At 72.1% G+C, this 56,206-nt stretch carries 52 protein-coding genes and 1 tRNA gene (2 of these 53 cut by a window edge); 30 read left to right on the forward strand and 23 right to left on the reverse strand.

Translation table 11 applies throughout. The features are described from left to right. From ACTG9Q_RS01940 to ACTG9Q_RS01950, 3 genes are all read left to right on the forward strand, one after another. Positions 1-858, forward strand: partial view of an acetyl-CoA C-acetyltransferase gene (locus ACTG9Q_RS01940; protein ID WP_455570803.1) — the 3' portion only. Its footprint begins 423 nt before the window's first position; only the last 858 of its 1,281 coding nucleotides appear in the window; its start codon lies beyond the left edge, outside the window; its stop codon occupies positions 856-858. Positions 859-1,138: 280 nt separating this feature from the next. Continuing rightward, the gene (locus ACTG9Q_RS01945) at positions 1,139-1,285 is read left to right on the forward strand and encodes a hypothetical protein (protein WP_455570804.1); all 147 of its coding nucleotides are present in this window, start codon (positions 1,139-1,141) and stop codon (positions 1,283-1,285) included. A 446-nt stretch (positions 1,286-1,731) separates the two neighbouring features. Further along, positions 1,732-2,040: a hypothetical protein gene (locus tag ACTG9Q_RS01950; protein WP_455570805.1), complete on the forward strand. Its 309-nt coding sequence runs from the start codon at positions 1,732-1,734 to the stop codon at positions 2,038-2,040. Between the two features lie 42 nt (positions 2,041-2,082). Here the strand turns inward: ACTG9Q_RS01950 and mctP are convergent, their stop codons facing one another. After that, positions 2,083-3,726, reverse strand: a complete 1,644-nt coding sequence (gene mctP / locus ACTG9Q_RS01955; protein WP_455570806.1) for a monocarboxylate uptake permease MctP — start codon at positions 3,724-3,726, stop codon at positions 2,083-2,085. Continuing rightward, the gene (locus ACTG9Q_RS01960; protein ID WP_455570807.1) at positions 3,723-3,992 is read right to left on the reverse strand and encodes a DUF3311 domain-containing protein; all 270 of its coding nucleotides are present in this window, start codon (positions 3,990-3,992) and stop codon (positions 3,723-3,725) included. The genes mctP and ACTG9Q_RS01960 overlap by 4 nt, the downstream gene beginning before the upstream one ends. Before the next feature lie 118 nt (positions 3,993-4,110). On the opposite strand from ACTG9Q_RS01960, the gene ACTG9Q_RS01965 reads away from it, so the two are divergent. Then, the gene (locus ACTG9Q_RS01965) at positions 4,111-4,944 is read left to right on the forward strand and encodes an aminoglycoside phosphotransferase family protein (protein WP_455570808.1); all 834 of its coding nucleotides are present in this window, start codon (positions 4,111-4,113) and stop codon (positions 4,942-4,944) included. 124 nt (positions 4,945-5,068) lie between these two features. Here the strand turns inward: ACTG9Q_RS01965 and ACTG9Q_RS01970 are convergent, their stop codons facing one another. Further along, positions 5,069-5,728, reverse strand: a complete 660-nt coding sequence (locus ACTG9Q_RS01970) for a TetR/AcrR family transcriptional regulator (protein WP_455570809.1) — start codon at positions 5,726-5,728, stop codon at positions 5,069-5,071. Between the two features lie 366 nt (positions 5,729-6,094). Here ACTG9Q_RS01970 and ACTG9Q_RS01975 point away from each other — a divergent pair, with 366 nt between their 5' ends. Next, the gene (locus ACTG9Q_RS01975; protein ID WP_455570810.1) at positions 6,095-6,691 is read left to right on the forward strand and encodes an SCP2 sterol-binding domain-containing protein; all 597 of its coding nucleotides are present in this window, start codon (positions 6,095-6,097) and stop codon (positions 6,689-6,691) included. Between the two features lie 49 nt (positions 6,692-6,740). On the opposite strand, the gene ACTG9Q_RS01980 is transcribed toward ACTG9Q_RS01975, so the two are convergent. From ACTG9Q_RS01980 to pdhA, 3 genes are read right to left on the reverse strand one after another with little or no spacing between them, the layout of a single operon-like run. Further along, the gene (locus ACTG9Q_RS01980) at positions 6,741-8,138 is read right to left on the reverse strand and encodes a dihydrolipoamide acetyltransferase family protein (protein ID WP_455570811.1); all 1,398 of its coding nucleotides are present in this window, start codon (positions 8,136-8,138) and stop codon (positions 6,741-6,743) included. A gap of 7 nt (positions 8,139-8,145) precedes the next feature. Next, positions 8,146-9,171, reverse strand: a complete 1,026-nt coding sequence (locus ACTG9Q_RS01985; protein WP_455570812.1) for an alpha-ketoacid dehydrogenase subunit beta — start codon at positions 9,169-9,171, stop codon at positions 8,146-8,148. Continuing rightward, positions 9,171-10,373, reverse strand: a complete 1,203-nt coding sequence (gene pdhA, locus ACTG9Q_RS01990; RefSeq protein ID WP_455570813.1) for a pyruvate dehydrogenase (acetyl-transferring) E1 component subunit alpha — start codon at positions 10,371-10,373, stop codon at positions 9,171-9,173. The genes ACTG9Q_RS01985 and pdhA overlap by 1 nt, the downstream gene beginning before the upstream one ends. Positions 10,374-10,783: 410 nt before the next feature. On the opposite strand from pdhA, the gene ACTG9Q_RS01995 reads away from it, so the two are divergent. Continuing rightward, a complete protein-coding gene (locus ACTG9Q_RS01995; protein ID WP_455570814.1) occupies positions 10,784-12,199 on the forward strand; it encodes a M20/M25/M40 family metallo-hydrolase in 1,416 nt (471 codons plus the stop codon). Here the strand turns inward: ACTG9Q_RS01995 and ACTG9Q_RS02000 are convergent. Genes ACTG9Q_RS02000 through ACTG9Q_RS02020 form a run of 5 tightly spaced genes read right to left on the reverse strand, consistent with a single transcriptional unit; the run spans position 12,184 to position 16,430 of the window. Continuing rightward, the gene (locus tag ACTG9Q_RS02000) at positions 12,184-13,254 is read right to left on the reverse strand and encodes an ADP-ribosylglycohydrolase family protein (RefSeq protein WP_455570815.1); all 1,071 of its coding nucleotides are present in this window, start codon (positions 13,252-13,254) and stop codon (positions 12,184-12,186) included. The two genes, ACTG9Q_RS01995 and ACTG9Q_RS02000, sit on opposite strands and share 16 nt — an antisense overlap. Positions 13,255-13,263: 9 nt before the next feature. Continuing rightward, positions 13,264-14,010, reverse strand: a complete 747-nt coding sequence (locus tag ACTG9Q_RS02005; protein ID WP_455571302.1) for an ESX secretion-associated protein EspG — start codon at positions 14,008-14,010, stop codon at positions 13,264-13,266. A gap of 12 nt (positions 14,011-14,022) precedes the next feature. Beyond that, the gene (locus ACTG9Q_RS02010) at positions 14,023-15,354 is read right to left on the reverse strand and encodes a hypothetical protein (RefSeq protein WP_455570816.1); all 1,332 of its coding nucleotides are present in this window, start codon (positions 15,352-15,354) and stop codon (positions 14,023-14,025) included. 1 nt (position 15,355) lies between these two features. Beyond that, entirely contained in the window at positions 15,356-15,988 is a 633-nt protein-coding gene (locus tag ACTG9Q_RS02015) for a DUF3558 domain-containing protein (RefSeq protein WP_455570817.1), read from the reverse strand. Between the two features lies 1 nt (position 15,989). After that, complete coding sequence (locus tag ACTG9Q_RS02020) at positions 15,990-16,430, reverse strand: hypothetical protein (protein WP_455570818.1); 441 nt, start codon at positions 16,428-16,430, stop codon at positions 15,990-15,992. Positions 16,431-16,540: 110 nt separating this feature from the next. On the opposite strand from ACTG9Q_RS02020, the gene ACTG9Q_RS02025 reads away from it, so the two are divergent. The 7 genes from ACTG9Q_RS02025 to ACTG9Q_RS02055 all read left to right on the forward strand — a co-directional run bounded on the left by ACTG9Q_RS02025 (position 16,541) and on the right by ACTG9Q_RS02055 (position 25,917). Next, on the forward strand, positions 16,541-19,219 hold the full coding sequence (locus tag ACTG9Q_RS02025; RefSeq protein ID WP_455570819.1) for an MGH1-like glycoside hydrolase domain-containing protein: 2,679 nt from the start codon (positions 16,541-16,543) through the stop codon (positions 19,217-19,219). A 106-nt stretch (positions 19,220-19,325) separates the two neighbouring features. Next, on the forward strand, positions 19,326-20,261 hold the full coding sequence (locus ACTG9Q_RS02030; protein WP_455570820.1) for an ABC transporter substrate-binding protein: 936 nt from the start codon (positions 19,326-19,328) through the stop codon (positions 20,259-20,261). Then, positions 20,261-21,160, forward strand: a complete 900-nt coding sequence (locus tag ACTG9Q_RS02035) for an amino acid ABC transporter permease (RefSeq protein ID WP_455570821.1) — start codon at positions 20,261-20,263, stop codon at positions 21,158-21,160. Before ACTG9Q_RS02030 ends, ACTG9Q_RS02035 begins: the two co-directional genes overlap by 1 nt. Next, on the forward strand, positions 21,157-21,921 hold the full coding sequence (locus tag ACTG9Q_RS02040; protein WP_455570822.1) for an amino acid ABC transporter ATP-binding protein: 765 nt from the start codon (positions 21,157-21,159) through the stop codon (positions 21,919-21,921). The genes ACTG9Q_RS02035 and ACTG9Q_RS02040 overlap by 4 nt, the downstream gene beginning before the upstream one ends. Before the next feature lie 83 nt (positions 21,922-22,004). Continuing rightward, a complete protein-coding gene (locus ACTG9Q_RS02045; RefSeq protein WP_455570823.1) occupies positions 22,005-24,212 on the forward strand; it encodes a hypothetical protein in 2,208 nt (735 codons plus the stop codon). Between the two features lie 22 nt (positions 24,213-24,234). Beyond that, on the forward strand, positions 24,235-25,116 hold the full coding sequence (locus ACTG9Q_RS02050) for a phosphoribosylaminoimidazolesuccinocarboxamide synthase (RefSeq protein ID WP_455570824.1): 882 nt from the start codon (positions 24,235-24,237) through the stop codon (positions 25,114-25,116). A 51-nt stretch (positions 25,117-25,167) separates the two neighbouring features. Continuing rightward, entirely contained in the window at positions 25,168-25,917 is a 750-nt protein-coding gene (locus tag ACTG9Q_RS02055) for a DUF2334 domain-containing protein (protein ID WP_455570825.1), read from the forward strand. Here the strand turns inward: ACTG9Q_RS02055 and ACTG9Q_RS02060 are convergent. Both ACTG9Q_RS02060 and ACTG9Q_RS02065 read right to left on the reverse strand, forming a co-directional pair. Further along, a complete protein-coding gene (locus ACTG9Q_RS02060) occupies positions 25,887-27,602 on the reverse strand; it encodes a S8 family peptidase (RefSeq protein WP_455570826.1) in 1,716 nt (571 codons plus the stop codon). The genes ACTG9Q_RS02055 and ACTG9Q_RS02060 overlap by 31 nt on opposite strands. Before the next feature lie 130 nt (positions 27,603-27,732). Next, on the reverse strand, positions 27,733-28,374 hold the full coding sequence (locus ACTG9Q_RS02065) for an MBL fold metallo-hydrolase (RefSeq protein WP_455570827.1): 642 nt from the start codon (positions 28,372-28,374) through the stop codon (positions 27,733-27,735). A 50-nt stretch (positions 28,375-28,424) separates the two neighbouring features. Between ACTG9Q_RS02065 and ACTG9Q_RS02070 the strand changes: the two genes are divergently transcribed. Further along, positions 28,425-29,906 (forward strand): aldehyde dehydrogenase family protein, encoded by a 1,482-nt coding sequence (locus tag ACTG9Q_RS02070; RefSeq protein ID WP_455570828.1) that lies wholly within the window; start codon positions 28,425-28,427, stop codon positions 29,904-29,906. Positions 29,907-29,953: 47 nt separating this feature from the next. On the opposite strand, the gene ACTG9Q_RS02075 is transcribed toward ACTG9Q_RS02070, so the two are convergent. The 3 genes from ACTG9Q_RS02075 to ACTG9Q_RS02085 all read right to left on the reverse strand — a co-directional run bounded on the left by ACTG9Q_RS02075 (position 29,954) and on the right by ACTG9Q_RS02085 (position 31,652). Then, positions 29,954-30,202, reverse strand: a complete 249-nt coding sequence (locus ACTG9Q_RS02075) for a hypothetical protein (protein ID WP_455570829.1) — start codon at positions 30,200-30,202, stop codon at positions 29,954-29,956. A 17-nt stretch (positions 30,203-30,219) separates the two neighbouring features. After that, on the reverse strand, positions 30,220-30,849 hold the full coding sequence (locus tag ACTG9Q_RS02080; RefSeq protein ID WP_455570830.1) for a GmrSD restriction endonuclease domain-containing protein: 630 nt from the start codon (positions 30,847-30,849) through the stop codon (positions 30,220-30,222). A 125-nt stretch (positions 30,850-30,974) separates the two neighbouring features. Then, positions 30,975-31,652, reverse strand: coding sequence for a hypothetical protein (locus ACTG9Q_RS02085; RefSeq protein WP_455570831.1), 678 nt, complete (start codon positions 31,650-31,652; stop codon positions 30,975-30,977). A 101-nt stretch (positions 31,653-31,753) separates the two neighbouring features. On the opposite strand from ACTG9Q_RS02085, the gene ACTG9Q_RS02090 reads away from it, so the two are divergent. After that, positions 31,754-33,040, forward strand: a complete 1,287-nt coding sequence (locus ACTG9Q_RS02090) for an adenylosuccinate synthase (protein ID WP_455570832.1) — start codon at positions 31,754-31,756, stop codon at positions 33,038-33,040. A 49-nt stretch (positions 33,041-33,089) separates the two neighbouring features. Here ACTG9Q_RS02090 and ACTG9Q_RS02095 read toward each other — a convergent pair whose 3' ends face one another. After that, positions 33,090-34,202, reverse strand: a complete 1,113-nt coding sequence (locus ACTG9Q_RS02095) for a glycerophosphodiester phosphodiesterase (protein ID WP_455570833.1) — start codon at positions 34,200-34,202, stop codon at positions 33,090-33,092. 161 nt (positions 34,203-34,363) lie between these two features. Between ACTG9Q_RS02095 and ACTG9Q_RS02100 the strand changes: the two genes are divergently transcribed. The 7 genes from ACTG9Q_RS02100 to ACTG9Q_RS02130 all read left to right on the forward strand — a co-directional run bounded on the left by ACTG9Q_RS02100 (position 34,364) and on the right by ACTG9Q_RS02130 (position 41,825). After that, entirely contained in the window at positions 34,364-36,340 is a 1,977-nt protein-coding gene (locus ACTG9Q_RS02100) for a TRAP transporter permease (protein WP_455570834.1), read from the forward strand. Then, positions 36,333-37,304 carry a TAXI family TRAP transporter solute-binding subunit gene (locus ACTG9Q_RS02105; protein WP_455570835.1) on the forward strand — a complete coding sequence of 324 codons (972 nt, stop codon included), beginning with the start codon at positions 36,333-36,335 and terminating at the stop codon, positions 37,302-37,304. The genes ACTG9Q_RS02100 and ACTG9Q_RS02105 overlap by 8 nt, the downstream gene beginning before the upstream one ends. Positions 37,305-37,348: 44 nt before the next feature. Continuing rightward, a complete protein-coding gene (gene purD, locus ACTG9Q_RS02110) occupies positions 37,349-38,617 on the forward strand; it encodes a phosphoribosylamine--glycine ligase (protein ID WP_455570836.1) in 1,269 nt (422 codons plus the stop codon). 110 nt (positions 38,618-38,727) lie between these two features. Beyond that, positions 38,728-39,120: a hypothetical protein gene (locus ACTG9Q_RS02115; protein WP_455570837.1), complete on the forward strand. Its 393-nt coding sequence runs from the start codon at positions 38,728-38,730 to the stop codon at positions 39,118-39,120. Next, positions 39,113-39,736: a DUF3558 domain-containing protein gene (locus ACTG9Q_RS02120; RefSeq protein WP_455570838.1), complete on the forward strand. Its 624-nt coding sequence runs from the start codon at positions 39,113-39,115 to the stop codon at positions 39,734-39,736. Before ACTG9Q_RS02115 ends, ACTG9Q_RS02120 begins: the two co-directional genes overlap by 8 nt. Before the next feature lie 11 nt (positions 39,737-39,747). Beyond that, the gene (locus ACTG9Q_RS02125; RefSeq protein ID WP_455570839.1) at positions 39,748-41,064 is read left to right on the forward strand and encodes a hypothetical protein; all 1,317 of its coding nucleotides are present in this window, start codon (positions 39,748-39,750) and stop codon (positions 41,062-41,064) included. Next, on the forward strand, positions 41,061-41,825 hold the full coding sequence (locus tag ACTG9Q_RS02130) for an ESX secretion-associated protein EspG (protein WP_455570840.1): 765 nt from the start codon (positions 41,061-41,063) through the stop codon (positions 41,823-41,825). Before ACTG9Q_RS02125 ends, ACTG9Q_RS02130 begins: the two co-directional genes overlap by 4 nt. A 158-nt stretch (positions 41,826-41,983) precedes the next feature. On the opposite strand, the gene ACTG9Q_RS02135 is transcribed toward ACTG9Q_RS02130, so the two are convergent. After that, the gene (locus tag ACTG9Q_RS02135; protein ID WP_455570841.1) at positions 41,984-42,790 is read right to left on the reverse strand and encodes an SAM hydrolase/SAM-dependent halogenase family protein; all 807 of its coding nucleotides are present in this window, start codon (positions 42,788-42,790) and stop codon (positions 41,984-41,986) included. A gap of 46 nt (positions 42,791-42,836) precedes the next feature. Here ACTG9Q_RS02135 and ACTG9Q_RS02140 point away from each other — a divergent pair, with 46 nt between their 5' ends. The 3 genes from ACTG9Q_RS02140 to ACTG9Q_RS02150 are packed head-to-tail and all read left to right on the forward strand — an operon-like array spanning position 42,837 to position 46,885. Then, the gene (locus tag ACTG9Q_RS02140) at positions 42,837-44,672 is read left to right on the forward strand and encodes an NHL domain-containing thioredoxin family protein (RefSeq protein ID WP_455571303.1); all 1,836 of its coding nucleotides are present in this window, start codon (positions 42,837-42,839) and stop codon (positions 44,670-44,672) included. A 43-nt stretch (positions 44,673-44,715) separates the two neighbouring features. Then, positions 44,716-45,036: a GroES family chaperonin gene (locus ACTG9Q_RS02145; protein ID WP_455570842.1), complete on the forward strand. Its 321-nt coding sequence runs from the start codon at positions 44,716-44,718 to the stop codon at positions 45,034-45,036. A 16-nt stretch (positions 45,037-45,052) separates the two neighbouring features. Then, the gene (locus ACTG9Q_RS02150; protein WP_455570843.1) at positions 45,053-46,885 is read left to right on the forward strand and encodes a VanW family protein; all 1,833 of its coding nucleotides are present in this window, start codon (positions 45,053-45,055) and stop codon (positions 46,883-46,885) included. A gap of 72 nt (positions 46,886-46,957) precedes the next feature. On the opposite strand, the gene ACTG9Q_RS02155 is transcribed toward ACTG9Q_RS02150, so the two are convergent. Next, entirely contained in the window at positions 46,958-47,236 is a 279-nt protein-coding gene (locus ACTG9Q_RS02155) for a GlsB/YeaQ/YmgE family stress response membrane protein (RefSeq protein ID WP_455570844.1), read from the reverse strand. A 133-nt stretch (positions 47,237-47,369) separates the two neighbouring features. On the opposite strand from ACTG9Q_RS02155, the gene ACTG9Q_RS02160 reads away from it, so the two are divergent. Further along, positions 47,370-48,170, forward strand: a complete 801-nt coding sequence (locus tag ACTG9Q_RS02160) for a DUF1206 domain-containing protein (protein WP_455570845.1) — start codon at positions 47,370-47,372, stop codon at positions 48,168-48,170. A 49-nt stretch (positions 48,171-48,219) separates the two neighbouring features. Here ACTG9Q_RS02160 and ACTG9Q_RS02165 read toward each other — a convergent pair whose 3' ends face one another. Then, positions 48,220-50,043, reverse strand: coding sequence for an acyl-CoA dehydrogenase (locus ACTG9Q_RS02165; RefSeq protein ID WP_455570846.1), 1,824 nt, complete (start codon positions 50,041-50,043; stop codon positions 48,220-48,222). Between the two features lie 107 nt (positions 50,044-50,150). Then, positions 50,151-50,858 (reverse strand): LuxR C-terminal-related transcriptional regulator, encoded by a 708-nt coding sequence (locus ACTG9Q_RS02170; protein ID WP_455570847.1) that lies wholly within the window; start codon positions 50,856-50,858, stop codon positions 50,151-50,153. Positions 50,859-51,161: 303 nt separating this feature from the next. Between ACTG9Q_RS02170 and ACTG9Q_RS02175 the strand changes: the two genes are divergently transcribed. Beyond that, a complete protein-coding gene (locus ACTG9Q_RS02175) occupies positions 51,162-51,626 on the forward strand; it encodes a hypothetical protein (RefSeq protein WP_455570848.1) in 465 nt (154 codons plus the stop codon). 37 nt (positions 51,627-51,663) lie between these two features. Here the strand turns inward: ACTG9Q_RS02175 and ACTG9Q_RS02180 are convergent. Next, positions 51,664-51,734, reverse strand: a tRNA-Gly gene (locus tag ACTG9Q_RS02180). A gap of 68 nt (positions 51,735-51,802) precedes the next feature. On the opposite strand from ACTG9Q_RS02180, the gene dcd reads away from it, so the two are divergent. Continuing rightward, positions 51,803-52,384, forward strand: a complete 582-nt coding sequence (gene dcd, locus ACTG9Q_RS02185) for a dCTP deaminase (RefSeq protein WP_455570849.1) — start codon at positions 51,803-51,805, stop codon at positions 52,382-52,384. Between the two features lie 6 nt (positions 52,385-52,390). On the opposite strand, the gene ACTG9Q_RS02190 is transcribed toward dcd, so the two are convergent. Next, complete coding sequence (locus ACTG9Q_RS02190) at positions 52,391-54,463, reverse strand: putative bifunctional diguanylate cyclase/phosphodiesterase (RefSeq protein WP_455570850.1); 2,073 nt, start codon at positions 54,461-54,463, stop codon at positions 52,391-52,393. Positions 54,464-54,791: 328 nt separating this feature from the next. Between ACTG9Q_RS02190 and ACTG9Q_RS02195 the strand changes: the two genes are divergently transcribed. Both ACTG9Q_RS02195 and ACTG9Q_RS02200 read left to right on the forward strand, forming a co-directional pair. Then, positions 54,792-55,574 carry a lysozyme gene (locus ACTG9Q_RS02195; RefSeq protein ID WP_455570851.1) on the forward strand — a complete coding sequence of 261 codons (783 nt, stop codon included), beginning with the start codon at positions 54,792-54,794 and terminating at the stop codon, positions 55,572-55,574. A 21-nt stretch (positions 55,575-55,595) separates the two neighbouring features. Further along, on the forward strand, positions 55,596-56,206 hold the 5' portion of the coding sequence (locus ACTG9Q_RS02200) for a pentapeptide repeat-containing protein (RefSeq protein WP_455570852.1). It continues 325 nt past the right edge of the window; the window shows 611 of its 936 coding nt (coding positions 1-611); its start codon is at positions 55,596-55,598; its stop codon lies beyond the right edge, outside the window.

Below are 56,206 nucleotides of genomic sequence, written 5' to 3' on the forward strand. Positions count from 1 at the left end.
AACAACGCCAAGACCGTCGGGCAGCGCCTGGCGCTGCTCGCGCGCATCCGCCCGGGCCACCTGGTGCCGGACATCCCGCGCAACGCCGAGCCCCGCACCGGGCTGTCCATGGGCGAGCACGCCGCCCTGACCGCCACGGAGTGGGGCGTCAGCCGCGAGGCCCAGGACGAGCTGGCCGCCGCCAGCCACCAGCGCCTCGCCGCCGCCTACGACCGCGGCTTCTTCGACGACCTGGTGACCCCCTTCCAGGGCCTGCGTCGCGACCAGAACCTGCGCCCGGAGTCCTCCGCGGAGAAGCTGGCCACGCTCAAGCCCACCTTCGGCGGTCCGTCGGGCACCATGACCGCGGGCAACTCCACGCCGCTCAGCGACGGCGCCTCCGCGGTGCTGCTGGCCACCGAGGAGTGGGCCACGGAGCGCAGCCTACCGGTGCTGGCGTACCTGACCTTCACCGAGACCGCCGCCGTCGACTACGTCCAGGGCGGCGAGGGCCTGCTCATGGCCCCGGCCTACGCCGTGCCCCGGATGCTGGCCAGGGCCGGGCTGACCCTGCGGGACTTCGACTTCTACGAGATCCACGAGGCGTTCGCCTCCCAGGTCCTGGCCACCCTGGCCGCCTGGGAGGACGACACCTTCGCCACGGAGAGGCTCGGTCTCGCCGAGCCCCTCGGCTCGATCGACCGCGCCAAGCTCAACGTCAACGGGTCCTCGCTGGCCGCGGGCCACCCCTTCGCCGCCACCGGCGGGCGCATCGTGGCCACCCTGGCCAAGCTGCTGGCCGAGAAGGGCTCCGGCCGCGGCCTGATCTCCATCTGCGCCGCGGGCGGCCAGGGCGTCACCGCCATCCTCGAACGCTGATCCCGGTCCTCCCACGGCTCTCCGGCCTCGCGGCCGGAGAGCCGTGGTCATCTGCGCGCCCTTCTCGTCCTCGGTGTGACGGACCAGGCCGCTCACGGTCTTCACCAGATGCCCGGATACTTCGGCAGTTCCGGACGATCGTCAGCAACTTCTATCGTTAACCGACGATTCGCCGGCCTGTGCGCCACTTCACCGATGAATCGCGTGCATTTCTCCGGTGGGTCGGACATACTAGAGGCACAGCGAACAACGAGCAGCACCGAGGGGAAGCGAAACACCCATGAACGTCACCGCGAAGATCCGTGCCCGCCGCGCCGAGGCCCGTACTCGCAGGGCGGTCACCCGGGCCATCGAGCAGGCCGCCACGCCGTCGATGCGCCACGAGCTCATCACGCTCGCCCAGAACCAGCAGGTGAACTGGCGCTGAGCCCCTAGTCGCGGCGTGGGACTGTGATGCAGGGCACATTCCCACGTCCGTGTAACACCGCCGGAGCGCCTCACGATGTTCCGGTTGACCCCGTAGTGCTGGCGGACCCCCGACCTGGCAGCACTACGGGGTTTCTATTGTTTCCAGGCCGTCACGGGCAGTCACGCCGTGCCCCGGCCATTCGGTTCGATGAGTGGCGCGATTGGCTCATCCACCGCAGTGGTGGTCAAATCCCACTGCGCCCCGGCCGCCGGACGGCCCTTCGCTCTCGGCCAATCGTGGTAACCGTTTGTACGCCTCTCACTCGATCGAGTGATACACACCACAGTTGGCCGCTCGGCGACGAACACACTCCGTTCATCGTCTACTGGCGGGTAGCCGCAAGTCATGATCGACGGCTGGAGCACACTGGGCACTGTCAGCGCCAGCCAAAGGAGTCAGACCCCGTGGCCGTGACCGGATCGGAGACCGAGGCAGGTCTCCGGCGCACCGTGCACCTCACCGTCTCCCCCGACCAGCCGCCGATCGCCATGTCGTGGCGGCCACCCAGCCTCCCGCGCCGCTCCTGGCGCGAGCGCGTGCTCCTGTTCGCCGAGCGAGCCGTCGGCGGACTGGCGACCAGGCTGTGGGTGGCGCTGCTCATCCTGTTCGGCGCGCTCGTGATCGTCGGCGTGATCGCCGTGTTCGCCGGGGTGTTCCCGGCCCTGCACGGCGCGCTCGTCATCGCCGTCTTCTACGTCCTCGGACGAAAATAGGGCCGGGGCGGCAGCCGCCCCGGCCCTGTCCTCACCGCTTGACTAGTGCGCCCCGACCGCGCGCAGCTTCGGGTCGCCCTCGTCGGCGTGGTAGTCGTCCGGGCTGGTCTTGTCCAGCCCGTTGGGCCACTTCATCCGCCGCGCGAGCAGCGTGACCAGCACCGCGGCCACCAGGTTGGCCAGCAGCGCGATGAAGCCGACGTAGATCGTCATCGTCGAGCCGCTGAACGGGTGCCAGCCGAAGACGCTGAGCTTGTCCAGCACCAGGGCCGACCCGCCGAAGTGCGCGCGGGACTTGTCGGCGCTGGGGATGTTGTAGAGCAGCCACATGCCCCACGCCATGCCGACCGCCCAGCCCGCGATGAGCCCGCGCAGGTGGAACCAGCGCGTGTAGAGCGCGATGGCCACCGCTGGCAGCGTCTGCAGGATCATCACCCCGCCGATGAGCTGCAGGTCGATGGAGAACTGCGGGTCGATGAACAGGATGAACGCGACCGCGCCGAACTTCACCACCAGCGAGGCGAGCTTGGCCTGCTTGGCCTCTTGGCCCGGCGTGGCCCCCTTGTTGACGTACTCCTTGTAGATGTTGCGGGTCCACAGGTTCGCCGCCGCGATCGACATGATCGCCGCGGGCACCAAGGCGCCGATGCCGATGGCGGCGAAGGCGACGCCCGCGAACCACGACGGGAACATCTGGTCGAACAGGTTCGGCACGATGGTGTTGGTGTCCGGGCGGCCGGTGGCCTGGTTGACCAGTGGCTTGGTCCCCGCGGCGATCGCCATGTAGCCCAGCAGCGCCAGCAGGCCCAGGATCAGCGAGTAGGCGGGCAGCGCCGACATGTTCCGCTTGATCACCTTGCGCCCGCGCGAGGCGAGCACACCGGTCAGCGAGTGCGGGTACAGGAACAGCGCCAGCGCCGAGCCCAGCGCGAGCGTGGCGTACTGGAGCTGGTTGTTGGCGTTGAGCAGCAGGCCGTCACCCGGGGCCGGGGACGCCTCGAACTTCGCCTCGGCCGCGCCGAAGATCGCCGACCAGCCGCCGAGCTTCAGCGGCAGGTAGATGATCGCGACGATGATCACCACGTAGATCAGGATGTCCTTGACGAACGCGATCAGGGCGGGCGCGCGCAGGCCCGACTGGTAGGTGTAGACCGCCAGGATGATGAACGCGATCAGCAGCGGAAGGTGCCCGACGATCCCGGAGCCGTTGAAGCCCAGGGTGCGCAGCACCGCCTCAAGGCCCACCAGCTGCAGCGCGATGTAGGGCATGGTGGCGACGATGCCGGTGATCGCGATGAGCAGCGCCAGCGTCGGCGAGCCGTAGCGGCCCCGCACGAAGTCCGCCGGGGTGACGTAGCCGTGCATGCGCGAGACCGACCACATGCGCAGCAGCGGCATGAACACCAGCGGGTACACGACCACGGTGTAGGGCAGGGCGAAGAAGCCCATCGCGCCCGCGGAGAACATCAGCGCGGGCACGGCGACGAAGGTGTAGGCGGTGTAGAGGTCGCCGCCGATGAGGAACCAGGTGATCCACGAGCCGAACTTGCGGCCGCCGAGGCCCCACTCGTCGAGGTGTTCGAGGGTGCCGCCGGAGCGCCACTTCGCCGCCACGAACCCCATGACGGTGACCACCCCGAACAGCAGGGCGAAGATGATCAGTTCCGGCCACTGCAGCTGGTTCATCGGGCCGTCCCCTCGTCCAGGTCGTCAACATCGGGGCCCGCGCCACGGACCTTCGTGGTGGGCTTGTCCTTGGTCTTGAAGTAGACGATCGAGGTGCACAGGACGCCCACGGCGATGCCGAGGAACTGGAACCAGTAGTAGAACGGCATCCCGATCAGCTCGGGCCCGGTGCGGTTGAAAATCGGTGTGACCAGCCACAGCAGCGGTACCAGCAGCAGCAGGTTCCACGGGCTCCAACGCAGGCCGGACTTCCCCGGTGGTGCCATCGACGCTCCCCTCACAACGACGTGTTGCGGCGAAACAGTAGAGGTCAGCGGCGCGTTAGTCACTGGTCAGTTCGGACGGTGGACGAAATATGTCGGCCCGGCTTGTTAGCGTTCGGCAGTGACTCCCGGAGCCGACGAACTGGACTGGGCGGCGACGACCGCCGGGACCCCGGTGGCGGGCGTGCGCAGCCTGCGGGCGGGCGGCTCGCCGTGGCTGCTGGACCTCGGCGCCGACACCGCCGTGCTGCTCACCGGCCGCAAGCCCGCCGAGCTGCGGACCCAGGCCGCGGCCCTGCTGGCGTGCGCTGAGCGCGGCGTGCCCGCGCCGCGGCTGCTCGGGGCCGACGCCGAGCGCGGCCTGCTCCTGACCACCACCCTGCCCGGCGGCAGCCACCTCGGCGGTCCCGCCGCACCCGCCCGGCTGCGCGCCCTGGGCTCCGCCGCGACGCTGCTGGCCGCGATGCCACTGGAGCCGACCCCGGACCTGCCGCGGCGTCACCGGCCCATCGAGCTGGACGAGTTCGCCGAGCTCTCCCCCATGCAGGAGCGCGCCGCCGCCGCGCTCGCCGAGCACCCCGAGCCGTCCGGTCCCACCGTGCTCGTCCACGGCGACCTGTGGACGGGCAACACGATGTGGGACGGCGACACCCTGACCGGCTTCATCGACTGGGACTGCGCGGGCGCCGGGCCGGTCGGCCTCGACCTGGGCTCGCTGCGCTTCGACGCGGCCACCGCCGTCGGCGTCGAGGCGACAGCGCACGTCCTGGCGGGCTGGGGCCTGCCCGCGCCCGACCTGGCGTACTGGGACATCCGCGCGGGGATCAGCTCGCCCGCCGACCTGGCCACCTGGTTGCCGATCATGCACGACCAGGGCCGCACGGACCTCGACGCGGCGACGATGAACGCCCGCCGCGAGGCGTTCCTGGCCGCCGCGCTGCGCCGTCTGGGCTGAGACGTCCACAGGCTGTGCACAAGTCCATCCACAGGCTGTGGACAACTTCGGAGCACGTGAGAGCCCTGTCGCGCCGGTGACCACGGGGACTGGCGGCCTGAGTTGTCCACAGCCGAACCACGACCTAGGCCGGGGGTGTGGGCAGCCAGACGGTGCCCTCGACCAGATCGCCGAAGCCCATCCACACGAGGTTCATCAGCCAGCCCGCGACGGTCTTGTCGGGGATCTCCGGGTGGTCGAGCCACCAGTCGGCCAGCGACTCGCCCGCGCCGACGAGGGCGGCGGCCAGCGCCTCGGTGGACTTGGTGGCGCTCTCGTCCATGCCCCGGCTGGTCGCCGAGCGGACCAGGAGGGCGTTGACCAGGGCGATGGCCCGGTCGCGCATGGCCAGCAGCTCGTCGCTGAAGGGGCCGCCCTGGGAGGTGGCCTGGCGGTGCAGGACCCGCCAGCTCTGCTTCTGCTCACCGACGAAGCGGAAGAACGCGCGCAGGCCGTGCCACAGCTGCATGTCCGGGGGCTGCTCCGCCTCGACGCCCGCGGCGATGGCCTCGATGAGCAGGGTGGCCTCGCGGCGGATGCAGGCGGCGAACAGGTCTTCCTTGTGCCCGAGGTAGGCGTAGATCATCGGCTTGGAGACGCCCGCGACCTCGGAGATCTCGTCCATCGACGCGTTGTGGTAGCCGTTCTCGGAGAAGACCCGGACGGCGGCGTCGAGTATCTGGCGCTCCCTGACCTCCCGCGGCAGCCGCTTGACCTTGGTCGGCCGACGCTCGTCGACGCTCACGCCGCACTCCTCCCCATAGCCGAATTCACCAGTAGTCGAATCCACTTGCCCGTCCACACCGCCCCCACCCGTAGCCTACTCGTGAGTAGGTAGACCGGAGTGGCATGCCCGAGTCGAGGGGCGCCGACGCGGTGCTCGGCACCCTCCCGCCGTGGGAACCGGTCGAGCCACCCGATCGGATGAGCCCCGCGGACGTCGCCGAGTGGAGCACCGACAGGGATGCTATCGGGCGGGCCGGTGATCCACGGCAGCTGCGCGGGAAGGATCTGCCCACGCCGCTCACGGCGGCCATCACCCTGGCGCCCCGGCGGGCCTGGCCGGGCTTGTCGCCCTGCCGAGCGGGTGAGGGTCTGGTTGTCTGGCCGAATGCGTCGCCGAAGGCAGAAGTGGCACCGGCTCGTCCCCCAGCGCGTCACGGGCATCGACGACTTCGCCGACCTCATCGACCCAAGCAGGCTGACGCCCGCGCAGTTCGTCGAACTGGTCTCCGTGCTGGACATGCTCGGCTCGGCGGGCGCGGGCGTCGACCTGCGCGGGATGCGCACCAGCACCTTCGTCCGCTTCCTCGACCGCGCCTCCCGCGAGCAGGTCGCGGCGCTGATGGCCCACCCGCGCCTGCGCCACGTCGTGTTCACCGAGCTGTTCGACCGGATGGCCGCCCACCTCGACCCCGCCCGCGCGGGCGGCCTGCGCGCGGTCGTGCACTGGCGCTTCACCGGCGGGGACGCCGACGACGGCTACGACCGCTTCGAGACCCGCATCCGCGGCGGCGCCTGCGTCACCGGCGACGAGCCGACCGCCGACCCCCGCGTCACCCTGACCGTCGACCCGGTCGACTTCCTCCGGGTGGTCACCGGCTCGGCCAGCGTGCCCGCGCTGTTCCTCTCCGGCCGCGTCAAGGCCAAGGGCGACATCCCCTTCGCGGCGACCCTGATCGGCTGCTTCGACCTGCCCCGCGGATGAGGAAGGGCGGGAAGCCACCCCGGCTTCCCGCCCTTCCCGCCCATCCGTCCTAAAAGGTCATCGCCATGCCAGGGTCGGCCAGCAGCGCGCCGACGTCGGCCAGGAACTCCGAGCCCTGCTGGCCGTCGACCACGCGGTGGTCGAAGCTCAGGGCCAGCTGGCAGACCTTGCGGACCTTGACGTCGCCGTCGACCACCCACGGCATGTCGCGGATCGCGCCGAAGGCCAGGATCGCCGACTCGCCCGGGTTGATGATCGGGGTGCCGGTGTCGACGCCGAAGACGCCGACGTTGGTGATCGTGAAGGTGCCGTTGACCATGTCCCCCGGCGGGGTCTTGCCCTCGCGGGCGGTGGCGGTCAGCTCGTCGAGGGCGAGCGCCAGCTCCCGCAGGGACAGCGACTCCGCGTCGCGGACCTTGGGCACGATCAGGCCGCGGGGGGTGGCCGCGGCGATGCCCAGGTGGACGTAGTCCTTGTAGACGATCTCCTGCGCCGCCTCGTCCCAGGTCGAGTTGACCTCCGGGGTGCGCCTGACGGCCATCGTCACCGCGCGGGCGCAGAAGGCCAGCGGGGTCAGGCGGACGTCGCGGAACGCGCGGTGGGACTTCAGCCGGGCGCGCAGTTCCATCATCGGGGTCACGTCGACGGTCAGGAACTCGGTGACGTGCGGTGCGGTGAAGGCGCTGCTGACCATCGCCTGGGCGGTCATCTTGCGGACGCCCTTGATCGGCACCCGGCGCTCCCTGGCCCCCGGGGGGGCCGCGGCGGCGACGGGCGCGGGCGCGGCGGCCTGCTGGACGTCCTCGCGGGTGATGACCCCGCCGGGGCCGCTGCCGGTCAGCGCGCGCAGGTCGATGCCGAGGTCCTTGGCCAGCTTGCGGACCGGCGGCTTGGCCAGCGGCACGTGGCCGCCCCGCGGCTCGGCGGAGGTGTGCGGCACCGCCGCCACGGGCTCGGCGGGCGCGGGCTGAGCGGGCACGACCTGGGGGGCCGAGCCGTTGCCGCCGGAGGCCGTGAACGCCGCGCCGAGCAGCTCCTGGGCGACCGCCGCCGCGGGCTCTGCCGGGACGGCGGGGCCCCGGCGGGCGCGCCGCTTGGCGGTGACCGTCTTGGAGCCGTAGCCGACCAGCGGCTTCATCTCCTCCTCGGCCTCCGCCTCGGCGGGAGCGGCGGCGGCTGGGGTGGGGGCTGCCGCGCCGCCCGGGTCGACATCGATGGTCAGGATCGGGGTGCCGACCTCGACGGTCTGGCCGGGCTTCACGTGCAGCTCGGTGACCACGCCCGCCCACGGGCAGGGCAGCTCGACGGCGGCCTTGGCGGTCTCGATCTCCACGATGATCTGGTTGACCGTGACCGTGTCCCCCGGCTTGACCTGCCAGGACAGGATCTCCGCCTCGGTCAGGCCCTCGGCGGTGTCGGGCAGGGGGAAGCTCTTGAACTCGGGCATCAGCGGCTCACCAGGCCAGGGAACGGTCGACGGCGTCGAGCACCCGGTCCAGGTCGGGCAGGAAGTGCTCCTCCAGCTTCGCGGGCGGGTACGGCACGTCGAAGCCGTGCACCCGCAGCACCGGGGCCTCCAGGGAGTGGAAGCACTCCTGCTGGACCCGGGCGGCGATCTCCGAGCCGATCGAGGCCTCCGACGGCGACTCGCTGATCACCACCAGCCGACCGGTGCGGCGCACCGAGTCGAACACCGGGGCGAGGTCCATCGGGGAGAGCGTGCGCAGGTCGATGACCTCCAGCGCGTGCCCGTCCTCCTCGGCGGCGGTGGCCGCGTCCATCGCGACCTTCACCGAGGGCCCGTAGGCGACCAGGGTCGCCGTCGTGCCCGCCCGCACGACCCGCGAGGCGAACAGCGGGTCGGGGGTGGCGCCCGGGTCGATCTCGGCCTTCATCGCCGCGGAGTGGTAGTACCGCTTGGGCTCGAAGAAGACCACCGGGTCGTCGCAGCGGATCGCCTGCTGGATCATCCAGTACGCGTCCACGGCGTTCGAGCAGCTCACGACCTTGAGCCCGGCGGTGTGGGCGAAGTAGGACTCCGGGGACTCCGAGTGGTGCTCGACCGCGCCGATGCCGCCGCCGAACGGGATGCGGATGACCATCGGCACCTTCACCCGGCCCTGGGTGCGGGCGTGCAGCTTGGCGACCTGGGAGACGATCTGGTCGAAGCCGGGGAAGACGAACCCGTCGAACTGGATCTCGCACACCGGCCGGTAGCCGCGCACGGCCAGGCCGACCGCGGTGCCGATGATGCCGGACTCGGCCAGCGGGGTGTCCATCACGCGGTGCTCGCCGAAGTCCTTCTGCAGGCCGTCGGTGATGCGGAAGACGCCGCCGAGCTTGCCGACGTCCTCACCCATGATGAGGACCTTCGGGTCGGCCTCCATGGCCGCGCGCAGACCGAGGTTCAGGGCCTTGCCCAGGGTCAGCGACTGCACGGCCGGTGCGGTCTGGGGCTTGCTGATCGCGGGTGCGGCCATCAGTGCTCACCTCCGAAAGCGGACAGGTAGGTCAGGAACTCGTCGCGCTGGGCGTCCAGGGCCGGGCTGGGCTCGGCGTAGACGTTGTCGAACATCTGCCTGGTCGGCGGGTCTTCCATGGTGAAGCAGTACTCGCGCAGGTCGGCGGCCATCTTGTCGGCGTCGGCCTGCACGGAGTCCAGGAAGTCCTGGTCGGCGGCGCCGTGGCGGACCAAGTGCACGCGGACCCGCTCGATCGGGTCCTTGAGCTTCCACGCCTCGAGCTCGTCGGAGAGCCGGTAGCGGGTCGGGTCGTCGGTGGTGGTGTGGGCGTCCATGCGGTAGGTGAACGCCTCGATCAGCACCGGGCCGTTGCCGTTGCGGCACGCGTCCAGCGCCCAGCGGGAGACCGCGAGCGTGCCGAGCACGTCGTTGCCGTCGACCCGGATGCCGGGGAAGCCGTAGCCGCGGGCGCGCTGGTACAGCGGCAGGCGGGACTGGCGCTCGGTCGGCTCGGAGATGGCCCACTGGTTGTTCTGGCAGAAGAAGACCAGCGGCGCGTCGTACACTGCGGCCCACACGAAGCCCTCGTGCACGTCGCCCTGGCTGGTGGCGCCGTCGCCGAAGAAGCACATGGTGGCCTCGCCGTCGGCGTCGCCCACCTTGCCGTCGAAGCGCTGGCCCATCGCGTACCCGGCGGCGTTGAGGACCTGGTTGCCGATCACGATGGTGTACGGGTGGAAGCGGTGCGCCACCGAGTCCCAGGTGCCGTTGTCGGTGCCGCGGAAGATGCCCAGCAGCTCCTCGGGCTTGATCCCCCGGCACCACGCGACGCCGTGCTCGCGGTAGGAGGGGAAGACCATGTCGGTCGGCCGCAGCGCCCGCCCGGCGCCCACCTGCGCGGCCTCCTGGCCGAGCAGCGGCACCCAGATGCCCAGCTGGCCCTGGCGCTGCAGCGCGTTGGACTCGCGGTCGGCGCGCCGCACGAGCACCATGTCGCGGTAGAGCCCGCGCAGGTCCTCGTCGGTGATGTCGGCGACGTAGCGGTCGAACTCCGGATTCTCGACCCGCTCGCCCTCGGGGGTGAGGAGCTGAACCAGCTCCGGACCGCCCTCGCTGGTCGCACGCAAACCCGCGATCACCTGCTCTGCTGTCGGTGCGGCCGCGGTGGCGGCGGGGCCCTCCCGGGGCTCCGGGTGTGTCCACTGTTCGGCAGAGGACATGTGGTTCTCCTCATTGGTGTGTGGTCCGCACCCCCGCTCGTGACGGGAAGGCACGGCCGCGCCGCTCGTCGCCGCCGCCGTTGTCCTCGGCCCCGGCCCCGTCGACGCTGACGGTTCGTTCTCACATCCTGGCACGGCGAGGCCCGATCTGGTGAGCCCGCGACGCCCGTTCGTTACCAACAGTAGGCCCCTGACCTGGGAAAACCATTGGACTACCGACGATAGGGGGTCAAAGCGGCCCACGAAGGGCGCAGCTCGGGCCGCCACCACCCGCCTGAGTGGTCCCGTAAGTGAGGTGCGTCACCTGCGGTGATGACGAGCCCGCGGCCGCGGGCGGGAACGGCGCGGCCGCGGGCCCACCCGCGAGCCTGGCGCACCGCGGCTGAGACGGTCTCAGGCAGGATCAGGACATGGACACCGCAGCGGTTCAGCAGAGCGTCCGTCAGGTGTGGGAGGCAGCGATCCTGCCCAGCCTGCGTGACTTCATCGCCATCCCGGCCCTCTCCCCCGGCTTCGACGCGGACTGGGCCGCCGCCGGGCACCTCGACGCCGCCGTCGCGCACCTGCGCGCCTGGATCGAGGGCCGCGGCCTGCCCGGCGCGACCCTGGAGGTCCTCTCGCTCGAGGGCCGCTCGCCGGTGCTCATGGTCGACGTCCCCGGCACCGTCGACGGCGGGACCGTGCTGCTCTACGGGCACCTCGACAAGCAGCCCCCGGTCGGCGGCTGGTCGGAGGGCCTCGGGCCGTGGACGCCCGTGCAGCGCGGTGACCGCCTGTACGGCCGCGGGTCCGCCGACGACGGGTACGCGGGCTACGCCGCGACCGCCGCCATCGAGGCCGTCCGCGCCGCGGGCGGGGCGCACTCGCGGTGCGTGATCCTGCTGGAGACCGCCGAGGAGTCCGGCAGCCCCGACCTGCCCGCCTACCTGGAGCACCTGGGCGAGCCGCTCGGCGAGGTCGCGCTGGTGGTCTGCCTCGACTCCGGCGGCAGCGACTACGAGCGCCTGTGGCTGACCACCTCGCTGCGCGGGCTGGTCTCGGTCGACGTGACCGTGCGCGTGCTCGACTCCGGACAGCACTCCGGCCTGGCGGGCGGCATCGCGCCCAGCTCGTTCCGCGTCCTGCGGCTGCTCCTCGACCGCCTCGAGGACGCCGAGACCGGCGAGCTGCGGCTGCCCGAGCTGGCCGCCGAGATCCCGCCCGACCGGGTCGCCGAGGCCCGCGCGACCGCCGAGGTCGCGCCGGAGGCGCTCAAGAAGACCTACCCGCTGCACGGCGCCACCCGGCCGATGGCCGACAACGAGCTCGACCTCCTCCTCAACAACAGCTGGCGCGCCACCCTCGGCGTCGTCGGCGCCGACGGCCTGCCCGCGCCGGTGGAGGCGGGCAACGTCCTGCGCCCCTTCACCACGCTGTCGCTGAGCTTCCGCCTCCCGCCGACCGCCGACGCGAAGACCGCCCTCGACGCCATCCGCGCCGCCCTGACCACCGACGTCCCCTCCGGCGCGACCGTGGAGCTGAGCAGGGTGGACATCGCCGACGGCTGGAACGCCCCGCCCCTGGCGCCCTGGCTGCGGGCCGCCCTCGACCACGCGTCGGAGGAGGTGTTCGCCAGCCCGTGGCGCACCGTCGGCCTCGGCGGGTCGATCCCGTTCATGGGCCAGCTCGCCGCCCGCTACCCGGACGCCCAGTTCGTGGTCACCGGCGCGCTCGGGTCCGACAGCAACGCCCACGTGCCCGACGAGTGGCTGCACGTCCCGCAGGCCATGCGGGTCACCGAGGCCGTCGCGCACGTGCTGGACGCGCACGGTCACCAGGCCGGGTAGCGGTCCTGCCAGTCGGGGTCGACGTCGTCGGCGCCGAAGACGACCAGGGCGTCGAGGACGAGCTGGGTGGTGACCTCGCCCAGCTCGACCCCGTCGAGCAGGGGCCTCGGGATGGCGTCGACGCCGTGGACGGCGCCGAGGAGGTTTCCGCAGATCGAGCCGGTCGAGTCGCTGTCGCCGGAGTGGGTCACGGCCATGGCCAGGCCGTCGACGAGGCCGTCGGCGCTCAGCGCGGCGCAGACGCCGATGGCCAGGGCCTCCTCGCCGACCCAGCCCCCGCCCAGGGTCTCCAGGGCCTCGGCGCCCGGCCTGCCCTTCTCGGCGAGGGCGAGCGCACCCGCGAGGGCGTCGACGGTCTCGTCGGCGCCGTCCCACTCGGCCAGCTCGGCGCGCACCTCGTCCAGCGCGGCGGGCAGGGCGGCGCCGTCGACGAGCCTGCGGACCAGGAACGCCAGCGCGCCCGCGCTGAGGTAGCCGCTGGGGTGGCCGTGGGTCAGCGCGCCGGAGCGGGCCGCGATGTCGAAGACCTCGGCGGCGTCGGTCGACCACAGGGCGACCGGGGCGGCGCGCATGACCGCGCCGCAGCCCTTGGAGTCGTTGATCCGGTTCTCCGGCGAGCCGGAGGGGATGCCGCCCGCGAACCCGCGCAGCGCGGTCAGCACCGTCGCGCCCGGGGCCCGGCGGTGGTGCAAATCCTGCTCGGCGACCAGCCAGCCGTCGGGCCGCTCGGCCATCGCGTACGACCCGCCCGCGCGGTGCCACGGCGTGCCCTGCGTGTGGTACCAGCGCTGGTAGGCGTGTTGCAGCACCGACACGGGGTGCTCGGCGAGCCCCAGCCTGCGCGCCATCTGCGCGCGGACCATGGCCTCCAGGGTGAACAGCGTCATCTGGGTGTCGTCGGTGATCCGGCCGGTGCCGCCGTATGCCTCCGCGTACTCGCGCACGCCGTCGGGGAACCGGCCCCGGATGTCGGCCAGGCTCTGGAACTCCACCGGCCCGCCGAGCGCGTCACCAACGGCGCCCGCCAACACACACCCCAACCAGGCTTCCCGCACGCAGTGAGCCTAGTGGAGGCTCGACTGCAGCTCGCTGAGCCGCTTGCCGATGACCGGCACGGTGCCAGGGACGGCGGTGACGAACGGCTCGCCGCGCCCGCGCACCCGGTAGAGCGCCCAGCGGCCCTCCTGCAGGTCGATGGCGTCCACCCAGTCCTGGGCCCGCACCCGCCTCCCGTGCGGGTCGCGCCTGGCGGTGTAGAGCTTGCCGCCACCCTTGCGCGGGGCCCTGAGCAGCGCCTCCAACCTGCGCGCCTCCGGCGGGCGGGCCGAGGACGGCGCGCGCATGAAGTCGCCGCCGCGAGGCTTGTCGGACAGGTCGGTCAGCCGCACCGACATCGCCTCGCCGCGGGCGGGCGGCGTGGTCGGCAGCCGGAACAGGAACGCGTCGAGCAGCCGCGCCGCGTCGACCCACTCGAAGGTGACCTTGTCCCCGGCCCGCTCGGCCAGCACCGCCGCCCGGCCCGCGGCCGCGGTCAGCACCGAGTACGGGCCCTCCGCGTCGTAGAGCCAGCCGTAGAACTCGACGTGGGCGCGCTGCATGACCGTCAGCAGCTCGACGAACTCCGGGTCGAGCCCGCGGGAGGTGTTCAGCCCGGCGGCGTCGAGGGCGCGGCGCAGCTCGGCGTCGGCCTCCTGCTTGAAGCGCGGCGAGTAGTAGCGCTCGCCGCCGGTGAACAGCGGGTGCGGCTCGCCGAGGTCCAGCTGGTGGAGCAGCCGGTACAGGGTGCTGACCGACAGCTCCACCTTCGCCATGGTCGGCACGGCCTACTCCCCGATGACCGGCGGCGCGGTCAGCTGGTCGGTGCCGAAGATCGCCTCCGGGTCGTCCTCCTGGAGGAAGGACGCGCGGGTGTGCTCCTCGTCCTCACCGCCCTGGCCACGCGCGCCGCCTGCGCCCATGCCGCCGCCACCCATGCCCGCGCCGCCGCGGCCACCCTGGCCCGCCGCCGCGCCTCCCGGGCCACCACCCGGACTGCCACCTGGGCCGCCGCCTCGGGCGCCTTGGCCGTGCTGGTCACCGAGCGCGCCCGCGCCCGCGCGCGCCCCGGCCTCGTTCGGGGTGCTGCCCATGCCGCCGCCGGGACCGAAGCCGCCGCCGGGCCTGCCGCCGTAACCGCCTGCACCACCGGGTCCGCCGCCAGGTCCACCGCCGGGGCCGCGCCCGGTGCCGCCGCCGCCGGGACCGCGCCCGGTGCCGCCGCCGCCGGGACCGCGCCCGGTGCCGCCGCCGCCCGGACCACGCCCGGTACCGCCGCCGGTGCCACGCCCGGTGCCGTCACCCGTCCCGCGACCGGGGCCGTACGGCGGGAGTCCGGGCGGGAGCGGCGGGTTCACGGGGGGCGTGACGGGTGGGGTGATCGGCGGGATCGGGGGCAGGACCGGCGGCCGCGGCGGGTTCGGTGGCGGGATGCTCACCTGGGGCCGGGTTATGTCCGCCTGCGCTCGGGTGCCGTCCTGGTCTCCGCTGATGGTCGGCGGGGGCGTCGGGTCGCGGCGCTCGCCGGTGCCGGGCGGGGTGGTCTCGTCCTCGCCGCCGCCGTCGTCCTTGCCGGGCGGGGGTGGCGGGTCGTCGGGGCGCTGCACGCCGATCTCGCCGCCGGGGTCCTCCAGGGTGGAGTAGTCCATCGGCAGGGAGGTCTCGTTGTTGAAGCTCTGCTCGTCGTACTGCCGGTAGACCCGGATGTTGTGGTCGGAGTCGGCCGCGTGCTGGGCCTGCTCCTTCTCGGTGTCGGTGTCCCAGGGCGAGATGTCGTCCAGGAACCCCGTCTCCGGCGGGTTCTCCGACACCGGCTTGACGTTCGCCCGCGCCGCGTCGAAGGAGTAGGTCTGCTGGTTCAGCAGGTTGTGGGTCAGCTCCAGGTTCGCCGCCCCCACCGTGGACACCATCGCGATCGGCCGCGCCGCCCCGAACGCGGCCGCCCCGGCCTCGCCCTGCCAGCCCGCCTCGATCTTGCCCGCCAGCTCCTTGATCCGCTTGGCCCGCTCCGCCTCGCGCTGGGCCTCGATGTCGGCCGTGTCATAGGCGTTCTGGAGACTGCCAGGACCGCGCCCGTTGTGCAGCGACTGGTAGATCTCGTAGGCCGTCATCCCCGTCATGTCAGCCCTCCTTGATGGTCGTCACGACCATGTCCGCGACATCCGCCGCCACCGAGCACGGGTCCGCCGTGCCGACCTTGTCCCCCGACTGGCTCAGGCCCACCATGAAAGACGTGGTGTCCGAGGTGCCGACCAGGACGCCGCAGTTGCCGTTCTCCCGCCGGTCCAGCTGGTTGGCCACGACCGCGGGCAGGCCGCCCACGTCCGGGATCTCCTTGAAGAGCTCGTACACGCCCCGGGCATTGGCCTGGTAGACCGATTCCAACCCGCGGGTGTTCGACCAGAAGAGGTGAACCGCGCCGCCCTGGTCGTTGCGCCACAGGCAGGCCTTGCCGTCGGCGGCGGGCTCCTCCTTGCCGGGCGGTTCGACACCGAGGTCACTGATCTGCGCCGCACTGAGCGACAGGCACGGGTCGTCCCGGAACCTGGCGGTCTCGACGGGGTCGGCCACCCGGGGGGCGCCGGAGCCTGGCCCTGCCGAGGTGGTGGGGGAGTCGGAGGTCGGCCCACCGGTCGCCGGGGTGGTCGTCTCCGTGCCGGTGGTCGACGTCGGCTCACCCGGGTCAGTGGTGGTGCAGCCAACCAGCGCGCCGATCAACACCGTTCCCAGAGCGGCCAGCGAAAGGGCACGCACGTCAGATTCCCCCGGGCTTCGACGAGCCCTCGCCCGCCGTGTTGAGCTTGCGGACGTTCTGCCGGTCGGTCCCCAGGTAGTCATGGAGCGCGTCTTGGAACTTCTGCGCCTGACTGAAGCAGTACTGCTGCTTCTCTTGCAGCGACTGCGCGTAGAGCGTGCCCGAGTGGCTGGCCGCGTTGGCGTGGAACTCGCTCGCGTACTCGTCCCCCGGTGGTTGCACGCGGACCAGGTCGTCAGAGCGCTGGATCGAGTCGTTGTACTCCTCGGCGAGGTCCAGCCAGTCCTTGACGATCGCGCGGATCTCGTCGGGTTCGAAGGTGAACTTGCCCCCGCCCCCGCCGCCGGTGGTCTCACCCGGCATCGGGGGTGGTCCGGACGACATCGGTGCGCCTGCGATGGGCGCCAGCGAGGCGCTGATGTCGTGGAATGCCGACTGCATGACGCGCTTCTGCCCCCTACGTTCACCCTGTGTGACACGCAGCCTACGACACCCTCAACCAGCATGTGCGCGATTCCGGTATGTCAGCAACGTCGGTCACACTGGCGTGGATGAGCGAGCGCGAGCGGCTGGACGAGTCCGGGTCCTCACAGGCGCCATGGCGACTGTGGGGGCCTTACCTGGCTGCCCGGCAGTGGGGCACCGTCCGCGAGGACTACTCACCGCACGGGGACGCGTGGGGGCACTTCCCGTTCGAGCAGGCGCGGTCGCGGGCCTACCGGTGGGGCGAGGACGGCATCGCGGGGGTCTGCGACCGGCACGGGTTCCTCAACATCGGGGTGGCCCTGTGGAACGGGCACGACGAGATCCTGAAGGAGCGGTACTTCGGGCTGTCCAACGCCGAGGGCAACCACGGTGAGGACGCCAAGGAGTACTGGTGGATCACCGACGGCACCCCCACCCACTCCTGGATGCGGATGGTCTACCGCTACCCGCAGGCCGCCTTCCCCTACGCCGAGCTGCGCGAGATGGCCGCCCGCGCGGGCCGCGACGGCCGGGAGCCGGAGCTGTCCGACACCGGTGTCCTCGACGGCAACCGCTTCTTCGACGTCGAGGTCACCTACGCCAAGTCCGCCCCGGACGACCTGTGCGTGGAGATCGCGGCCACCAACCACGGCCCGGTGGCCGCGCCGCTGCACCTGGTCCCGCAGGTCTGGTTCCGCAACACCTGGTCGTGGGGCCGCGACGCCCGCAGGCCCGCGCTCATCGCCTCCTCCGCCGACGGCTGGTGCCGCGTGCTGGCCGAGCACACCCTGCTCGGCCGCTACACCCTGCACTTCGACGGCGCCCCCACGCTGCTGGTCACCGACAACGAGACCGACGAGGCGGGCCTGTTCAACCGGGCGGTCAACCCCAGCCGCTACACCAAGGCGGGCATCGGCGACCACATCGTCAGCAAGATGACCGACGCCTGCCAGGTGGTCAAGGAGGGCGCGGCGTCGCAGCCGGGCACCAAGGCCGCGGGCTGGTACCACTTCCCCGAGGTCGCCCCCGGCGAGACGGTGCGCGTGCGGCTGCGGCTGGTGGCGGGCAGCGGGCACGGCGCGGCGTTCGGGCGCTCGTTCATGGCGACGATGTGGGACCGCAAGGCCGAGGCCGACGAGTTCTACGACGAGGTCGCGGGCCACCTGGACACGGCCGAGAAGGACGTGGTCCGCCGCGCGTACGCCGGTCTGCTGTGGACCAAGCAGCACTACCGCTTCCGGGTGCGCGACTGGCTCGAGGGCGACCCGGCGCACCCGCCCGCCCCGGCGGAGCGGCAGGGCCCGTACGGGCGCAACGCGCACTGGAAGCACGTCGACGTCGCCGACGTGCTGTCCATGCCCGACGAGTGGGAGTACCCGTGGTTCGCCGCGTGGGACCTGGCCTTCCACATGGTCCCGTTCGCCGTGGTGGACCCGGCCTTCGCCAAGGACCAGCTGCTGCTGATGTGCCGCGAGTGGCTGATGCACCCCAACGGCCAGCTCCCGGCCTACGAGTGGTCCTTCGGCGACGTCAACCCGCCGGTGCACGCGTGGGCGGCGCTGCAGGTCTACCGCGCCGAGGAGTCGGCGACCGGGCGCGGTGACCGGGTGTTCCTGGCCAGGGTGTTCCACAAGCTGCTGCTGAACTTCTCCTGGTGGGTCAACCGCAAGGACCCCGAGGGCAACTACCTGTTCGAGGGCGGCTTCCTCGGCATGGACAACATCGGCCCGGTCAACCGCTCCGAGCCGCTGGCGGGCGGGTGGCGCCTGGAGCAGTCCGACGCGACGTCCTGGATGGCGACCTACGCGCTGCACCTGATGCAGATGGCCCTGGAGCTGGCCCGCGAGGACGAGGCCTATGAGGACGTGGCGACGAAGTTCGTCGAGCACTTCCTCTGCATCGCGCAGGCCTCCACCCACTTCGGCTCGGCGGACCGGCCGATCTGGGACGACGAGGACGGCTTCTGCTACGACCTGCTCTCCCGGGTCCGCGACGACGGCGCGGTGGAGTCCCAGCCGGTGCGGGTGCGCTCGATGGTCGGGCTGATCCCGCTGCTGGCCGTCGCGCCGCTGCCCGCGTGGGTGTTCACCGAGCTGCCGCACTTCGCCGAGCGGCTGAACTTCCTGCTGCGCCGCCAGCCCGCCTTCGGTCAGTTCCTGACCTGGCACACCGACGGCGAGCGCAGCGCGCTGCTGTCCCTGTTGGACGTGCGCAAGCTGCAGCGGGTGCTGGGGCGGATGCTCGACGAGGACGAGTTCCTCTCCCCGCACGGCATCCGCTCGCTCTCCGCGGCCCACCGCGACGGCGTCGACGTGCACATCGACGGCTGGCCGCACCGCATCGAGTACGAGCCCGGCGAGTCGCGCACCCCGATGTTCGGCGGCAACTCCAACTGGCGCGGCCCGATCTGGTTCCCCACCAACGCCCTGCTCGTGCAGGCGCTGCACGTGCTCGACGCCTTCCACGGCAAGGACCTGCGGGTGGAGCTGCCCACCGGCTCCGGCACCCAGCTGACCGCGGGCGACGCCGCGCGCGAGCTCTCCCAGCGGCTGGCCTCGCTGTTCCTGCCCGGCCGCGACGGGCGCAGGCCCGCCGACGGTGAGCGGATCGAGGCCGACGGCTCCCCGCTCTGGCGCGAGCACGTGACCTTCAGCGAGTACTTCGACGGCGACACCGGCGAGGGCCTCGGCGCCGCCCACCAGACCGGGTGGACCGCCCTGGTCGCCGTCCTCATCGCGGGCTGGCCCGGCACCAGCGGGAAATAAGCCGGGCCGATGGTGATGCGTCCGTAACCAAGGCCGTGCTGTGCGGACCGGTGCCTGGGTGGCAGTATCCCCTGCACTCCGGTTAACCAGACACGAGGAGTAGATGGTGTCCCGACGACAGTTCCGCAGGCTGACCCAGCTGACCACGGGGTTCGCGGCGCTCGCGCTGACCGTGACCGCGTGTGGCTCGGGTGGCAGCGGCGCCCCGCAAGACCCCGGTGCCGGGCAGAGCAGCGCCACCGCGGAGATCCCCACGGTCGCCAAGGACCCGGCGCTCGCCGCGCTCGTCCCTGCCGATATCGCCTCCGACGGAAAGATCGTCGTCGGCCAAGACCAGAGCTACCCGCCGAACGAGTTCGTCGACGAGCAGAACCAGGCCGTCGGCATGGACATCGACATGGGCAACGCCATCGCCGCCAAGCTGGGCCTGACCATGGAGTACCAGAACGGCGCGTTCGACGGCATCATCCCGGGCCTGACCTCGGGCAAGTACGAGCTGGCCATGTCGTCGTTCACGATCAACGCCGAGCGCCTGCAGCAGGTCGACATGGTGTCCTACTTCAGCGCGGGCACCTCGATGGCCGTGCTGAAGGGCAACCCCGACGGCATCGCCATCGACGACCTGTGCGGCAAGAACGTGGCCGTGCAGAAGGGCACCGTGCAGGTCGAGGACCTGGAGAAGGCGTCGGCGGAGTGCAAGTCCGCGAGCAAGGCGGAGATCACCGTCACCCAGTTCCAGAACCAGACCGACGTGACGCTGGCGCTGACCGCCAAGCGCGCGCAGGCCATGCTGGCCGACTCCCCGGTCGTGGACTACGCGGTCAAGCAGACCGAGGGCGCGCTGGAGACCGCGGGCGCGCCGTACGACACCGCGCCGTACGGGATCATCGTGCCCAAGGGCAAGGGTGACTACGCCAAGGCCGTGCAGGGCGCGTTGCAGGCCCTGATCGGCGACGGCACGTACACCAAGATCCTGGAGAAGTGGGGCGTGCAGAGCGGCGCCATCACCAGCGCCGAGGTCAACCCCGAGCCCGCGGGCTGATGGGGCAGGACCAGCCGCTGAAGGTCGTGCCGGTGCGCCACCCGTGGCGGTGGGTCACCGGCGCGATCCTCGCGGTCCTCCTCGCCCAGGCCGCGACGAGCATCGTCACCAACAAGAACTTCGGCTGGCCGGTCGTCTGGGACTACCTGTTCGACCCCCGGATCATCCAGGGCCTGCAGAACACGCTGCTGCTGACCGTGCTGGCAATGATCATCGGCGTGGTCGGCGGCATCGTGCTCGCGATCATGCGGCTGTCGGGGAACCCGCTGGCCTCGGGCGTGGCCAGCGGCTACATCTGGCTGTTCCGCGGCACCCCGCTGATCACGCAGCTGATCTTCTGGTTCTTCATCGGCGCGCTCTACCCGCGACTGGGCCTCGGCGTCCCGTTCGGCGGTCCGGAGTTCGTGTCCTGGGACACGAACATGCTGATCACCCAGTTCACCGCGGCGCTGCTGGGGCTCGGCCTGAACGAGGCCGCCTACATGGCCGAGATCGTGCGCGGCGGCATCCAGTCCGTCGACGAGGGCCAGACGGAGGCGGCGGGCGCGCTGGGCATGACCCGCGGCCGCGTCCTGCGCCGGATCGTGCTCCCGCAGGCCATGCGCGTGATCATCCCGCCGACGGGCAACCAGACGATCTCGATGCTGAAGACGACGTCGCTGGTGATCGTGATCGGCTACTACGAGCTGATGGTCGCCGCCCAGCAGGTCTACTCGCGGAACTTCCAGACCATCCCGCTGCTCATCACCGCCGCGCTCTGGTACCTGGCGCTGACCTCGGTGCTGACGCTGGTCCAGATGCGGATCGAACGCCGGTACTCGCGCGGCCTGTCCCGCTCGTCCAAGGCCGAGCGCGGGCTGGTCAACCGGCTGCTGACCAGCGGGAGTGATCAGGTATGACCGAACCGATGGTGCGCGCGGAGGGTGTCCGCAAGAACTACGGCAGGCTGGAGGTGCTGCGCGGGATCGACCTGGAGGTCGGCAACGGCGAGGTCATGTGCGTGATCGGCCCGTCCGGCTCGGGCAAGTCGACCTTCCTGCGCTGCATCAACCACCTGGAGAAGGTCAACGCGGGCAGGCTCTACGTCGACGGCGAGCTGGTGGGCTACCGCCAGCGCGGCGACAGGCTGCACGAGCTGCGCGAGGACGAGGTCGCCCACAAGCGGCGCTCGATCGGCATGGTGTTCCAGCGGTTCAACCTGTTCCCGCACATGACCTCGCTGCAGAACATCACCGAGGCCCCGATCGGCGTGCTCGGCAAGTCGAAGGCCGCCGCCCGCGAGCGCGGGCTGGAGCTGCTGGAGCAGGTCGGCCTGGGCGACAAGGCCACGGCGTACCCCAACCAGCTCTCGGGCGGGCAGCAGCAGCGCGTGGCCATCGCCAGGGCGCTGGCCATGGAGCCGAAGCTGATGCTCTTCGACGAGCCGACCTCGGCGCTGGACCCCGAGCTGGTCGGCGATGTCCTGGAGGTCATGCGCGACCTGGCCGAACAGGGCATGACGATGGTCGTGGTCACCCACGAGATGGGCTTCGCCAGGGAGGTCGGCGACTCGCTGGTCTTCATGGACGAGGGCGTCATCGTCGAGCACGGCCACCCGCGTGAGGTCCTGGGCAACCCGCGTGAGGAGCGGACGAAGGAGTTCCTCAGCAAGGTCCTGTAATCGGGTCACCCCCCGCCCGACTCAAGGCGGCCGTCGAGGCCCGCCCTTGTGCTTCACTGTTGGTGACGGGGGGTGTCATCGACATGACGGAAAGCAACGACCGCACGCTCGACCCGCACGACGAGAACCCGCCTGCCTGGGCGCACATCAGCGCCGACGAGGTCCTGCGCCACGCGGCCGACGAGGAGGCGGGCGGCGTCCCGCGCAAGCGCAGGCTCGCCGCCCCCGCCGTCCACCGGTGGACCGACCGCTACATCACCGGCACCCTCGACCTGCGCAACAGCGAGTTCGCCCTCCTCGAGTTCGAACGCTGCCGGTTCGAGCGGCCCCCCGACCTGCGCCAGGGCAAGCTCGCGGGCATCGAGTTCCGTGACTGCGCCCTGCCCGGCCTCCAAGCCCGCAACCTGCGCACCGACAACGACCTGGTCCTGCAGGCGACCGTCGTCACCGGGACCGTCGACCTCACCGACGCCGACGTCCGCGGCACCCTCGTCCTGCGCCAGAGCACCCTGATCAGCCGCGACGGCCGCCGCCCGGCCCTGCACGGCGACCGCCTGCAGCTGGCGGGCGCCCTGCTCGCGGCCGGGCTCACCAGCCGGGGGGAGGTGCGCATCCCCGGCCTGCGCACCGGCGGCAACGTCAACTTCGCGGGCGCGCACCTGGACAACCCCCGCGGCTTCGCCTTGAACGGCAACGGGATGCAGGTCGGCGGCAACCTGTACTTCACCATCGATCCGCAGGGCGTCCCGTTCCGCAGCGTCGGGCAGGTCTTCATCCCCAGCGCCCGGGTGGACAGCGACGTCTCCATGCGCGGGGCCCAGCTCAGGCCGCGCACCGAGCACTCCCGCCCCGTCCCGCCGGACGACCCGTTCTTCGACCCCAACGCCACGCTGGTCGCTGACCGGTCCAAAGTGGACGGCAATGTCAACCTCGACCGCGGGTTCACCAGCATCGGGACCGTGCGGGTCGTCAACGCGACCATCGGCGGGTCGCTGCGGCTCTCGCAGGCGCGGATCGACCTCTCCGGCGGGCGGGAGGGGTTCACCGAGACCGGCGCGGCCCCCGGCCCGTACCCCGACCGGTCGCTGCACCTGGACGGCACCGGGGTCGGCGGCAACATCGACGCGCGCGACGCGCGGATCGCCGGGCAGGTGCGGCTGGTGGAGGTGGCCGTGCGGGGCAGCGTCCTGCTCGACCGGGCGGTGATCAGCAACCGGTGCGGGGACGCGGTGGAGGGGCGACGGTTCTCCGTCGGCGGCAACCTCGACGCCCGCGCGGTGCTGGTGTTCGGCTCGGTCCTGCTCTCCGGCGCCAAGATCGAGGCCAACCTCGACCTGCGCGGCAGCAGGCTGCTGGCCCCGGGCGTCTACCACCGCGACGCGAGCGCCAAGCCCTCCTTGGACCTGCGCGTCGCGCGCATCGGCCGGGACCTGATCTGCGCGGCGGGCGACGAGCCCTTCTCCGCGCACGGGGAGGTCCGGCTGCGCCGCACGGAGGTCGGGCGGGTCACCGACTTCGCGGGCGCCGAGTTGGGCGCGGAGCTGGGCGCGGGCAACAGCACCGTGGCGGTGAACGCCTTCGGCCTGCACACCCAGGAGCTGCGCCTGACCGTGGCGGGCGCGCCGCGCGGGGGCGTCGACCTCGGCCACGCCCGCTGCGCGTCGCTGGCCGACAACGCCGCCCTGTGGTCCGCCCACGGCCGCGTCGAGCTGGAGGACTTCCGCTACGAGACCCTCGCCGACCCGATCGCGCCTGCCGACGACGACCGGGTCGGCACGCGGCTCGCCTGGCTGCGCAAGGGAACCCGCGACCTCTACAGCCCCGGCCCGTACGACCAGTTCGCCGCGATGCTGCGGGCGGCGGGCAACGAGGAGCACGCCGCGACCGTCCTGGTGGAGAAGCAGCGCCACCGCTACCGCGCGCTCGCCGACGGGGCCGGGTTCACCGGCCCCGGCATCCGGGTGTGGAGCTGGCTGCAGCGCGCCACCGTGGGCTACGGCTACCGCCCGACCCGGGCGCTGAGCTGGCTGCTGGCCTTCCTCGTCATCGGCACCGGGTGGTTCTTCCTCATCCCCGAGCCGCGCGAGACCAACGCCGACGACGAGCTGGTGTGGAACCCCCTGCTGTACACACTGGACCTGCTCGTGCCCATCGTCGACTTCGGACACAAGAACAAGTGGACGATCGGCGGTGTTTCCCAATGGATCTCCGCGGTGTTCATCGCCCTGGGCTGGATTCTGGCCTCCACCGTGGCCACCGGCCTGACCCGCCTGCTGCGCCGCGCGGCCTGAGCGGCACGTAAGCTGCGCAAACGTGTCCACGCTCGCTGATTACCCCAGGGTCGCCGCCGGGAAGGTGCGCGAGCTCTACGCCGTCGACGACGAGCACCTGCTGCTGGTCGCCTCCGACCGGATCTCCGCCTACGACCACGTCCTCGTGACCGAGATCCCGGACAAGGGCCGGGTCCTGACCGCGATGAGCGTGTTCTGGTTCGAGCTGCTGGCCGACATCGTCGACCACCACATGGTCGCCTACGACGACCCGCGCATCCCCGCCGAGGTCCGCGGCCGCGCGCTGCTGGTGCGGCGCCTGGAGATGCTGCCGGTGGAGGCCGTCGCCCGCGGCTACCTCGCGGGCTCGGGCACCGCCGACTACCGGGCCACCGGCGCGGTCTGCGGCATCACCCTGCCCGCGGGCCTCACCGAGGGCTCGCGGCTGCCGGAGCCGATCTTCACCCCGGCCACCAAGGCCGCGATCGGCGAGCACGACGAGAACATCGACTTCGCCGCCGTCGCCGCGACCCTCGGCGTCGAGCTGGCCGAGCAGGTCCGCGACCTGACCCTGCGCCTCTACGCCCGCGGCGCCGAGCACGCCGGGAGCCGCGGGATCATCCTCGCCGACACCAAGGTCGAGCTGGGCCTGCGCGACGGCCGGGTCGTCCTCGGCGACGAGGTGCTGACCCCGGACTCCTCCCGCTACTGGCCCACCGAGACCTGGTCCCCCGGCGCCGCGCAGCCCTCCTTCGACAAGCAGTACGTCCGCGACTGGCTGGTCTCCCCCGCTTCCGGCTGGGACCGCGCCTCCGACACGCCCCCGCCGCCGCTGCCCGACGACGTCGTCGCCAACACCCGCGCCCGCTACGTGCAGGCGTACGAGCAGCTCACCGGTCGGAAGTTCGCCGACTGGATCGGCTGAGTCCGCGCCGGGGCCACCTGGCGGCCACGCGCGTCCGGTGTGCTCGTGGGTATGACGGCCCGACTCGTGGTCTCCCTGTCCGGGATCAACGCCCGGACCCTGCCCGACTGCGCCGCGTTCGCCGCCGAGCTGGACCGCCGGGGCGTGCCGCTGTCGCTGCTGCTCGCCCCCCGCGCGCCCGCGGCCGACGTGGTGGCCTGGGTGCGGGATCGTCGGGCGACCGGCGACGCCCTGCTGGCCCACGGCTTCGACCACGCCGCCGAACCCCGTGGCCGCCGGGTCGCGCTGGGCAGGCGCGCGGAGTTCGCCGCGCTGCCCGCGCACGAGGCCGGGCTGCGGCTGACCGCCGTGGTCGCCGCCCTGGACGCCGCGGGCCTGGCCACCGACGCCTTCGCCCCGCCCCGCTGGTTCGCCTCGCCCGGCACGCTGCTCGCCCTGCGGCTGCTGGGCTTCACCCTCTGCGCCGACCTGTTCGCCGTGCGCGAGCTGGGGTCGGGGACCGTCCACCACGGCCGGGCGCTGGTCGTCGGCAGGCGGGCCGAGCCGTGGTGGTGCTACGCCCTCGTGCAGGTCGCCGCCCGGACCGCCCGGCGCGGCGGGCTGATCCGCGTCGCCGCCGACGCCGCCGACCTGACCCGCCCCGGCCCGAGGCAGGCGCTGCTGGACGCGGTCGACATCGCCTCGCACCACGGCGCCGAGGCGCTCACCTACCCGGGACTGCGGACGGCCCCCGCCGGGGCGAGGGCCGTCATCGAGGTGCCCCGGCAGCGTCAGAAGGTCAGCTTCCAGGAGTTGAGGTAGCCGGTGTCGGTCCGGTAGAGGTCGCGGACCCGCAGCTGCCAGTCCCCGTTGGCCACCTCCGCCGACGCGTCGACGGTGTAGGCCGCCACGATGTTGTCGGCGCCGTCACCGGTGCTGGCGTTCTTCAGCCGGTACGCGGTGCCGTCCGGGGCCACGAGGTCGACGACCAGGTCGCCGCGGTAGCTGTGCACGACGTTGACGTCCACCTTCAGCGTCGCGGGCGCGTTGCCCGCCACGCCGGAGACGGTGATCGTGCTGGTCACGGCCGCGCCCGCGTCCGGGATCGGCACGTCGGCGGCGTTCTCGAAGGTCGCGCGGGGCGGCTGCGCGCCGCTGACGGCCTCGTAGGCGTCGACCCGGCCCTCGCCGAAGAAGTTGTTGCGCGCGGTGGTGCCCGAGCAGCGGCTGTCGTCGCAGGCCAGGTCGTCGGCGTGGGTGGCGAGCATCGTCCGCAGCTCGGCGGGGGTCGCCGCCGGGTGCGCGCTCTTGAGCAGCGCCGCGACGCCCGCCACGTGCGGGGACGCCATCGAGGTGCCGGAGAGGCCGGCGTAGCGCCCGCCGGGGATGGTGGAGTAGACGCTGTCGCCCGGCGCGGCCACCGCGATCTTGTCGGCGCCGTAGTTGGAGAAGCCCGACTTGCCGTTGGCCGAGGTGATCGAGGAGACGTTCACGACGCCGGACACCTCGCCGGGGACCTTCAGGCAGGCGTCGCCGATCGTGCGGCGGCCCGGGGTCGAGTCGTTCGGGCTGGAGCTGTCGCTGGTCTTGTTGGCCAGGTCGTAGTTCTCGTTGCCCGCCGCGGCCACGTTCAGCACGCCCTTGCCCTCGGCGTAGGCGATCGAGCGGCGCACGCCCTCCAGGATGGCGTCCTGGTCGGCGTTGTCCGGGCAGTTGAACATCCACGGATCGGTGTAGTAGCTGTTGTTGGTCACCTCGAAGCCGCGGTCGCCGGAGAACACGAACGCGCAGATGGTGTTCTCCGGGAAGAACAGCCCGCTCGGGCGCTCCGCGATCCGCACCGAGGCGATCTTCACCCCAGGGGCGACGCCGACCGCGCCGCGGCCGTTCTTCGCCGCGGCCACCGTGCCCGCCACGTGCGTGCCGTGGGAGCCGGTGTCGCGCCAGGAGCCCGCGCGGGTGTCGAGCTTGCCGTAGGCGCAGGAGGCGGAGTTGGCGGCGTCGAAGTTGGCCTTGAGGTCGTGGTGCTGGTCGTCGACGCCGGTGTCCAGGATGCCGACGGTGACCGCGGCCGACCCCGGGTTCACCGCCCACGCCCGGTCCGCGCCGATCTGGGCCATGTCCGCGCGCACCGGCTCCCCGGTGGGCGGCGTGACCTGCGACGGGGCGGTCGGGATCGCCGGGTCGGCCGCCGCGGCGGGGACGTCGGAGGTCCGGGTCTGGCCGACCTTCTGCACGCCGCTCACCGCGCGCATCCGGTCGGCGAAGTCGCTCGACGCCGAGTGGGCGACCAGCACGCCGATGGCGTCGTAGGCGGCGATGAGCGAGCCGCTGTGGGCGCCGACCGCCGTCTTGGCGGCGGCGGTGTCCTCGGGCGCGGTGATCACCAGGTAGGCGCGCAGGCCCGCGGTGGGGGCCGCGGTGGCGGGGGCGGCGGCCAGCATCCCGGCGCCGAGCGCCAGGGTGGTGACCGCCGCGCGCAGGCGTGGTCGTGAACGCAGGAACACGGTGTCCTCCGAAACTTCCGGGGGCGTGCCCGCGCCTGGGAGCGCGGGGTGCAGGGGCCCCGTATGGGCAAGGAGGGGACCGGGCCCGGTTCGGGACGTGCGCGCGGCAGGTTGCCCCGCGCGGGGGAGGTCAGACCTCGGTGGTGTCGGCCAGTGGGAGCACGACGAGCCGCGCCCCCGCCGGGGCCAGGGTGTCGAACCGGTTCAGGGCGATGTCGATGCCCGCGCGGCTCAGGGTCAGCTCGTGGATCGGCACGGCGGCCCGGGGCGCGACCGCCCGGAAGAACTCCACCGCCTCGGACACCTTCAGCCACGGCGCGCCGGTCGGCAGCCCCAGCACGTCGACCGCCTGCTCGGGCACGAACAGCGAGTCGCCGGGGTGGTAGAAGGCGCCGTGGTCGACGAGGTAGCCGATGTTGGGCGGCACCTCGACCTCGGGGTGGATCGTCGCGTGCTCCCCGCCCACCGCGGTGACGCTCGCCCCCGCCACCTCGACGCTATCGCCGGGGCGCACGGCCCTGGCGGCCAGCCCGAGTTCGGCCACCACCGCGGCCGACCCGGGATCGGTGATCAGCTCGGCCTCGGGGTTGGCCGCCAGCAGCGCCGGGAGCCGGTCGGTGTCGAGGTGGTCCCCGTGCAGGTGGGTGACCAGCACGGCGTCGAGTCCCCGCAGGTCCTCGAAGCCGTGCGACCACCCGCCCGGGTCGAGCAGCAGCCTGGCCGTGCTGGTCTCCAGCAGGACGCACGAGTGGCCGAAGTGGGTGATACGCACGGGGGCCAGGGTATCGCCAGCGGGCTGTACCGGCGGGTAGCTTGGCCGGTATGACGACCGTTCAGGCGAACACGTTCGAGTCGCTCAACCCGGCCACCGACGAGGTTGTGGGCACGCACCCGGTGCACTCCGACGAGGACGTGCGCGCGGCGGTGGGCCGAGCGCGCTCGGCCGCGCAGTGGTGGGGCGAGCTGGGCTTCGCCGGGCGCGCCGAGCGGCTGACCCGCTGGAAGGGCATCATGACCCGGCGCGCGCAGCAGCTCGCGGAGGTGGTGCACGCCGAGACCGGCAAGCCGCACGGCGACGCCATGCTGGAGATCGTGCTGGCCATCGACCACACCGCCTGGGCCGCGCGCAACGCCAAGCGGGTGCTGGGGCAGAAGCGCCGCCCGTCCGGCCTGCTGATGGCCAACCAGAGCTCCACTGTGGAGTACCAGCCGCTCGGGGTGGTCGGCGTCATCGGCCCGTGGAACTACCCGGTGTTCACCCCGATGGGCTCCATCGCGTACGCGCTGGCGGCCGGGAACGCCGTGGTGTTCAAGCCCAGCGAGTACACCCCCGGGGTGGGGCGCTGGCTGGCCGACAGCTTCGCCGAGGCGGTGCCGGAGCACCCGGTGTTCCAGGTGGTGACCGGGTTCGGCGCCACCGGGGCCGCGCTGTGCCGGTCCGGGGCCGCCAAGATCGCCTTCACCGGCTCGCCCGCCACCGGCCGCAAGATCATGGCCGCCTGCGCGGAGACCCTGACGCCGGTGCTGATCGAGGCGGGCGGCAAGGACGCCCTGCTGGTCGACGCCGACGCGGACCTCGACGCCGCCGCCGAGGCCGCGGTGTGGGGCGCGATGTCCAACGCGGGGCAGACGTGCACCGGCGTCGAGCGGGTCTACGTGCACGAGCGGGTGTACGACGCGTTCGTGGCGAAGGTGGGCGCGCACGCGGGCGACCTCCGCGTCGGTTTCGACGGCGACGCCCAGATCGGCCCGATCACCATGCCGGGCCAGATCGACATCATCCGCAGGCACGTGGCCGACGCGCTGGCGCGCGGGGCGCGGGCGCTGACCGGCGGGGCGGTCCCGGAGGGGGCGCGGTACGTGCAGCCGACCGTGCTCGTCGACGTGCCGGAGGACTCCGTCGCCGTCCGCGAGGAGACCTTCGGGCCCACGGTCACGGTGACGCGGGTGCGCGACATGGACCAGGCGGTGGAGCTCGCCAACGCGACGGCCTACGGGCTGGGCGGCACCGTCTTCTCCCGGGCGCGCGGCCTGGAGCTGGCGCGGCGGCTGCGGGCGGGCATGGTGGCGGTCAACTCGGTGATCAGCTTCGCGGGCGTGCCGTCCCTGCCGTTCGGCGGCGTCGGCGAGTCCGGCTTCGGCCGCATCCACGGCCCCGAGGGCCTGCGCGAGTTCGGCCGCGCGAAGGCGATCACCCGCCAGCGGTTCAAGACGCCCCTGACGATGACCACCTTCGCCCGCACGGCCAAGGTGGACGCCCAGGTGGCGAAGCTGATCACGCTGCTGCACGGAAAGCGCGGCTGAGAAGCGGGAGCGTGCCGGGCCGCCGTGGCGGCCCGGCACGCCCGCGCTCAGCCCGACGGGCGGTTGAGCACGCCCGCGAGCAGCGAGTGGACCGCGGCGTGGTCGCCGGGGTCGGCGAGCCTGCACTGGCCGCCCCGCAGGCGGTACCACTCCTCGGCGCCCGCGTAGCGGACCTTCGCGGTCACCACGTTGTCCGGGCCGCAGACCGTGCGCAGTTCCAGGTCGCCGGTGACGACGCCCGCTTCCTCCGTCATGACGCCGGGCCCCGCGCTGAAGGGGGTGGAGTAGTCGCTCATGCCGCCATCCTCGACGATCAGCAGCGGTCCAGCATGGACAGCAGGGCCGACTTCTCCGCGGAGTTCACCGAGAGGGCGTACTTGTACTTGACCCGCGTCCACATCTTGGCGTAGGTGCACCAGTAGGAGGTCAGCGGCGGCTTCCAGGTGGCCGGGGTCTGGTCGCCCTTGGCCTGGTTGACGTTGTCGGTCACCGCGATCAGCTGCGGCGAGCTGAGGTCGTTGGCGAAGGACTGCCGCTTCGAGGTCGTCCACGATGCCGCGCCCGAGCGCCAGGCGGCGGCCAGGGGGACGACGTGGTCGATGTCCACATCGGACGCGGTGGACCAGGTGGCGCCGTCGAAGGGGCTGTACCAGCGGCCCGAGGTGGCGTAGCAGGAGGAGTCGGTGACCACGCCGGAGCCATCGCGCTTGAGGACGGTCTCGCGGGTGTTGCACGCGCCGGAAACGGTGATCCAGTGCGGGAACTTGTCGCGGGAGTAGCCGGTCATCGAGCCGTCGGCCGCCACCCGGAGGGCGGACAGCTCGGCGCGGGCGGTGCTCTCGGCGGGGATGCCGGGCGGGGTGGCGCTCGCGGTGCCCGCGAGGCCTGCGGTGAGGGCGGCGGATAAGAGCAGGGAGCCGAGCAGGGCACGTGTCTTCGTCATCGTTCCTCCGTGGCAGGGGATCACGTGGAGCGGGTCAACCGTGACGAGTCGAGGTGGAATGCCTCACACCAAAGGGTGACCTGTTGACGACGTACAGTGGAAGATCGTCCGCCGAATTGCGCCGATCAGAGCAGCCCGCGTACCAACCGCAGGTCGGACGTGTGCCGGTACCAGGTCCAGCGCTTGGCCTCGCGGGGGTGGTCGACGCCGTCGCTGCGCGGGATCACCGGCAGGCAGCCGACCTGCACCGCGCGTCCCCTGAAGGTCTCCACCCGCTTGCCGAGCAGCCCGATGCGCACGACCCGGGCCACCAGCCCGGCGCCGCGGTCGGGGTCGGGGGTCACCTCGACGCGGCTGGCCCGCCCGCGCAGGGCGGTGGTGTCGTCGCAGTAGACCAGGCCGCGGACCTGGCGCAGCACGCCGAGGCCGACCAGGACGCCGCCGGTGTCGTCGCGGACCAGGGGGACCGGCTCGACCTCCCCGCGCAGGGCGAGGTCGGCGGCCATGGCCGGGTCGTCGGGCAGGTCCCAGAGCGCGCGCACCGCCGAGTCCCGCTCGATCGGCACAAAGCCGACCGCGGTTGTTTCCAATCGCTCGGTCCGCATCAGCCGCAGGGCGACCGCGGCGAGGTCGGCGTCCGTGCCGTGCACGACGACCCGCTCGGCGGTCTTGAGCAGCGGATCAAGGGTCGCCCGGTCGGGTCGGGCGGGCACCGCGCGCACCCGCAGATCATCACGCTCGGTGAACAGCGGCGCGCCCTCGGCAACGTCGGTGTTTCCGCAGGCCAGCACGAGTGCGCTCACGGGGCCCTCCTGGTCTAGGCTGAGTCACCGGCATTCGCCCGAGGCAGTTTCCGGGTCCGGGTGTCACAGGTACTCCACTTGACGAACACCTGGAGTTTCACATGCCGGCAATCGTGCTGATCGGCGCCCAGTGGGGCGACGAGGGCAAGGGCAAGGCGACCGACCTGCTGGGCGGGCAGGTCCAGTGGGTCGTGCGCTATCAGGGCGGGAACAACGCGGGCCACACCGTCGTGCTGCCGGACGGCCAGGACTTCGCGCTGCACCTGATCCCCTCGGGCATCCTCACCCCCGGAGTCACCAACGTCATCGGCAACGGTGTGGTGGTCGACCCCGGCGTGCTGCTGACCGAGCTCGCGGGCCTGGAGAAGCGCGGCGTGGACACGTCCAAGCTGCTGCTCTCCGCCGACGCGCACCTGATCATGCCCTACCACGTGGCAATCGATAAGGTCACCGAGCGCTACCTGGGCAAGGCCAAGATCGGCACCACCGGGCGCGGCATCGGCCCGGCGTACCAGGACAAGGTCGCCCGCGTCGGCGTGCGCGTGCAGGACCTGCTGGACGAGAAGATCCTGCGGCAGAAGGTCGAGGCCGCGCTGGACACCAAGAACCAGGTGCTGGTGAAGGTGTACAACCGCAAGGGCCTCGACGCCGACCAGGTCGTCGACGAGGTGCTCGGCGCGGGCGAGCACTTCGCCCACCGCATCGCCGACACCCGGCTGCTGCTCAACCAGGCCCTCGACCGCGGCGAGACCGTGCTGCTGGAGGGCTCGCAGGGCACCCTGCTCGACGTCGACCACGGCACCTACCCGTTCGTCACCTCGTCGAACCCGACCTCCGGCGGCGCCTGCGCGGGCTCCGGCATCGGCCCGACGCGGATCACCACGGTCATCGGCATCCTCAAGGCGTACACCACGCGCGTGGGCTCCGGGCCGTTCCCGACCGAGCTGAACGACGAGATGGGCGAGCGGCTGCGCAAGGTCGGCGGCGAGGTCGGCGTGACCACCGGCCGCCAGCGCCGCACCGGCTGGTTCGACGCGGTGATCGCCCGCTACGCCGCGCGGGTCAACGGGATCACCGACTTCTTCCTGACCAAGCTCGACGTGCTCTCCGGCCTGGAGACGGTGCCGGTGTGCGTGGCCTACGAGGTCGACGGGCGCCGGGTGGACGAGATGCCGATGAGCCAGACCGACGTGCACCACGCGGTCCCGGTGTACGAGAACCTGCCCGGCTGGTTCGAGGACATCACCCACTGCCGGACGTGGGACGAGCTGCCCGCCAACGCCAAGGCGTACGTGGAGCACCTGGAGAAGATCTCCGGCGCCCGCATGTCGGCCGTGGGGGTCGGGCCGGGGCGCGAGCAGACGATCGTGCGGCACGAGATGGCGTGACGCCGAACGGCCCCCTGGTCCATGACCAGGGGGCCGCTTCCTTGGTGCCCTACCGGCGGGCGAAGACCTCGGCCCGCGAGGCGACGGCGATGTCGGGGTTGTCGGTGAACACCCCGTCCACCCCGGCCCGCCAGAACGCGTCCAGCTCGCCGAAGAGGTCGCCGTAGTCGGCCGGGTTCGCCGAGGAGCGCAGGTTCACGGGCAGGAACGTGTTCTCCGCGCGGAAGGTGTACGGGTGCACCTTCAGGCCCGCGCCGTGCGCGTCGCGGACCAGGCTGGTCGGCCGGGCCAGGTTGCCCGCGGCGTCGCGCGGGATCACCAGGTCCTTGGCCGGGCCGATGCCCGCGGCGTAGGTGGAGACCTCGCGCAGGCCCGCGGGGGTCATCAGGTCGCGGTAGGTGCGCGGGTCGCCGGCGGCGGTGAAGTCGTACGGGCGGCCCGAGGCGCTGGTCAGCTGGATCAGCGGGACGCGCAGGTGCCGGTCGAGCAGCTTGAGGTTGCCGACCTCGAAGGACTGCACAAACACCTTCGCGTTGGGCCGGTTGAGGCCGTTGCGGTTGAGGACCCCGACGAGCACCGGCTCCAGTTCGAGGCCGAGCTCGCGGAAGTAGGTGGGGTGCTTGGTCTCGGGGTAGATGCCGATGTCGCGGCCCAGCTCCCGGGACAGGCGCCTGGTGAGGTCGATGACCTCCTGCAGCGTCGGGACCTCGTAGCGGCCGTTGTAGACGGTGTTCTGCTGGCGCACGTCGGGGATGCGCTCGACGGCGCGCAGGGTCTTCAGCTCGGCGAGGGTGAAGTCCTCGGTCCACCAGCCGGTCACGCTGTGCCCGTCGAGCAGCTTGGTCGCTTTGCGCGCGGCGAACTCCGGCCTGCTCGCGACGTCGGTCGTCCCGCCGATCTCCGGCTCGTGCCGCGCGACGAGCACGCCGTCCTTTGTGGACACGAGGTCGGGTTCGACGTAGTCCGCCCCCATCCGCGCGGCCAGTTCGTAGGCGGCCAGCGTGTGCTCCGGCCGGTACCCCGACGCGCCCCGGTGGCCGAGCACCAGTGGCTCGGCGTGGTGGTGCCCGCCCCGGTGCTCCGGCGCCGCACTGGCCGGGCTGAACGTCACCACGCCCAGCACCGCGACCGCGGCCATGACCAACCCGCTACCCGCTCGCATGGAACCTCCTCGTTGTCGACGCGCCACCATCACCCGGCCCCACGACCGCGGGCCAGCCACCGCCTGACCGCACGCCGACGACCGGATGAACGCCAGGCTTCTGCGTGGGCTTCACCACCGGTAGCGTGCGTTGGGGATCAACGCACCACTGGGAGGCTCGGTTGGCAACGGTGGTCGCGCAGGAGGAGGAGCGCCCCTCCCGCCTGCTCACCGGCCGCTGGGCCCTGCTCGTCTGGGCCGCCTGCGTGGCGGTGGCGCTGCTGGTCCTCAAGCAGGTCTTCTGGCCCTTCGCCAAGGGCGGCCAGTTCTACCTGGTGGTCTTCCTCGGCCTGACCCTCCCGCTGATCTTCCTCGCCTACCGGCCCACCCGCCGTCAGTCGGCCAGTGATCCGGAGGGGCCGCGGGAGGACAACCCGCGGCCGGTGGACTGGGCGCTGGCGGCCGTCTCGCTGCTGGTGGGGCTCTACCCCGTGCTGCCGGTGGGCGGCGGCGGGTTCGCGGGCGGGTACGACGCGTTCCTGGACCGGGCGGTGCTGTCCACCGCCGACGTCGTCGCCGGGGCGCTGTTGCTGCTGCTCGTCCTCGAAGCCGCCCGGCGCACCACCGGGTGGGTGCTGCCCGTCGTCTGCGCGGCGTTCCTCGCCTTCGCCTACTACGGCGGCTACCTGCCCCAGAACTGGGGAATCGCGCACGCCGGGGTCGACTTCTCGCAGATCGTCAACGCGCTCTACAACGAGCAGAGCGGCTTCTACGGGATTCCGCTCGACGTCGCCGCCACCTACATCGTCCTGTTCACCATCTACGGCGCCGTCCTCAACACCTCCGGCGCGGGCGCGTTCTTCGTCGACTTCAGCTTCGCGGTCTTCCGCCGGTCGCGGACCGCGGCCGGGCGCACGGCCGCGCTCTCCGGCTTCCTCCTGGGCACGGTGTCCGGCTCGGGCACCGCGACGACGGTGAGCCTGGGGGCGATCACCTGGCCGGTGCTGCGCAAGGCGGGCTACCCCAGGGAGAACGCGGGCGGCCTGCTCGCCGCCTCCGGCATCGGGGCGATCCTGTCGCCGCCGACGCTGGGCGCGGCGGCGTTCATCATCGCCGAGTACCTTGAGACGTCCTATGTGGACGTCCTGGTCTGGGCGATCGTGCCGACCGTCCTGTACTACCTGGGGATCGTCCTGGCCGTGGAGGCCGACGCGCGGCGGTTCGGCGCCAAGCGGGTCGAGGTGGAGACGCCGGGGGTCAAGGCGGTCCTGCTGCGCGGCGGCTACCACTTCGCCTCGCTGGCGATCATCGTGGTGTTCCTGGCGATGGACATCCCGCCGTTCACCGCCGTCGTCTACGCCACCGGCGTGGCCGCGGTGTTCTCACTGATCAAGAACGGCTGGGCCGGGTGGCTGCGCGACCTGGCCGACTCGCTGGCCGCGGGCGTGCGCGGCGCGCTGCCGGTGATCGCGGTGTGCGCGGCGGCGGGGGCGATCACCTCGACGATCACCAAGACCGGGCTCGGCCTGGAACTGGCCGCCGCGCTGGTGGACGCGGCCACGGCGCTGGCGTCGGACCCGGCGGTCGTGCTCGCGCTGACGGCGGTCTTCGCCGCGGTGGCGATCGGGGTGCTCGGGCTGGCGGTGCCGGTGACGGCGTCGTTCATCATCGCCTGGGTGGTGCTCGGCCCGGCGCTGACCGACCTCGGGGCGGCCCCTGCCGAGGCCGCCATGTTCATCTTCTACTACGCGGTGCTCTCCGAAGTGACCCCGCCGACCGCCCTCGCCGCCGTCGCCGCGGCCGCGGTCACCGGCGGGCAGGTCATCGCGACCATGTGGCAGACGTGGAAGTACACCCTGCCCGCGTTCCTCGTGCCGCTGGCCATCGTGCTCACCGACAACGGCGCCGCCCTGCTGCTCCAGGCGCCCCCGACCACCGTGCTCTGGGTCTTCGCGGTGTCGGCGGCGGGCGTGGCGGCGCTGGCCGTGGTCACCGGGGGCTGGCTGCTCGGCCCGGCCCGCTGGCCCGAGCGCGCCCTCTGCCTGCCCGCCGCGCTGCTGCTGCTCTACCTGCACCCGGTCTCCATCGGCGTCGGCCTCGGGCTGTTCGCCGCCGCCGTCGCCGTGCACCTGCTCACCAAGGAGAAGGCCCATGCGTAACCTGATCGCCCTGCTCGCCGCGTGCGTCCTGGTCGCCGGGTGCGGCGGCAAGCGCGCCGACACCACCACGGGCGCCGACAGCGGCGACTGCGCCGCGACCGAGGGCCGCGTCACCATCGCCACCGGCAACACCGGCGGCGTCTACTACACCCTCGGCGGCGGCCTGGCCCAGCTGATCAGCGACAAGTCCCCGCTCAAGGCGACCGCCGCGGAGACCGGCGCGTCCGTGCAGAACATCCAGCAGCTCGTCTCGGGGGACTACGACCTGGCCTTCGCCCTGGCCGACACCGCCGCCGACGCCATCGCGGGCAAGGGCGCCTTCGAGGGCAAGCCGGTCGAGGTGCAAGCGCTTGCCCGCATCTACCCGAACTCCACCCAGGTCGTCGTGCGCTCCGGCAGCGGCATCACGTCCGTGGCCGACCTGCGCGGCAAGACGGTCTCCACCGGCTCGCCGCGCTCGGGCACCGAGGTCATCGCCAACCGCCTGCTCACCGCGGCGGGCCTCGACCCGGCCGCCGACGTCTCCGCCCAGCGCCTGGCGCTGCGCCCCACCGTCGACGGCATGAAGACCGGCCAGGTCGACGCCCTGTTCTGGTCCGGCGGCCTGCCCACCCCCGAGCTGACCGACCTGTTCACCTCGATGAAGGGCAAGGTCGAGGTCATCGACATCACCCCCTTGCTGCCCGAGCTGCAGAAGATCAACCCCGTCTACGACCGCGGCGCCATCCCCGCGGCCACCTACGGCCTGCCCGCCGACGTGCCCACCATCGTCGTGCCCAACCTGCTGCTCGTGCGCCCGGACTTCGCCGCGGGCAACGCCTGCGCCATCACCAAGCTCGTCCTCGACAACACCGCCGACCTGGCCAAGGTGCACCCCGCGGCGAACGCCATCGACCGCGCCACCGCACCCAAGACCGACCCCGTGCCGCTGCACCCGGGGGCCGAGCGGGCCATCGGCGGCTGAGCCGGTTGAGCCAACCGCGCGGCGGGCATCTAGGCTCCCGTGCCGTGCGTGTCCTGGTAATCGGCTCCGGCGCCCGTGAGCATGCCCTCGTCCTCGCCCTGTCCCACGACCCGGCGGTGACGGCCCTGGCCTGCGCCCCCGGCAACGCCGGCATCGCCGGGCTGGCCGAGCGGCACCCGGTCGACGCCGCCGACAAGGCCGCCGTCGCCGCGCTGGCCCAGCGCTGGTCCGCCGACCTGGTCGTCATCGGCCCGGAGGTGCCGCTGGTCGCGGGCGCCGCCGACGCGGTGCGCGCGGCGGGCATCGCCTGCTTCGGCCCCAGCGCGGCGGCCTCGCGGATCGAGGCGTCCAAGGCGTTCGCCAAGGACGTCATGGCCGCCGCGGGCGTGCCCACCGCGCACAGCGAGATCGTCGACAACCCGGCGCGCCTCGACGCCGCGCTGGCCCGCTTCGGCCCCACCTGGGTGGTCAAGGACGACGGGCTGGCCGCGGGCAAGGGCGTCGTCGTCACCGCCGACCTGGACAAGGCCCGCGCGCACGCGATGACCCTGCTCGACGGCGGGCACCCGGTGCTGCTGGAGTCCTTCCTCGACGGTCCGGAGGTGTCGCTGTTCTGCCTGGTCGACGCCGCCGGGACGGTCGTGCCGCTGCTGCCCGCCCAGGACTTCAAGCGCGTCGGCGACGGCGACCACGGACCCAACACCGGCGGCATGGGCGCCTACAGCCCGCTGCCCTGGGCGGCCGACGGCCTGGCCGAGGACATCGTGCGCGACATCGTCAAGCCGGTGGTGGACGAGATGGCCGCGCGCGGCACCCCGTTCACCGGGCTGCTGTACGCGGGCCTCGCGCTGACGTCGACCGGCACCCAGGTCATCGAGTTCAACTGCCGCTTCGGCGACCCGGAGACCCAGGCCGTCCTGGCCCTGCTGCGCTCCCCGCTGGCCGGTCTGCTCGACGCCGCGGCCCGCGGCGCCCTCGCCGCGCACCCCCCGCTGGACTGGGCCCCGGGCGCCGCCGTCACCGTGGTGATCGCCGCCGGGGGCTACCCCGGCGTCCCGCGCACCAACGACGTCATCACCGGCGCCGACGGCCACGGCGTCCTGCACGCGGGCACCCGCCGCCGCGACGACGGCGCCATCGTCTCCACCGGCGGCCGCGTCCTGTCGGTCGTCGGCCTGGGCGACACCCTCGCCCAGGCCCGCGAGGACGCGTACCGCCGGGTCGGCAGCGTCCATCTGGCAGGCTCCCACCACCGCACCGACATCGCCCTGCGCGCCCAACTCGGCGAGATCGCCGTCCCGCTCGTCGGCTAGGCGGGAACCCCGGGGCGGGTTCATTCGTCAAACTTCAGGTGGGCCCACAGCACCATTGGTAGCCTGCGAACCGAGACGACACCGTCACGATGCGTACGGGGGTGCGTGGCATGAAAATCGGAGACGTCGGCATGATCGCCAACGCGGTCAGCGCCTCGATCCGGGGGCTGGCCACCGCCAACTCAGGCACATTCGTCGTCAACCACGACAACGTCCTCGCCGCCGCCAAGATCATCCAGAACCAGGTGGACGTTCTGAAGACGCGGGTCGACGAAGCCGCGATGGATCTACAGGTCGTTCCGCCGGGCAATGACCGGGTCAGTGGCCTGGTCGCCAAGGAGTGGAACAAGCGACTTCTCATTGACGAGGGTTGCTACGCGCAGCGCGTCAAGGATTACACCGATGGGCTCGACAAGTTGGTGACGCAACTGCGGGACTCCGCGCTGGCCTATGGCTACAACGAGGATGAGGTCGCCGCCGCGCTGGGGATCACCGGTGACTAAGTCCGCGCTTCTGTTGGTCACGCTGATCGCCGTATTCGCGGGAGCGTGCAGTACCAACGAGCCCGGGCAGCCAGTACCGGGCGACAAGGGCTCACCCGGTTCGGGCTCCGCGACCACAGACACGACCACTACGGCGTCGGAGCCGACGGCCGCGCTTCCGCCTCGGCCGGAGGACCTGCCGATCGACGGTGTCCAGCAGCCGTGCGAGTTGTTCACCGACGCTCAGCGTGCCGAGCTGAAAGTCGATCGCGCGCGGAAGACCGTCTCGCAGACCCAGACCTACGAAGGCCAACTGGTGTGTGCCCTCACACTCCAGGGTGGTGACCCCTATCTCGACGTTTTCGTCCTCCTCGCCACCAGTGAAGGTGCCGACGCGTGGCTGATGGGCAACCGCAATGTCGACGCCGAGGTGGCAGCGGTCGACGGGTTCGGCGCTGCCCACTTCTGGATCGCGGGTGGCGAGGGCGCGGAGTGCAACACGGCCGTCGATGTCGCGGACGGACAACATCTTCAGGTCCGACTCGCCATGCCAGGCAAGGGAAAGACCAAAGCGGAGCTCTGTGAGACCACCGATCGAGTCGCCGCAGCGGCGCTGACAACGCTGCGCGCCGGGTGAGGGGCGGGGAAATGAGCGGACTCAGCAATCTTCGGTTCGAGGGTCTGAGCAACGAGCAGTTGGCCGTCGAGGTCGACGGGCTGCGGAATGGCGCGGGGTCGGAGTCGCTGCACCGGGCGGTGCGGGCGTTGATGCACATCGCCGACGCGCTCGCGGACACCGATCGGACGCTGCGGGGCGAGTTGGCCAAGATCGGGGTGGAGTGGGAGGGGGCCGCGTCCGAGCGGGGGCATGAGGAGACGCAGCAGGCCAGCATCTACGCCGAGGAAGCGGTGCCCAGGGTGGCGCAGTCCGCGGGCGGGGTCGGCCAGCAGGGGGACGCCTTCTCGCACAGCCGCAACGGCGCGCCGGACTCCGGGGAGCTGCGGGGGCCGACGCAGCTCAACGGGATCGACCGGTTCGCCGGGATGCTCGGGCACACCACGGACAACGCGCGCAAGGTCGAGGAGACGCAGGCCGCGCGCCAGCAGGCCATCGGGTCCCTCAACAACTACCAGCGCGGCAGCCAGTCCGCGCTGGACAACCACCAGTCGCTCCCGGTACCGCCCGGGATGGGCCTGGTCGCCCAGCCGACCGACCCGCAGGGGATGACCTCGGCGCAGAGCGCCAACCTCAGCCCCGGCGCCTACAGCCCCACCGGCGGCGGTCCCGGCGTGCCTGCCACGGGCACCACCGGTCCCTTCGGCGGCAACCCCAACCAGCTCGGCTACACCGGCACCACCCAGCCGGGGCCCGGCGGTCAGCCCGGTCTCGGCCAGGGCAACCCGCTGCCCGGGCGCACGGCGGGCATCGGGCCGGTCGGGCCGAACATCGGCGGGATGCCGCCCGGCGGCGCGCTGGGGCTGCCGCGGCCCGGCTTCCCGATGGGCATGATCGGTGACGCGGGCGCGCTGGCCGGTCTGGCCAGCGCGGGCGCAGGCGGCGCCGCGGCGGGCGCGGCGCTGCCCAAGGACCGACTGGTACGCGGTGGCGGCGCCAATTCCGGGGGCGCGGCAGGTGCGAACGGCAAGGCAGGCGCGGGCGCGGGCGGGGCGAACGGCAAGGCAGGCGCGGGTGCCGACGGGCCGGACGCCAGGGCCCGCGGCGGCTCGGCGATGGCCGGTGCGCCCGACGAGGGCGCCCGCGCGGCCCGCGCCGCTGAGCGGCTGGGCGGCACGGGGGGCAGGCCGGGGGGATCGCTGATGTCGCCCGCGGCCGCCGCCGGTGGCGCGCAGGGTGAGGACGATGAGGAGCACGTGCGCAAGTACGGCATCGACTCCGACGACGTCTTCGGCGACGACCGGCTGGTCATCGACGCGGTGCTCGGCGGGGACGACCCGGACCGTTGACCGAGAGCCTGGTCCTGTCGGCCCTGGAGTTCGACGTGCTGTGGGAGTCCGAGCGGCTGCCCGCCAAGCACGTCGCCCTCGACGTGCCCAGCCCCGGCGCGACCCACACCGAGCGGGCCCAGCTGGTCGAGCGGGCCTTCGGCACGCTGGCCGCGCGCGGGCTGGTCAAGGGCGGCCGGGCGGTGCCCGAGCTGGCCGACCGACTGGCGTTGCTGGCCTATCCGCAGGTCAGCGTGGACACCTGGGTGTGGACCGATCGTGAGATCGCCGGTTTGGCCGCCGCCCAGGGCAGCCAGGCGATGCTGGGTGTGGTCGACCGCGCCGAGGTGTGGCTGATCCCGACGCGTGCGACGGCGCTGGCCGACGCCGCGGTGTCGATCGCGGGCGCGGCGCCCGCCGGGCCGGGCCGGTCGGTGAGCCTGCCGACGGACGTGCTGACCGAGGCCGACGCCCGCTGCGGCGGCGACGCGCAGAAGCTCGTCACCGTGCTGTCCGAGCGCGGCATCTCGTTCAGCGAGGCGCAGTCGCTGGCATCCATGCTGGGCGGCATGGGCGCGCGCGGCCAACTCGGCGCCGAGCGCACGCAGCGGGACCAGCGCCGCACCCGGGCAACCCGCACCATCGCCTTCCACGACACTGTGGACGGTCGCTACCTGTACCTGACCCGCGCCGCCAACGACGGTCGCATGTGGAGCACGATCACCCCAGCCGACAACCCCCGCATCGCCGCCTGCGTCCGGGAACTCCTCGACGAGGTGTGACCGACCCTCACCGGCGTGCGACGAGGACAACTGCTCGGTCGCCGAGGTTGCTACTGAACACGGCTTGCGCTGGTCCGCCGTTGAGAGTGATGGTCATTCGCCGACCCCGAGCCCAGGGGGCGACGTCTGCGTAGGTCTCGGCGAGGTGTGATTGGTCTTTACTGGCGTGCGACGAGGACGACTGCGCGGTTGCCGGGGGTGCTGCCGAACACCGCTTGGGCTGATCCGCCGTTGAGGGCGATGGCCACCCGGCCCGCTGAGTCCAGGAGGACGACCGCTGATCCGGGGGCGACGTCGGCGAAGGTGCGGCCGACCACCGCTTCCAGGGAGCGGCCGCCGATCTCGACGTGTACGCCGCGGCCCGGGGTCGCGCCTGCGACTGCCAGGTCGACCGCGACGGCGGCCAGTTGGACGTTGCCGAAGACGTCGGTGCCCAGGACCTCGGTGGTCAGGCGGCCCGGCAGGGCCGAGGTCGTCGGTGACGGGAGCCGGACCAGGCCCGCCGGGTCGATTGACGGGCCCAGCGCCGTCAGGGGGCGTCCCAGCGCCACCTGGGCGGCGGCGGGGGCGAACACGTCGCGGCCGTGGAAGGTCGCCGAGACTGGTTGCAATTGGTATTCGGTCAGTTCGACGGCGGCCACCACGCCGCCGAGGGCCTCCGCGGCCGCGATGAGCAGGCCGTTGTCCGGGCCTACCAGGACTCCCTCGGCGGCGGCCAGCGCGACCGCCCTGCGTCGCGTGCCGACGCCCGGGTCGACCACGGCGAGGTGGACCGACGGGGGCAGGTACGGCACCGCCTGGGCCAGCAGGTCGGCCCCGCGCCGGATGTCCTGGGCGGGCACCTGGTGGGTGACGTGCAGGACCCGCGCGGTGGGCGCGATGCGGGCGATGACGCCCTCGCAGACCGCGGCGAACCCGTCGGCCAGGCCGTAGTCGGTGGTGAGGGAGACCCAGTCGTACGCCATGCCACAGTGTCCCGCAATGCGGACACCGGAACACGTCCCCCGGGTCATGGTGTTCACTCCGCACGTGACAACGCTGGTCAAGGTGCGGGCGCCGGAGCTCGTCGGACGCGGGTGGCTGAACACCGGGGGCGCGGACCTGCGCCTGGCCGACCTCCGCGGCAAGGTCCTGTTGCTGGATTTCTGGACGTTCTGCTGCGTGAACTGCCTGCACGTCCTGGACGAGCTGCGCCCCTTGGAGGAGGAGTTCGCCGACGTCCTGGTGACCGTCGGGGTGCACTCGCCGAAGTTCGCGCACGAGGCCGACGAGGCCGCACTGCGCGCCGCGGTCGAGCGCTACGACGTGCGCCACCCCGTGCTCGACGACCCGGACCTGAGCACCTGGCAGGCGTACGCGGTCAAGGCGTGGCCGACGCTGGTCGTGGTCGACCCCGAGGGCCACGTCGTGCACGTCGCCGCCGGTGAGGGCCACGCCGAGGCGCTGCGCAGGGTGATCACCGAGGTCGTCGCCACCCATGAGGCCAAGGGCACGCTGCACCGCGGCGACGGGCCGTACGTGCCACCGCCGCCCGCGGAGTCCGAGCTGCGCTTCCCCGCCAAGGCCGTGGCCACGGCGACCGGCCTGCTGGTGGCCGACACCGCCCACCACCGCGTCGTCGAGCTGGTCGACGGCGTCCTGACCCGGGCGTTCGGCACCGGGGAGCGCGGCCGGGCCGACGGCGCGGCCCCGACCTTCGCCGAGCCGTCCGGGCTGGCCGTGCTGCCCGAGCACGTCGCCGCCCAGGTGGGCTACGACGTCGTCGTCGCCGACACCGTCAACCACCTGCTACGCGGCCTGGACACCCGCACGGGCGCGGTGACCACCGTCGCCGGGACCGGCGCCCAGTGGCGCGACGGCGCCACCGACGGCCCCGCGCGGACCGTCGACCTGACCAGCCCGTGGGACGTGGCCTGGTGGCCGCCCGCCAACGGCGTCGTCATCGCGATGGCGGGCAACCACACCCTCGGCCTGTTCGACCTGCTGGCAGGCCACGTCAGCCGGTTCGCGGGCACGACCGTCGAGGGCCTGCTCGACGGCCCCGCCGAGCAGGCGTTCTTCGCCCAGACCTCGGGCCTGGCCGCGACCGAGGAGCGGCTGTGGCTGGTCGACGCCGAGACCTCCGCGTTGCGCTGGGTCGAGCCCGACGGCGCGGGCTTCGCGGTGCGCACGGCCGTGGGCGCCGGGCTGTTCGACTTCGGCCACCGTGACGGACCGGCGGCCAAGGCGCTGCTGCAGCACCCGCTGGGCGTCACCGCCCTGCCCGACGGCTCGGTCGCCGTCGCCGACACCTACAACGGCGCCATCCGCCGCTACGACCCCGCCACCGACGAGGTCAGCACCCTGGCCACCGGCATCGCCGAGCCGTCGGGGGCGGTCCTGGTCGACGGCGAGCTGGTCGTGGTCGCCTCCGCCGCGCACCGCTTGGAGCACGCGGTGACCGCCGCCCAGCTCGTCACGGGCGACGCGCACCAGGTGCGCAGGCCGCCGACCGACATCGCCGCGGGCGGGGTCGAGCTGGCGGTGGTCTTCACCCCGCCGCCGGGGCAGAAGCTGGACGACCGCTACGGCCCCAGCACCCGCCTGGAGGTCACCGCGTCCCCGCCGGAGCTGCTCGCCGACGGCGCCGGTGTGGGCACCGACCTCACCCGCGCGCTGGTGGTCTCCGACACGGTCACCGAGGGCGTGCTGCACGTCGTCGCCCAGGCCGCGGCCTGTGACACCGACGGCGCCGAGCACGGCGCGTGCCACCTGACCAGGCAGGACTGGGGCGTGCCCATCCGGGTGCTGCCCTCCGGCGCGAGCAGGCTGCCGCTGGTTCTTGGCGGCTTGGACCACCACTCCTAGCACACCTGAAAGTGGCGCGCGCGCGGACGGTTAGGATTCGCCGGTGCCGGAACTGAAGCTCGAGATCCAGCTGCTGCACGACCGCGTGCTGGTCGCGCTCACCCCCGAGGAGGGGGAGCGCCGCAGCACCGGCGGCATCGTCATCCCGGCCACCGCGCAGATGGCGAAGCGGCTCTCCTGGGGCGACGTGCTGGGCGTGGGGACCAGCGCGCGCCACGTGAAGGTGGGCGACCGGGTGCTGTTCAACCCGGACGACCAGTCGGAAGTCGAGATCCAGGGACGCACCTACCTGGTCATCCGCGAGCGGGACGTGCACGCCATCGCCAGCGAGCGCACCGAGCACGGCACCGGGCTGTACCTGTGAGCGGGAAGGGGTAGACGTGGCGCAGGAGCACCAACCGCAGGGTCAGCACCAGTGGCCGGAGTCCCACGCCGAGCAGACGGACCTGCTCCCGGTGCCGGGCTACGACGCTGCCACGCAGCGCATCGCGCCCGTGGGTCCGCAGGCGCAGGCCAAGCGCGCGTTGCGCAAGCCCGCGATCATCGCGGGCGCGGTCTTCGGCGCGCTGGTCCTGCTCTACGGCATCGACCTGCTGGTGACCAGCGGCTCCGTGCCGCGCGGGGTGACGGTGGCGGGCGTCGACGTGGGCGGCATGTCCGAGGCGGAGGCCGAGGCCGCGCTGCGCGCGCGAATCGAGCCGCGCCTGAGCGAGCCGGTGGCGGTGCGGGCGGGCAGCGTCGAGCAGCAGCTGGACCCCGCCGCGGCGGGCCTGACGCTGGACTGGGCGGGCACCATCGACCAGGCGGGCGACCAGCCGCTCAACCCGTTCACCCGCATCGGGTCCTTCTTCAGCACCCGCGAGGTCGGCGTCGTCACCGCGACCGATGACGCCAAGCTGGACGCGGCCATGGCGAAGCTGAAGACCGACACCACCAAGGCCCCCGTCGAGGGCGCCATCACCTTCACCGGCGCCAAGCCTGTCGCCGTCGACCCGGTCCCGGGCCAGGAGCTGGACGCCCCTGGCGCCCGCGACGCGGTCGTCGCGGGCTGGGCGGGCGGGGAGACGCTGGTGCTGCCGGTGACCGAGACCCCGGTGAAGACCACCGCCGAGGGCGTCGCCGCCGCGCTGGCGCAGGTCGCCCAGCCCGCGGTGTCCGGCCCGGTCGTGGTCAAGGGCGAGGGCAAGGACGCCACGATCACCCCCGAGGCCATCGCGGGCGCGCTGAGCTTCGCCCCGGCCGACGGCGGCGGCCTCACGCCGAAGATCGATCAGGCCAAGATCGTCGCCGCGGTGAAGCCGCAGCTGGCCGAGACCGAGAAGGAGGGCAAGGACGCCGAGATCGTGTTCGAGGGCGGCAAGCCCACGGTCACCCCGTCGGTGGACGGGCTCGGCGTCAAGTACGACACCGCGTTCGCGAAGCTGCTCGACGTGCTCAAGAAGACCGAGGGCCGCGAGATCAAGGTCGAGTACACCAAGACCCCGGCGAAGGTGACCACCGAGCAGGCCAAGGGCCTGGGCATCAAGGAGGTCATCGGCGAGTTCACCACCCGCGGGTTCGCCCCGGACTCCGGGGTCAACATCCGGGTGGTCGCGGGCAAGGTGACCGGCGCGATCGTCAAGCCGGGCGAGACGTTCAGCCTCAACGGCCACACCGGCCCGCGCACCACGGCCCAGGGCTACGTCGCGGCGGGCATCATCTCCGACGGCGCGCCCGGCAAGGCGGTCGGCGGCGGCATCTCGCAGTTCGCCACGACGCTGTACAACGCCGCGTACTTCGCGGGCCTGAAGGACGCCGGGCACAAGGAGCACAGCTACTTCATCAGCCGCTATCCGCCCGCGCGCGAGGCCACGGTGTTCCAGAACCCCGACGGCAGCAGCGTCATCGACCTGAAGTTCACCAACGACGCCGAGACCGGCATCGCCATCCAGACCGTCTGGACGTCGTCGTCGATCACGGTGAAGATCTGGGGCACCAAGCGCTACACCGTCGACTCGGTGACCGGCCCGCGCACCGCGGAGACCCCGCCCTTCGAGAAGGACGGGCCCGCGGAGAACTGCAAGGCCTCGAACGGCGCGCCGGGCTTCACCATCACCGACACCCGGATCGTCAAGAGCCTCTCCGGGTCCGTGGTGCGCCGCGACACCCGCACGGTGCGCTACAACCCGCAGCCGAAGATCATCTGCAAGGCGCCGGAGAAGCCGCCCGCGTAATCCTCCGGACAGGCCCGTAACCCAGGACAGGCCGGGGTCGGGAGGCTCGCGAGCCTCCCGACCCCGGCTCGCTCAGGTCCGTCGGGTCTTCATCTTCGCCCAGATCCCCGCCACGACGGTCACCGCGATCACGGCCACGATGACCTGCAGCACGATCTCCAGGACGTCGATGCCCTTGGTGTCGTCCCAGCCGAACGGCTTGGCCAGCAGCGTGCCGATGAACGCCGCGGCGATGCCGGTGAGGATGGTCAGCCACCAGGGGATCTTCTGGTCGCCCTTGGCGATGGCTCGGCCGAGGACGCCGAGGATGGCGCCCACGATGATCGCGCTGATGATGCCGCCGATACCCATTCCACTCCTCCGTAGGTCTTGCCAGGTCACCAGACTCGCACCGGATGTTTTGACCTGCCTGTCGAGGGACACCTACCCCCCAGCAGCACCACCCAATCGAGTGGTGGGCCAATCGAGTGGTGGGAGGCGGAGGGTGGACGCACAGGAGGCGCACCGGGCCAGACCGGTGCAGTGGATGGGCCGGGCGGGCATGGTCTGCTACGGCCTGGTCTACGTGGTGCTCGCCTACATCGCCGCCCAGGTGGCGCTCGGCTCGAAGCGCGAGGCCGACCACACCGGGGCGCTGGCGGAGATCTCCGCGACCGGTCTCGGGACGGCGCTGATGTGGGTGCTGGCGGTGGGGCTGTTCGCGTTCGCCCTCTGGCAGGGGCTGATGGCCGCGCTGGGCTACCGCTGGGTCGACAAGCCGGGCAAGCGCACCCGCAAGCGGCTCGGGGCCGTCATCCGCGCGGGCACCGGGATCTCGCTGGGCATCGCCTCGGCGCGGATCGCCTCGGGCGGCGCGGCGGGCAGTGGCGACCAGAAGCAGAAGGAGCTGACCGCCCAGGTGATGTCGCTGCCCGCGGGGCGGTTCATCGTCGGGGCCGTCGCGCTCGTGGTGATCGGGGTCGGCGTCTCGCGGGTGGTCTCCGGCGTCCGCGGCTCGTTCATGCACGACCTCAACGCGGGCGAGCTGCCCACCGGCACGCGCAAGTGGGTGGAGCGCCTGGGCCGGGTCGGCTACATCGCCAAGGGCATCGCCATCGCCATCGTCGGCGGCCTGCTGGGCGTGGCGGCGCTGTACACCGACCCGCAGGAGGCGGGCGGGTTCGACGCCGCCCTGCGCACCCTGGCGGCGCAGCCCTTCGGCATGTTCCTGCTGCTGGTGATGGCCGTGGGCTTCGCCGCCTTCGGCGTCTACTGCTTCGCCGCGGCGAGAGCGCACCGGACGTGAGGTGAACAGGCGGCCCCCGGGGGATTGGGGCCGCCTGTTCCACCCCTGCTCAGAACGCGGCTTCGTCCACGTCCATGATGTCGTTGTCCGCGGACTCGACGATCTTGCGGGCACCGGACAGCTCCGGCAGCACGTTCTTGGCGAAGAACGACGCGACCGCCAGCTTGCCCTCGTAGAACGCCTTGTCCTTGGCCGAGGCGCCCGCGTCCAGCGCGGCCATGGCGATCTCGGCCTGGCGCAGCAGCTGCCAGCCCACCAGCAGGTCGCCGGTGCCCATCAGCAGGCGCACGGTGTGCTGGCCGACCTTGTAGAGGTTGCGGGGGTCCTCCTGCGCGGAGGTCAGGGCGCCGATCAGCGAGCCCAGCATCGCCTGGACGTCCTCCAGGGCCTGCTTGAGCAGCACGCGCTCCTGCTTGAAGCGGCCGTTGCCGCCCTCGGCCTCCAGGAACGCGGTGATCTCCCCGGCGATGTGGCCCAGGGCCGTGCCCTTGTCGCGGACGACCTTGCGGAAGAAGAAGTCCATCGACTGGATGGCGGTGGTGCCCTCGTACAGCGAGTCGATCTTGGCGTCGCGGATGTACTGCTCGATCGGGTACTCCTGCAGGAAGCCGGAGCCGCCGAGGATCTGCAGCGCCTGCACCAGCTGCTCGGTGGCCCGCTCGGAGCCGACGCCCTTGACGATCGGCAGCAGCAGGTCGTTGACCCGCTCGGCGAGCTCCTGGTCGCCCTCCCCCGTCCAGACCTGGTCCTGGAAGGAGGCGGTGTAGAGGTAGATCGCGCGCAGGCCCTCGGCGTAGGCCTTCTGCAGCATCAGGGAGCGGCGGACCTCGGGGTGGCGGGTGATGGCCACCCGCGGCGCGGTCTTGTCCAGCATCTGGGTCAGGTCGGCGCCCTGCACGCGCTCCTTGGCGTACTCCAGGGCGTTGAGGTAGCCGGTGGACAGCGTGCCGATGGCCTTGGTGCCGACCATCATCCGGGCGTACTCGATGACCTGGAACATCTGCGCGATGCCGTCGTGCACCTCGCCGAGCAGCCAGCCCACCGCGGGGGTGCCGTGCTGGCCGAAGGTCAGCTCGCAGGTGGTGGAGACCTTCAGGCCCATCTTGTGCTCGACGTTGGTGACGAAGGCGCCGTTGCGCTCGCCCAGCTCGCCGGTGGCGCTGTCGAAGTGGTACTTGGGGACCAGGAACAGGCTCAGGCCCTTGGTGCCCGGTCCCGCGCCCTCGGGGCGGGCCAGCACCAGGTGCACGATGTTCTCGGTCATGTCCTGGTCGCCCGAGGTGATGAACCGCTTCACGCCGTCGATGTGCCAGGTGCCGTCGGGCTGCTGCACGGCCTTGGTGCGGCCCGCGCCGACGTCGGAGCCCGCGTCGGGCTCGGTCAGCACCATCGTCGCGCCCCAGCCGCGGTCGATCATGAACTGCGCCCAGCCGCGCTGCTCCTCGGTGCCGTTCTTGTGCAGGATCATGGCGAAGTTGGGGCCCGCCAGGTACATGAACAGCGCGGGGTTGGCGCCGAGGATCAGCTCGGCGGCGGCCCACTGGACGGTGGGGGGCAGGCCGAGGCCGCCGAGCTCGTTGGTCAGCCCGAGGCGCCACCACTCGCCGTCCCACAGCGCCTGGTAGGACTTCTTGAACGACTCCGGCAGGGTGGCCGAGAAGGTCTTGGGGTCGTACACCGGGGGGTTGCGGTCGGCGTCGACGAAGGACTCGGCCAGCGGGCCCACGGCGAGCTTGTTCAGCTCGGCGAGCACCCCGCGGGCGGTCTCCTCGTCGGAATCGGCCAGCACGCCGGTGCCCAGGCGCTCCTGAACCTTCAGCACCTCGAAAAGGTTGAATTCGAGGTCGCGGACGTTGCTCTTGTAGTGACCCATGTCTGTTGCTCCGTGTCCTCACGAGCGGCAGCGTGCTACTCACCGGTAACAACAGGATATTACCAGCGGGTAACTCAGGCAAGTGATGCGTGGTTTCGTGCCTGTTCTCACGTGCCCGTGCGCGTCTGGCCTGCCGAAGTGGTACTGAGCACCCCGGCGCGGAAGGCCACGGCGACCGCGTGCGTGCGGTCGCGGGCGGAGAGCTTGCGCAGGATCGACTTGACGTGGGTGCGGACGGTCTCGACGGAGACGTAGAGGATCTTGGCGATGGCCTGGTTCTCCAGCCCGTCGGCGATGAGCTGCAGCACCTGGAACTCCCGCCGGGACAGCGGCTGGGTGTTGTCCGAGAGCCAGGCCAGCCTGGCCCGCGGCGCGGCGACGGTCTGGGCCAGCGCGGAGTCGACGTAGCGGCGGTCGCGGTGCAGCGCGTGCAGCGCCTCGACCACCTGGGGCGGCTCGGCCGAGCGCAGGATCACCCCGTGCACGCCCGAGGCCAGCGCGGTGGCGACGTAGTGCGTGGTGCGGTGGGTGTCGCGGACGAGGATCAGGATGGTCAGGTCAGGGTGCCCGGCGGTGAGCATGTGGCTGAGGTGGTGCCGGGGGTCGAGGCCGGAGTCGACGAGGGCTATCGCCGGGTGGAAGCGCTCGACCAGGGCGATCGCGCCCTGCTGGGTGTCGGTCGCGCCGAGCCAGCGCAGGCCGGGGGTGCGCATGACCAGCGCGGACAGGCCCTCGCGGAACAGGGGGACCCCGTCGACCAGCACGATGCCCATGCCCGCCTGTCCTACCGGACGCGCGATGGTGGTCGGAGGCATACGTGACCCTTCGTCAAGAAAATCCCGTCCGGTAGGCGACGTGTCAGCGGGCCGGTTGTGACGTGCCGTGGCCCAATGAGGCCCAAGTCACCCTGGTGGGCGAGTGCATGTGATCTGGGTTACATCAATTGTCTGGGTAATCGTCGGCGGATGGGCCCGTGTGTCGCCCAACCGAGGAATACCGACGGGTAGGTGAGGGATTGAGTAGGAACGGTCGCCCGTCCGGGATAGGGTCGAGATGTCTCCGGAGTGACCGCCCGACTGCGGTGCGTACGCGGAGTGTCCAACCGAGAGGGGCAACCGGTGGAGCCAGGCGCGGTCCGCAACGCCGACGGATGGTTCCGCCTGATGGTCGAGACCGACCTCGGCCCCGGCCTGCGCGCCCTGGGCCTCTCCGGCAGCGACCGCCATTATCGCCTGGTCACCGACACCCACCGCGGCGAGATCTCCATCGTCCAGGGCCCCGCCCGTCCGGGCACCACCCGCTTCACCCTGTCGGTCGGGGTCACCCCGACCGACGAGTGGACCGCCCAGCGCCGCATCCGCCCGTACCTGCGCCACTCCCAGCCCGGGTGGCAGCCCGGCTGGCGCGCCCCCATCGGCAGCGTGGTCATGGTCGGCGCGGGCGTCCCGATCGGCGACCTCTGGTGGCAGGTCCAGGCGGGCAAGCCCTTCGCCGCGCTGTCCCAGGAGATCCTGCGGCTGGTCCGGGAGTTCGCCCTGCCCGCCATGCACGCCCAGATCCGCAGGCGCACGAGCGGGACATGAGAAAACCCCAGGCCACTGACCTGGGGTTTCGCCACTGAGCGGATGACGGGAATCGAACCCGCGTATTCAGCTTGGGAAGCTGATGTTCTACCATTGAACTACATCCGCGTGATCAAGCTCGGCACGATCATACACCGTGCCGAGGCCACCCCGAGCGCCCGGGTTACTGTAGGCCGGTGCTGCTCAGCGACCGCGACCTTCGCAAGGAACTGGACTCCGGTCGGCTCCGGGTGGAGCCTCTCGACCCGGCGATGGTGCAGCCCTCCAGCATCGACGTGCGGCTGGACCGGTTCTTCCGGGTGTTCAACAACACCCGCTACACCCACATCGATCCGCAGCAGCAGCAGGACGACCTGACCTCGCTCGTCGAGGCCGAGGGGGACGAGCCGTTCGTGCTGCACCCCGGGGAGTTCGTGCTCGGCTCGACGTTCGAGGCGGTGACCCTCCCCGACGACCTGGCAGGCAGGCTGGAGGGCAAGTCCTCGCTCGGGCGCCTGGGCCTGCTGACCCACTCGACGGCCGGGTTCATCGATCCGGGGTTCACCGGGCACATCACGCTGGAACTGTCCAATGTGGCGAACCTGCCGATCACGCTGTGGCCGGGCATGAAGATCGGGCAGCTGTGCCTCTTCCAGCTCTCCTCGGCCGCGGAGTTCCCCTATGGGTCCACACAGGCCGGTTCCCGGTACCAGGGACAGCGGGGGCCGACGCCGTCGCGGGCGTACCGCAACTTCCACCGGGTCGACACGCGCCGCTGAGCGGGCTCAGGCGAACCAGCGCTCGATGTCCTCCGGCGGGCCCGGTTTCGCGTAGAGCCAGCCCTGGGCGCTGTCGCACCCGATGGTCGCGAGGCGGTCGGCCTGCTGCGGCTCCTCCACGCCCTCGGCGATCACCTCAAGGCCCAGCACGTGCGCCAGCGACACCAGGCTCGACACGATCTGGCTGTCGGCGGCGTCGGCCTCCGGGATGCCGCGCAGGCCCTCCATGAACGAGCCCGCCAGCTTGATCGCGTGCACCGGCAGGTGCCGCAGGTAGGCCAGGTTGGAGTACCCGGTGCCGAAGTCGTCGATGGCGATGCGCACGCCGAGGTCGGCCAGCCCGTGCAGGGCGGCCAGCGGCTTCCCGGTGGTCTCCATGATCGCCGACTCGGTCAGCTCCAGCTGGATGGCGCTCGCGGGGATGTCCGCGGCGGCCAGGATCGTGGCGACGTCGGCGACCAGCGTGGGCTCCTCGGTCTGCCGGGCGGCCAGGTTGACGCTGACCCGGGGCGCGCGGTCGCCGTAGGCCGCGCGCCAGCGGCGCGCCTGGCCCGCGGCCTCGCGCAGCACCCACCGGCCGATCGGGACGATCAGGCCGGTCTCCTCGGCCAGCCCGATGAACTGGTCGGGCCCGAGCCGCCCGAACTCCGGGTGGGCCCAGCGGACCAGGGCCTCGACCCCGACCAGCGCGCTGTCGGAGAGCCGGACGATGGGCTGGTAGTCGACGTAGAACTCCTCGCTCTCCACCGCGGCGGGCATCCGCGCGGAGAGGGTGAAGCGGGCGACCTCGCGGGCGTTGCGCTCGGCGTCGTAGTCGGCCCAGCGGTTCTTGCCGTCCGCCTTGGCCCAGTAAAGGGTCACGTCGGCGTCGCGCATCGTCTCCGCCGGGCTGGTGCCCACCACGTTCCGCTCGACGACGCCCACGCTGGCCGAGACCGACAGCCGGTGCCCGCCGATGCTGACCGGCTCGGCCAGCGCGGCCAGGATGCGCTCGGCGAGGCCCACCAGCTCCTCGCGCCCGGAGCTGCGCTCGACCAGGACCACGAACTCGTCGCCGCCCATCCGCGCGACCAGCCGGTTGGGCGCGGTGATCAGCGCGTCGAGCCGGGCGGCGACGGCGACGAGCAGCTCGTCGCCGACGTCGTGGCCGAGGCTGTCGTTGATGACCTTGAACCCGTCGAGGTCGAGGTAGCAGACGCCGACGCGGTTGTGGCTGCCGACGGCGAAGGCCGCGGCCAGCCGCTCGGTGAACAGCGCCCGGTTGCCCAGGCCGGTGAGCGGGTCGTGGTTGGCCTGGTGACGCAGACGGGCCTCAAGGCTGTGCCGTTCGGTGATGTCCTCGAACATGCCGACCATGAACCGCGGCGCGCCGGTCTCGTCGCGCACCAGCGACACCGACTGGTCGACCCACAGGCCGCTGCCGTCGGACTTCTTGAGCAGCCGCTCCATCCGGTAGTGGTCGCGCTCGCCCGCGGTCATCTGCTGGAACGGCTCGAGCATCGCGGGCGGCTCGTCGGGGAAGCGCAGGTCGGTGACCGTCATGCCGACCAGCGCGGCCTGCTCGTAGCCGAACATCGCGGCGAAGGCGGCGTTGGCCTCCAGCAGGGTGCCGACCCCGTCGGTGATGACGATGCCGATGGCGGCCTGGGTGAACATCGCCCGGAAGCGCGCCTCGCTGGCCAGCAGCGCGGCCTCGACGCCGCGGCGGGCGTGCAGCGCGGCGCGGCGGATGGCCTCCTGGTCGCGGAAGATGCGCTCCTGCTGGGCGGTGACGAACCCGGTGGTCAGCGCGGCCTGCAGGGCGGGCAGGCGGGGGCCGGGCAGGTGCTCGCCGAGGAGCCGGATCGTCGCGGCCAGGGTGGCGGCGCCGGTCAGGCTGAGCTCGACCAGGCCGGTGCCGACCTTGGCGACGGCCTCGTCGTCGACCTCATCGGCGGCCAGGGCGGCGTAGACGACGTCGACGAAGGCACGGACGCGGCTCAGCAGCGTGGCCCGGTCCAAGGCGACGTACCCGGTGGAGACCAGCACGGTCGTCCACCGCTCGGCGAACGCGTCCGGCCCGGCCGGTGCGTTGTCCACCCCTGCCCCCTTCCGTGGTTCCACACACAGTTTCACCTGTACAACGCCATGTAGCCAGACCGGATGCGCATTTGCGACCCGCCTGCACCTCTGTTCACATAAGGCTTCCGGGTGACTACCGAAAGCGTTCGCACGGAGGTGGCCATGGTCAAGTCTCCACCCATCGCCGTGGCCATTCGACCTGCCCATGACGATCAAGTGATTCATTCACGCGAAAGCGTGACAAATGGGTGGTTAATCCAGCACACTAGGTGTTCGGTCGGCTACCCCCGGTTAGCGGCCGACGTGAGGGCACTCGGAAGGGGCATCAACGATGAAGTCCTTGTTAATGACGGCTGTACTGGTGCTGACCGCGGTCCTGCCCGCCTCCCCCGCGGCGGGCGCCGTGCCAGACCAGGTCCTCGCCCAGGACCACCCCATGGGCTCGCAGATCCGCAAGCACGAAGGCGGCGACGGCAACGCCCGCCGCCCCATGCCCGACCCGGGCGTGGCGGCCACTGTGGACGGGATCGACGTCTCCGGCTGGCAGGGCAACGTCGACTGGGCGCACTGGTGGAACCAGGGCAAGCGCTTCGCCTACGTCAAGGCGACCGAGGGCACCACCTACCGCAACCCCTACTTCGCCCAGCAGTACAACGGGTCCTACAACGTCGGCATGATCCGCGGCGCCTACCACTTCGCGCTGCCGGACCGCTCCTCCGGCGCGGTGCAGGCGAACTTCTTCGTCAGCAACGGCGGCGGCTGGTCCCGCGACGGCAGGACCCTGCCCGGCGTCGCCGACCTGGAGTACAACCCCTACGGCGCTACCTGCTACGGCAAGACGCAGGCCGCGATGGCCGCCTGGATCGCCGACTTCAGCAACACCTACAGATCCCGCACCGGCCGGGACCCGGTGTTCTACACGAGCACCAGCTGGTGGTCGCAGTGCGTCGGCACGGCCGCCCGGTTCGCGGGCACGAACCCGCTGTGGGTGGCGCGCTACTCCTCCACCGTCGGCGCGCTGCCCTACAACTGGACCGTGTGGACGTTCTGGCAGTTCACGGCCTCCCCCATCGACCAGAACTACTTCAACGGCGCCTACGACCGGCTGCAGGCGCTCGCCAACGGCTGACCATGGGCTAGGTTCGCGCCCGTGGGCACCGGTTTCCTGATCACGGGCGCGGTACTGGTCGGCGCGGGCGCGGGCGTCTTCGCGCTGTCGCGGCGCAGGCCGGGCCGCTGGCTGGCGGGCACGGTGCTGCTCTCGGCGGGCCTGCTGGGCGTGGTCACCGGCTGGCTGCTCACCGAGCCGAACGCCAACCGCGGCGAGGCCCTGAAGACCGGGGGCCTCGCCGCGGGGGCGGTCGTGGCGCTCTACGCGCTGTGGCTCAACGACCGCCGCCGCCGCACCGACGAGGACCGCCAGGAGATCGAGCGGCGCAGGCAGGACCTGGAGACCGCGCGCGCCGACCACGACCGCGAGCGGGTCGCCGACGAGCGCTTCGCCCGCGCCGTCGAGCTGCTGGGCAGCGACGCCGACCAGGTGCGGGTGGGCGCCCTGCACGCCCTGGCGGGCCTGGCCCGCAACCACGAGCGCTACACCCAGACCGTCCTCGACATCCTGTGCTCCTACCTGCGGCGGCCGTTCGACTACGCGGCGGAGGACGCCGACGTGCGCGAGCGCGTGGTCCGCACGACCGCCCAGCGCCTGGTCCGCGACCTGCTGCCCACCACCGACGTCCAGGACGCGCCGCGCCACAACCT

The sequence above is a fragment of the Actinokineospora lacus genome (genome assembly GCF_053813445.1).

Coding starts and splice junctions, on each gene's coding strand:
- ACTG9Q_RS01945 (WP_455570804.1), top strand. CDS start 1,139: ATGAACGTCACCGCGAAGATCCGTGCCCGCCGCGCCGAGGCCCGTACT.
- mctP (WP_455570806.1), bottom strand. CDS start 3,726: ATGAACCAGCTGCAGTGGCCGGAACTGATCATCTTCGCCCTGCTGTTC.
- ACTG9Q_RS01960 (WP_455570807.1), bottom strand. CDS start 3,992: ATGGCACCACCGGGGAAGTCCGGCCTGCGTTGGAGCCCGTGGAACCTG.
- ACTG9Q_RS01975 (WP_455570810.1), top strand. CDS start 6,095: ATGCGTCGCCGAAGGCAGAAGTGGCACCGGCTCGTCCCCCAGCGCGTC.
- ACTG9Q_RS01980 (WP_455570811.1), bottom strand. CDS start 8,138: ATGCCCGAGTTCAAGAGCTTCCCCCTGCCCGACACCGCCGAGGGCCTG.
- ACTG9Q_RS01985 (WP_455570812.1), bottom strand. CDS start 9,171: ATGGCCGCACCCGCGATCAGCAAGCCCCAGACCGCACCGGCCGTGCAG.
- pdhA (WP_455570813.1), bottom strand. CDS start 10,373: ATGTCCTCTGCCGAACAGTGGACACACCCGGAGCCCCGGGAGGGCCCC.
- ACTG9Q_RS01995 (WP_455570814.1), top strand. CDS start 10,784: ATGGACACCGCAGCGGTTCAGCAGAGCGTCCGTCAGGTGTGGGAGGCA.
- ACTG9Q_RS02005 (WP_455571302.1), bottom strand. CDS start 14,010: ATGGCGAAGGTGGAGCTGTCGGTCAGCACCCTGTACCGGCTGCTCCAC.
- ACTG9Q_RS02010 (WP_455570816.1), bottom strand. CDS start 15,354: ATGACGGGGATGACGGCCTACGAGATCTACCAGTCGCTGCACAACGGG.
- ACTG9Q_RS02020 (WP_455570818.1), bottom strand. CDS start 16,430: ATGCAGTCGGCATTCCACGACATCAGCGCCTCGCTGGCGCCCATCGCA.
- ACTG9Q_RS02025 (WP_455570819.1), top strand. CDS start 16,541: ATGAGCGAGCGCGAGCGGCTGGACGAGTCCGGGTCCTCACAGGCGCCA.
- ACTG9Q_RS02035 (WP_455570821.1), top strand. CDS start 20,261: ATGGGGCAGGACCAGCCGCTGAAGGTCGTGCCGGTGCGCCACCCGTGG.
- ACTG9Q_RS02040 (WP_455570822.1), top strand. CDS start 21,157: ATGACCGAACCGATGGTGCGCGCGGAGGGTGTCCGCAAGAACTACGGC.
- ACTG9Q_RS02045 (WP_455570823.1), top strand. CDS start 22,005: ATGACGGAAAGCAACGACCGCACGCTCGACCCGCACGACGAGAACCCG.
- ACTG9Q_RS02055 (WP_455570825.1), top strand. CDS start 25,168: ATGACGGCCCGACTCGTGGTCTCCCTGTCCGGGATCAACGCCCGGACC.
- ACTG9Q_RS02070 (WP_455570828.1), top strand. CDS start 28,425: ATGACGACCGTTCAGGCGAACACGTTCGAGTCGCTCAACCCGGCCACC.
- ACTG9Q_RS02075 (WP_455570829.1), bottom strand. CDS start 30,202: ATGAGCGACTACTCCACCCCCTTCAGCGCGGGGCCCGGCGTCATGACG.
- ACTG9Q_RS02080 (WP_455570830.1), bottom strand. CDS start 30,849: ATGACGAAGACACGTGCCCTGCTCGGCTCCCTGCTCTTATCCGCCGCC.
- ACTG9Q_RS02090 (WP_455570832.1), top strand. CDS start 31,754: ATGCCGGCAATCGTGCTGATCGGCGCCCAGTGGGGCGACGAGGGCAAG.
- ACTG9Q_RS02095 (WP_455570833.1), bottom strand. CDS start 34,202: ATGCGAGCGGGTAGCGGGTTGGTCATGGCCGCGGTCGCGGTGCTGGGC.
- ACTG9Q_RS02105 (WP_455570835.1), top strand. CDS start 36,333: ATGCGTAACCTGATCGCCCTGCTCGCCGCGTGCGTCCTGGTCGCCGGG.
- ACTG9Q_RS02115 (WP_455570837.1), top strand. CDS start 38,728: ATGAAAATCGGAGACGTCGGCATGATCGCCAACGCGGTCAGCGCCTCG.
- ACTG9Q_RS02125 (WP_455570839.1), top strand. CDS start 39,748: ATGAGCGGACTCAGCAATCTTCGGTTCGAGGGTCTGAGCAACGAGCAG.
- ACTG9Q_RS02135 (WP_455570841.1), bottom strand. CDS start 42,790: ATGGCGTACGACTGGGTCTCCCTCACCACCGACTACGGCCTGGCCGAC.
- ACTG9Q_RS02140 (WP_455571303.1), top strand. CDS start 42,837: ATGGTGTTCACTCCGCACGTGACAACGCTGGTCAAGGTGCGGGCGCCG.
- ACTG9Q_RS02155 (WP_455570844.1), bottom strand. CDS start 47,236: ATGGGTATCGGCGGCATCATCAGCGCGATCATCGTGGGCGCCATCCTC.
- ACTG9Q_RS02165 (WP_455570846.1), bottom strand. CDS start 50,043: ATGGGTCACTACAAGAGCAACGTCCGCGACCTCGAATTCAACCTTTTC.
- ACTG9Q_RS02170 (WP_455570847.1), bottom strand. CDS start 50,858: ATGCCTCCGACCACCATCGCGCGTCCGGTAGGACAGGCGGGCATGGGC.
- ACTG9Q_RS02195 (WP_455570851.1), top strand. CDS start 54,792: ATGACGGCTGTACTGGTGCTGACCGCGGTCCTGCCCGCCTCCCCCGCG.